56 protein-coding genes and 1 pseudogene (2 of these 57 only partly in view) are annotated in these 54,193 nt (G+C 69.0%); 28 read left to right on the top strand and 29 right to left on the bottom strand.

Annotated elements, in window-relative coordinates; genetic code table 11:
• Window positions 1-331, bottom strand: partial view of a hotdog fold domain-containing protein gene (locus DIE03_RS18200; RefSeq protein ID WP_124452682.1) — the 5' portion only. Its footprint begins 41 nt before the window's first position; the window shows 331 of its 372 coding nt (coding positions 1-331); it begins with the start codon at window positions 329-331; its stop codon lies beyond the left edge, outside the window.
• Window positions 328-711, bottom strand: a complete 384-nt coding sequence (locus DIE03_RS18195; RefSeq protein WP_260434908.1) for a hypothetical protein — start codon at window positions 709-711, stop codon at window positions 328-330. The genes DIE03_RS18200 and DIE03_RS18195 overlap by 4 nt, the downstream gene beginning before the upstream one ends.
• A 195-nt stretch (window positions 712-906) precedes the next feature.
• Between DIE03_RS18195 and DIE03_RS38775 the strand changes: the two genes are divergently transcribed.
• From DIE03_RS38775 to DIE03_RS18170, 5 genes are all read left to right on the top strand, one after another.
• Window positions 907-1,029 (top strand): hypothetical protein, encoded by a 123-nt coding sequence (locus DIE03_RS38775; RefSeq protein ID WP_260434907.1) that lies wholly within the window; start codon window positions 907-909, stop codon window positions 1,027-1,029.
• 125 nt (window positions 1,030-1,154) lie between these two features.
• Complete coding sequence (locus tag DIE03_RS18185) at window positions 1,155-1,862, top strand: ABC transporter ATP-binding protein (RefSeq protein WP_409364425.1); 708 nt, start codon at window positions 1,155-1,157, stop codon at window positions 1,860-1,862.
• Entirely contained in the window at window positions 1,859-3,259 is a 1,401-nt protein-coding gene (locus DIE03_RS18180; RefSeq protein ID WP_124452678.1) for an ABC transporter permease, read from the top strand. The genes DIE03_RS18185 and DIE03_RS18180 overlap by 4 nt, the downstream gene beginning before the upstream one ends.
• Before the next feature lie 15 nt (window positions 3,260-3,274).
• The gene (locus DIE03_RS18175) at window positions 3,275-4,060 is read left to right on the top strand and encodes an outer membrane lipoprotein-sorting protein (RefSeq protein ID WP_124452676.1); all 786 of its coding nucleotides are present in this window, start codon (window positions 3,275-3,277) and stop codon (window positions 4,058-4,060) included.
• Window positions 4,061-4,063: 3 nt separating this feature from the next.
• Window positions 4,064-5,326 carry a hypothetical protein gene (locus tag DIE03_RS18170; RefSeq protein WP_124452674.1) on the top strand — a complete coding sequence of 421 codons (1,263 nt, stop codon included), beginning with the start codon at window positions 4,064-4,066 and terminating at the stop codon, window positions 5,324-5,326.
• A 191-nt stretch (window positions 5,327-5,517) separates the two neighbouring features.
• Here the strand turns inward: DIE03_RS18170 and DIE03_RS18165 are convergent, their stop codons facing one another.
• Window positions 5,518-6,051: a hypothetical protein gene (locus tag DIE03_RS18165; RefSeq protein ID WP_124452672.1), complete on the bottom strand. Its 534-nt coding sequence runs from the start codon at window positions 6,049-6,051 to the stop codon at window positions 5,518-5,520.
• Between the two features lie 227 nt (window positions 6,052-6,278).
• Between DIE03_RS18165 and DIE03_RS18160 the strand changes: the two genes are divergently transcribed.
• The 3 genes and pseudogenes from DIE03_RS18160 to DIE03_RS18150 all read left to right on the top strand — a co-directional run.
• A complete protein-coding gene (locus DIE03_RS18160; RefSeq protein WP_124452793.1) occupies window positions 6,279-7,352 on the top strand; it encodes a sensor histidine kinase in 1,074 nt (357 codons plus the stop codon).
• Between the two features lies 1 nt (window position 7,353).
• The gene (locus tag DIE03_RS18155; protein ID WP_124452670.1) at window positions 7,354-8,085 is read left to right on the top strand and encodes a LytTR family DNA-binding domain-containing protein; all 732 of its coding nucleotides are present in this window, start codon (window positions 7,354-7,356) and stop codon (window positions 8,083-8,085) included.
• 562 nt (window positions 8,086-8,647) lie between these two features.
• Window positions 8,648-8,977: pseudogene (locus tag DIE03_RS18150) on the top strand (type II toxin-antitoxin system HipA family toxin); the annotation flags it as partial.
• A 62-nt stretch (window positions 8,978-9,039) separates the two neighbouring features.
• Here the strand turns inward: DIE03_RS18150 and DIE03_RS18145 are convergent.
• A complete protein-coding gene (locus DIE03_RS18145; protein ID WP_124452668.1) occupies window positions 9,040-9,444 on the bottom strand; it encodes a helix-turn-helix domain-containing protein in 405 nt (134 codons plus the stop codon).
• A 90-nt stretch (window positions 9,445-9,534) separates the two neighbouring features.
• On the opposite strand from DIE03_RS18145, the gene DIE03_RS18140 reads away from it, so the two are divergent.
• Window positions 9,535-10,128 (top strand): FMN-dependent NADH-azoreductase, encoded by a 594-nt coding sequence (locus DIE03_RS18140; RefSeq protein WP_124452666.1) that lies wholly within the window; start codon window positions 9,535-9,537, stop codon window positions 10,126-10,128.
• Between the two features lie 308 nt (window positions 10,129-10,436).
• Here DIE03_RS18140 and DIE03_RS18135 read toward each other — a convergent pair whose 3' ends face one another.
• The 5 genes from DIE03_RS18135 to DIE03_RS18115 form a co-directional block, all read right to left on the bottom strand.
• Window positions 10,437-10,967, bottom strand: coding sequence for an OsmC family protein (locus DIE03_RS18135; RefSeq protein ID WP_124452664.1), 531 nt, complete (start codon window positions 10,965-10,967; stop codon window positions 10,437-10,439).
• Window positions 10,968-11,027: 60 nt separating this feature from the next.
• Complete coding sequence (locus DIE03_RS18130; protein ID WP_124452661.1) at window positions 11,028-12,098, bottom strand: substrate-binding domain-containing protein; 1,071 nt, start codon at window positions 12,096-12,098, stop codon at window positions 11,028-11,030.
• Window positions 12,099-12,273: 175 nt separating this feature from the next.
• The gene (locus DIE03_RS18125) at window positions 12,274-13,329 is read right to left on the bottom strand and encodes an ABC transporter permease (RefSeq protein ID WP_124452659.1); all 1,056 of its coding nucleotides are present in this window, start codon (window positions 13,327-13,329) and stop codon (window positions 12,274-12,276) included.
• Window positions 13,326-14,819, bottom strand: coding sequence for a sugar ABC transporter ATP-binding protein (locus DIE03_RS18120; protein WP_124452657.1), 1,494 nt, complete (start codon window positions 14,817-14,819; stop codon window positions 13,326-13,328). The genes DIE03_RS18125 and DIE03_RS18120 overlap by 4 nt, the downstream gene beginning before the upstream one ends.
• A gap of 166 nt (window positions 14,820-14,985) precedes the next feature.
• Window positions 14,986-16,293 carry an NtaA/DmoA family FMN-dependent monooxygenase gene (locus DIE03_RS18115; protein ID WP_124452655.1) on the bottom strand — a complete coding sequence of 436 codons (1,308 nt, stop codon included), beginning with the start codon at window positions 16,291-16,293 and terminating at the stop codon, window positions 14,986-14,988.
• Window positions 16,294-16,632: 339 nt separating this feature from the next.
• Between DIE03_RS18115 and DIE03_RS18110 the strand changes: the two genes are divergently transcribed.
• From DIE03_RS18110 to DIE03_RS18085, 6 genes are read left to right on the top strand one after another with little or no spacing between them, the layout of a single operon-like run.
• Window positions 16,633-17,778 (top strand): MsnO8 family LLM class oxidoreductase, encoded by a 1,146-nt coding sequence (locus tag DIE03_RS18110; protein WP_124452653.1) that lies wholly within the window; start codon window positions 16,633-16,635, stop codon window positions 17,776-17,778.
• A complete protein-coding gene (locus DIE03_RS18105) occupies window positions 17,775-18,350 on the top strand; it encodes a GNAT family N-acetyltransferase (protein ID WP_124452651.1) in 576 nt (191 codons plus the stop codon). The genes DIE03_RS18110 and DIE03_RS18105 overlap by 4 nt, the downstream gene beginning before the upstream one ends.
• A gap of 57 nt (window positions 18,351-18,407) precedes the next feature.
• Window positions 18,408-20,048 carry an ABC transporter substrate-binding protein gene (locus DIE03_RS18100; protein ID WP_124452649.1) on the top strand — a complete coding sequence of 547 codons (1,641 nt, stop codon included), beginning with the start codon at window positions 18,408-18,410 and terminating at the stop codon, window positions 20,046-20,048.
• Window positions 20,049-20,083: 35 nt separating this feature from the next.
• On the top strand, window positions 20,084-21,079 hold the full coding sequence (locus tag DIE03_RS18095) for an ABC transporter permease (protein ID WP_124452648.1): 996 nt from the start codon (window positions 20,084-20,086) through the stop codon (window positions 21,077-21,079).
• Between the two features lie 13 nt (window positions 21,080-21,092).
• Window positions 21,093-21,962, top strand: a complete 870-nt coding sequence (locus tag DIE03_RS18090) for an ABC transporter permease (protein WP_124452646.1) — start codon at window positions 21,093-21,095, stop codon at window positions 21,960-21,962.
• Window positions 21,959-23,632 (top strand): ABC transporter ATP-binding protein, encoded by a 1,674-nt coding sequence (locus tag DIE03_RS18085; RefSeq protein ID WP_124452644.1) that lies wholly within the window; start codon window positions 21,959-21,961, stop codon window positions 23,630-23,632. The genes DIE03_RS18090 and DIE03_RS18085 overlap by 4 nt, the downstream gene beginning before the upstream one ends.
• A gap of 25 nt (window positions 23,633-23,657) precedes the next feature.
• Here DIE03_RS18085 and DIE03_RS18080 read toward each other — a convergent pair whose 3' ends face one another.
• Complete coding sequence (locus tag DIE03_RS18080; RefSeq protein WP_006489184.1) at window positions 23,658-23,870, bottom strand: twin transmembrane helix small protein; 213 nt, start codon at window positions 23,868-23,870, stop codon at window positions 23,658-23,660.
• Window positions 23,867-24,217 carry a hypothetical protein gene (locus tag DIE03_RS18075; RefSeq protein WP_124452642.1) on the bottom strand — a complete coding sequence of 117 codons (351 nt, stop codon included), beginning with the start codon at window positions 24,215-24,217 and terminating at the stop codon, window positions 23,867-23,869. The genes DIE03_RS18080 and DIE03_RS18075 overlap by 4 nt, the downstream gene beginning before the upstream one ends.
• Window positions 24,218-24,443: 226 nt before the next feature.
• Between DIE03_RS18075 and DIE03_RS18070 the strand changes: the two genes are divergently transcribed.
• A complete protein-coding gene (locus DIE03_RS18070) occupies window positions 24,444-25,202 on the top strand; it encodes a YoaK family protein (RefSeq protein WP_124452640.1) in 759 nt (252 codons plus the stop codon).
• A gap of 87 nt (window positions 25,203-25,289) precedes the next feature.
• A complete protein-coding gene (locus DIE03_RS18065; protein WP_124452638.1) occupies window positions 25,290-25,475 on the top strand; it encodes a ribbon-helix-helix protein, CopG family in 186 nt (61 codons plus the stop codon).
• A gap of 34 nt (window positions 25,476-25,509) precedes the next feature.
• Here the strand turns inward: DIE03_RS18065 and DIE03_RS18060 are convergent, their stop codons facing one another.
• Window positions 25,510-26,346: a spermidine synthase gene (locus DIE03_RS18060; protein WP_124452636.1), complete on the bottom strand. Its 837-nt coding sequence runs from the start codon at window positions 26,344-26,346 to the stop codon at window positions 25,510-25,512.
• 40 nt (window positions 26,347-26,386) lie between these two features.
• Window positions 26,387-26,731 carry a zinc ribbon domain-containing protein YjdM gene (locus DIE03_RS18055; protein ID WP_031401187.1) on the bottom strand — a complete coding sequence of 115 codons (345 nt, stop codon included), beginning with the start codon at window positions 26,729-26,731 and terminating at the stop codon, window positions 26,387-26,389.
• Between the two features lie 389 nt (window positions 26,732-27,120).
• Here DIE03_RS18055 and DIE03_RS18050 point away from each other — a divergent pair, with 389 nt between their 5' ends.
• The 3 genes from DIE03_RS18050 to DIE03_RS18040 all read left to right on the top strand — a co-directional run bounded on the left by DIE03_RS18050 (window position 27,121) and on the right by DIE03_RS18040 (window position 28,432).
• The gene (locus DIE03_RS18050) at window positions 27,121-27,384 is read left to right on the top strand and encodes an HPr family phosphocarrier protein (protein ID WP_124452634.1); all 264 of its coding nucleotides are present in this window, start codon (window positions 27,121-27,123) and stop codon (window positions 27,382-27,384) included.
• A gap of 65 nt (window positions 27,385-27,449) precedes the next feature.
• Entirely contained in the window at window positions 27,450-27,671 is a 222-nt protein-coding gene (locus tag DIE03_RS18045; RefSeq protein WP_124452632.1) for a hypothetical protein, read from the top strand.
• A gap of 221 nt (window positions 27,672-27,892) precedes the next feature.
• Complete coding sequence (locus tag DIE03_RS18040) at window positions 27,893-28,432, top strand: GNAT family N-acetyltransferase (RefSeq protein ID WP_124452630.1); 540 nt, start codon at window positions 27,893-27,895, stop codon at window positions 28,430-28,432.
• A gap of 31 nt (window positions 28,433-28,463) precedes the next feature.
• Here the strand turns inward: DIE03_RS18040 and DIE03_RS18035 are convergent, their stop codons facing one another.
• The gene (locus DIE03_RS18035; RefSeq protein ID WP_124452628.1) at window positions 28,464-28,685 is read right to left on the bottom strand and encodes a hypothetical protein; all 222 of its coding nucleotides are present in this window, start codon (window positions 28,683-28,685) and stop codon (window positions 28,464-28,466) included.
• A 23-nt stretch (window positions 28,686-28,708) separates the two neighbouring features.
• Window positions 28,709-29,089: a hypothetical protein gene (locus tag DIE03_RS18030; RefSeq protein ID WP_124452626.1), complete on the bottom strand. Its 381-nt coding sequence runs from the start codon at window positions 29,087-29,089 to the stop codon at window positions 28,709-28,711.
• Window positions 29,090-29,599: 510 nt separating this feature from the next.
• Here DIE03_RS18030 and DIE03_RS18025 point away from each other — a divergent pair.
• Window positions 29,600-30,310, top strand: a complete 711-nt coding sequence (locus DIE03_RS18025; RefSeq protein ID WP_124452624.1) for a response regulator — start codon at window positions 29,600-29,602, stop codon at window positions 30,308-30,310.
• An 18-nt stretch (window positions 30,311-30,328) separates the two neighbouring features.
• On the opposite strand, the gene DIE03_RS18020 is transcribed toward DIE03_RS18025, so the two are convergent.
• The 3 genes from DIE03_RS18020 to DIE03_RS18010 form a co-directional block, all read right to left on the bottom strand.
• Entirely contained in the window at window positions 30,329-31,960 is a 1,632-nt protein-coding gene (locus DIE03_RS18020; protein ID WP_124452622.1) for an efflux transporter outer membrane subunit, read from the bottom strand.
• Window positions 31,961-31,962: 2 nt separating this feature from the next.
• On the bottom strand, window positions 31,963-33,555 hold the full coding sequence (locus DIE03_RS18015) for a DHA2 family efflux MFS transporter permease subunit (RefSeq protein ID WP_124452620.1): 1,593 nt from the start codon (window positions 33,553-33,555) through the stop codon (window positions 31,963-31,965).
• A gap of 85 nt (window positions 33,556-33,640) precedes the next feature.
• Window positions 33,641-35,041: an HlyD family secretion protein gene (locus DIE03_RS18010; RefSeq protein ID WP_124452618.1), complete on the bottom strand. Its 1,401-nt coding sequence runs from the start codon at window positions 35,039-35,041 to the stop codon at window positions 33,641-33,643.
• 158 nt (window positions 35,042-35,199) lie between these two features.
• Between DIE03_RS18010 and DIE03_RS18005 the strand changes: the two genes are divergently transcribed.
• Both DIE03_RS18005 and DIE03_RS18000 read left to right on the top strand, forming a co-directional pair.
• Complete coding sequence (locus tag DIE03_RS18005; protein WP_124452616.1) at window positions 35,200-35,400, top strand: hypothetical protein; 201 nt, start codon at window positions 35,200-35,202, stop codon at window positions 35,398-35,400.
• Window positions 35,401-35,600: 200 nt separating this feature from the next.
• Complete coding sequence (locus DIE03_RS18000) at window positions 35,601-36,074, top strand: NUDIX hydrolase (protein ID WP_124452791.1); 474 nt, start codon at window positions 35,601-35,603, stop codon at window positions 36,072-36,074.
• Here DIE03_RS18000 and DIE03_RS17995 read toward each other — a convergent pair.
• The 9 genes from DIE03_RS17995 to DIE03_RS17955 form a co-directional block, all read right to left on the bottom strand.
• On the bottom strand, window positions 36,049-36,531 hold the full coding sequence (locus DIE03_RS17995; protein ID WP_124452614.1) for a DUF1641 domain-containing protein: 483 nt from the start codon (window positions 36,529-36,531) through the stop codon (window positions 36,049-36,051). The genes DIE03_RS18000 and DIE03_RS17995 overlap by 26 nt on opposite strands.
• A gap of 113 nt (window positions 36,532-36,644) precedes the next feature.
• Window positions 36,645-37,124, bottom strand: a complete 480-nt coding sequence (locus tag DIE03_RS17990; RefSeq protein ID WP_124452612.1) for a BON domain-containing protein — start codon at window positions 37,122-37,124, stop codon at window positions 36,645-36,647.
• A gap of 173 nt (window positions 37,125-37,297) precedes the next feature.
• On the bottom strand, window positions 37,298-37,804 hold the full coding sequence (locus DIE03_RS17985) for a low affinity iron permease family protein (protein WP_124452610.1): 507 nt from the start codon (window positions 37,802-37,804) through the stop codon (window positions 37,298-37,300).
• Window positions 37,805-37,960: 156 nt separating this feature from the next.
• The gene (locus tag DIE03_RS17980) at window positions 37,961-38,701 is read right to left on the bottom strand and encodes an FRG domain-containing protein (RefSeq protein ID WP_124452608.1); all 741 of its coding nucleotides are present in this window, start codon (window positions 38,699-38,701) and stop codon (window positions 37,961-37,963) included.
• Window positions 38,702-38,828: 127 nt separating this feature from the next.
• Window positions 38,829-39,212: a DUF305 domain-containing protein gene (locus DIE03_RS17975; RefSeq protein ID WP_124452789.1), complete on the bottom strand. Its 384-nt coding sequence runs from the start codon at window positions 39,210-39,212 to the stop codon at window positions 38,829-38,831.
• A 97-nt stretch (window positions 39,213-39,309) separates the two neighbouring features.
• Window positions 39,310-40,980, bottom strand: coding sequence for a GMC family oxidoreductase (locus DIE03_RS17970; protein ID WP_124452607.1), 1,671 nt, complete (start codon window positions 40,978-40,980; stop codon window positions 39,310-39,312).
• The gene (locus tag DIE03_RS17965) at window positions 40,967-41,632 is read right to left on the bottom strand and encodes a gluconate 2-dehydrogenase subunit 3 family protein (protein WP_124452605.1); all 666 of its coding nucleotides are present in this window, start codon (window positions 41,630-41,632) and stop codon (window positions 40,967-40,969) included. The genes DIE03_RS17970 and DIE03_RS17965 overlap by 14 nt, the downstream gene beginning before the upstream one ends.
• Complete coding sequence (locus tag DIE03_RS17960) at window positions 41,629-42,480, bottom strand: hypothetical protein (RefSeq protein WP_124452603.1); 852 nt, start codon at window positions 42,478-42,480, stop codon at window positions 41,629-41,631. Before DIE03_RS17960 ends, DIE03_RS17965 begins: the two co-directional genes overlap by 4 nt.
• A 19-nt stretch (window positions 42,481-42,499) precedes the next feature.
• The gene (locus DIE03_RS17955; protein ID WP_124452601.1) at window positions 42,500-43,600 is read right to left on the bottom strand and encodes an enolase C-terminal domain-like protein; all 1,101 of its coding nucleotides are present in this window, start codon (window positions 43,598-43,600) and stop codon (window positions 42,500-42,502) included.
• Between the two features lie 130 nt (window positions 43,601-43,730).
• Between DIE03_RS17955 and DIE03_RS17950 the strand changes: the two genes are divergently transcribed.
• The gene (locus DIE03_RS17950) at window positions 43,731-45,566 is read left to right on the top strand and encodes a thiamine pyrophosphate-requiring protein (RefSeq protein ID WP_124452599.1); all 1,836 of its coding nucleotides are present in this window, start codon (window positions 43,731-43,733) and stop codon (window positions 45,564-45,566) included.
• A 32-nt stretch (window positions 45,567-45,598) separates the two neighbouring features.
• Here DIE03_RS17950 and DIE03_RS17945 read toward each other — a convergent pair whose 3' ends face one another.
• Together DIE03_RS17945 and DIE03_RS17940 are read right to left on the bottom strand one after the other, a co-directional pair.
• Complete coding sequence (locus DIE03_RS17945) at window positions 45,599-47,377, bottom strand: glycoside hydrolase family 15 protein (RefSeq protein WP_124452597.1); 1,779 nt, start codon at window positions 47,375-47,377, stop codon at window positions 45,599-45,601.
• A 5-nt stretch (window positions 47,378-47,382) separates the two neighbouring features.
• Entirely contained in the window at window positions 47,383-48,366 is a 984-nt protein-coding gene (locus DIE03_RS17940; protein ID WP_124452595.1) for an SDR family oxidoreductase, read from the bottom strand.
• A 291-nt stretch (window positions 48,367-48,657) separates the two neighbouring features.
• Here DIE03_RS17940 and coxB point away from each other — a divergent pair, with 291 nt between their 5' ends.
• The 4 genes in view from coxB to DIE03_RS17920 are tightly spaced (at most 13 nt apart) and all read left to right on the top strand, a layout consistent with a single transcriptional unit that may run on beyond the window.
• Window positions 48,658-49,713: a cytochrome c oxidase subunit II gene (gene coxB / locus DIE03_RS17935; RefSeq protein ID WP_124452787.1), complete on the top strand. Its 1,056-nt coding sequence runs from the start codon at window positions 48,658-48,660 to the stop codon at window positions 49,711-49,713.
• A 13-nt stretch (window positions 49,714-49,726) separates the two neighbouring features.
• Window positions 49,727-52,366, top strand: a complete 2,640-nt coding sequence (gene ctaD / locus DIE03_RS17930; RefSeq protein ID WP_124452593.1) for a cytochrome c oxidase subunit I — start codon at window positions 49,727-49,729, stop codon at window positions 52,364-52,366.
• Entirely contained in the window at window positions 52,363-52,764 is a 402-nt protein-coding gene (locus DIE03_RS17925; protein ID WP_124452591.1) for a cytochrome C oxidase subunit I, read from the top strand. Before ctaD ends, DIE03_RS17925 begins: the two co-directional genes overlap by 4 nt.
• Window positions 52,755-54,193: the 5' portion of a cytochrome c gene (locus tag DIE03_RS17920; protein ID WP_124452589.1), read on the top strand. Its footprint extends 133 nt past the window's final position; only the first 1,439 of its 1,572 coding nucleotides appear in the window; it begins with the start codon at window positions 52,755-52,757; the stop codon falls past the right edge of the window. Before DIE03_RS17925 ends, DIE03_RS17920 begins: the two co-directional genes overlap by 10 nt.

The raw sequence follows: 54,193 nt of genomic DNA, 5'->3' as shown, positions 1-54,193 counted from the left end.
CCTGCCCTTTGGCATTGCGCAGTTCGACGTGCGCGGTGGTGCGCGCCCCGTCCTGCTGCAGGCGTCGCAGGCGCGCGGTCAGGCGCTCGCCCGGCCGTACCGGGCAGATGAAGCTGATCTTGCGAACCGTGAGCGCCGGAATCGGCCGGTTCGCCGCGAGGCCGAGCGCGTCGAACAGCATCGAGATCACCAGGCTGAGGCTGAACGAACCGGGCAGCACGGGAAACTGCTCGAAGTGCTCGTCGAAGAGCGGTGCGGCGCTCGCCACGTCGATCACACCGAACTGATCGCCGGTGATCGTGGCCGAGGGCGTTGCGACGGCGGGCATCATGGCCGGTCTCCCGGCGCGGCCGACGCGGGCGGGCGGGCCGGCATCAGCGCGACGAACACGGTACCCGATGCGACGGCCGGAAACATGCCGGCATCGGCGTCGCGCGCCGACACCTCGACGCGGTATCCGTCGCCATGTTTCGCGACGGTGCCGGCCAGCGCCAGCCGCGGATAGCCGTCGACGCGGTGCAGCGTCAGCTCGCGCAGCTGTGCCGGCACCATCAGCGCCGGCTCGCCGTGCATCGTGCGCGCCGCCTTGACCGCGAACTGATGCAGCGCCTCGATGACGAGCAGCGCGGGCCGTGCGCTCGACCAGTCGTCATACCGCCGCGGATCCGCGGCGCCCGCGAAACGCGCGGGATCGGACGGATCGCGGATCACGCGACAAAGGGCAAGAAAGCCAGGCCGCGCCGTCTCGCTCCCCCTCTCAAACCTGGTATGGCTCATTTTTATGCCTTGTTATGTCTGTGTTTTGGCTTCTCGCACCCCGGTGACCGCTCTCACGTCGGCCGATGTCGTGCGGATCAAGTGCTGATCGGCTGCGAGTGTATCGATTCGTCGCCGAAAGAAACGATCATGCGACCAATTGCAGAAACGGGCGACGAACCGCGCGTGGGGCCGATGGAATGCAACGCGGTCGTGCGGCCGCCGACGGGCCGCGACCGGCTCGCCGCACCGCTGCGCGGCAGCGCTCGCTGACGGCCGCCATTCATCGCGAAGGAATGCCGTTCGTCCGCGCGTTCCGCCGTTCGTCGCACTGCGCAATACGGGGCCGCGGTTCCCGCTAAGGTGGCGACATCGATCGAATACCCTGGGAGGTGCCCGTGTTGGCGGCCAGCTTGAGTCATGTCACGAAAACCTATGGAACCGGCCCGCTCGCGGTCGCGGCGGCCGACGATGCGTCGCTCGATATTCTCGCGAACCGCTTCACGGTGCTGTCGGGCCCGTCCGGCAGCGGCAAGACGACGTTGCTCAACCTGCTCGGCGGCATCGATCGCCCGACGCGCGGCGCCATCACGGTCGCGGGCCAGCGAATCGACGCGATGCGCGAGAATGCGCTGGCCGATTTCCGCGCGCGTCACGTCGGGTTCGTGTTCCAGTCGTTCAACCTGCTGCCGGTATTCAGCGCGTTCGAGAACGTCGAATATCCGCTGACCCTGCTGGGCGTCGCCCGCGCGCGGCGACGCGAACGGGTGCTCGCGCTGCTCGACGCCGTCGGCATGGGCGACAAGGCGAATCGCCGGCCCGGCCAGTTGTCGGGCGGCCAGCAGCAGCGCGTCGCGATCGCGCGCGCACTCGTCACCGAGCCGGCACTCGTGCTGGCCGACGAGCCCACCGCCAACCTGGACAGCGCGACGGGCGCGACCATCATCGCGCTGATGCGCACGATGCAGCGCGAGCGAGCGACGTCGTTCGTGTTTTCGTCGCACGACCCGCAGGTGATCGCCGCCGCGGACGACGTCGCGATGATTCGCGACGGATGCGTCGTCGAAACCCGCTCCGCCGCCGTGCACGAGGAGGCCTGCCAATGAGCACCTGGGTTCTCGCCTTCCGCAATCTGCTGCGCAACCGCCGCCGCTCGTCCACCACGCTGCTCGCGATGGTGGTCGGCCTGTCCGCCATCCTGCTGTTCGGCGGCTATGCACGCGACATCAATTACGGACTCCAGACCAGCTACGTGCGTCAGGGCGGCCATCTGCAGATCCAGCACCGCGACTATTTCCTGTATGGCAGCGGCGACCCCGTCTCGTACGGGATCGCCGACTACCGGAAGATCATCGACACCTTGCTCGGTGATCCCGAGCTGGCTCGCGAGGTGACGGTCGTGACGCCGGTGCTGACGATCAACGGCATCGCCGGCAACTTCGCGGCGGGCGTATCGCGCACCGTCTCGGGCAGCGGGATCGTCGTGGCCGACCAGAACCGGATGCGACAGTGGAACGACTACGGCTTCGCCGACCGGGCGACGCCCGTCGCGCTGACCGGCAGCGCCGCGAATGCCGCCGTGATAGGCACGGGCGTCGCGCGCGTGCTGCGCCTCTGCGATGCACTGCGCGTACCCGATTGCCGCGATCCGGTGACGGCGGCGGCCCCGGCTGGCGCGTCGGACCTGCCCGACGACATTGCGTCGCTCACGCGGGCCGAGGCCGCGGCGAAGCCGGTGCGGCACGGCGGGCTCGCTCGTCTCGAACTGCTGACGTCGAATGCGTACGGCGCACCGAACGTCGCCGAACTGTCGGTGATCTCGGCTCAGAAGCAAGGCGTCAAGCAGATCGACGACATGTTCGTGCAGGTGCATCTGCCGCAGGCGCAGCAGCTCGTCTACGGGACCGGCCCGAATGCGAAGGTGACCTCCATCGCCGTGCAGCTGAAACACACGGCCGCTCTGCCGGCCGCGCGCGCCCGCATCCAGACGCTGCTGCGCACCCGGCTCGCGGGCGAGCCGATCGAGGTGCTCGGCTTCGCGACGCTGAATCCGCAGTACGGCCAGGTCACCGGCATGTTCGGCGCGATCTTCGGCTTCATCGCGGCGCTGATCGCCACAATCGTGCTGTTCACGGTCGGCAACACCATGAACATGGCCGTGATGGAGCGCACGCACGAGATCGGCACGCTGCGCGCGCTCGGCCTGCGTGGCGCGGGCATTCGCCGCCTGTTCGTCTGCGAAGGCTGCCTGCTCGGTATGTGTGGCGCGATTTCAGGCACCGTCCTCGCGCTCGCGGCGGGTGTCGCGATCAACCGCGCCGGCCTGCACTGGACGCCGCCCGGACAGACCGATCCGGTCGCGCTGTCGGTACGCGTGTGGGGCGAGTTCGGGATGATCGCGCGCTACGCGCTCGGCGTGACGGTGGTCGCGACGTTCTCGGCCTGGCTGCCCGCGCACCGCGCTGCCCGCCTGCCGATCGTCGATGCGCTGCGTTTCGCCTGATCAGGAGCCGCTACCATGATCGTTTCCATCCGGATCCTGCGCGCCGCCGCGATGCTGCTCGCGTTCGCCGCCATCGCGGCCGCGGCGGCGGAGCCGTCGGCGCAACAGCTGCTCGCGCAAAGCGACGCGGTGCGCAATCCCGACAAACCGTTCGGCCTGACGACGACCCTGCTCGAATTTCGCAATGGACAGCAGACGGACAGCGAGGTGCTGAAGATCTACTCGAAGGCAGACCCGGCAACCAGCCAGTTCCGCACGCTGGTGCAGTTCGTCGCCCCGGCCCGCGACGCGAACAAGCTGATGCTGAAGAACGGCAACGATCTGTGGTTCTACGATCCGTCGAGCCAGGCCAGCGTGCGAATCTCGCCACAGCAGCGCCTGCTCGGCCAGGCCGCGAACGGCGACGTCGTGACCGTCAACTGGGCGAACGACTACGACGCGTCGCTGGCGGGCGAGGAGAACGTGGCGGACGGCGAGCACCAGACCCGGCACTGCTACCGGCTGCACCTGACGGCGCGCGCGGCGGACGTCACGTACCACGCGATCGACCTGTGGATCGCGAACGATACGAAGCGGCCGGTCAAGGCGCGCTTCTTCGCGGCGAGCGGCAGCGTGCTGAAGATTGCGTACTACCGGCACTACCAGGACCGGTTGGGCGCGGCGCGGCCGACGGAAACCGTCATCATCGACGGGCTGGATCCCGGCTGGGTCACGGTGATGCGCTACTCCGACTACGCGTGGCGCGACATTCCGGACGCGTGGCTGCAGCGCGCGTACCTGGCCCGCTTCAAGGCCGACTAGACGATGGCGCGATCCCGGGTCGCGATACTGATCTGTGCGGCGGGCGTCGCGACCGCGCAGCCGGCCCTCGCTGCCGACGACGCGGACGGCGACGCGCTGCGGCTCGCCGATACGGCGGCAGCGGCTCCCGTGACGCCGAGCAACTGGCGCGGCACCTTCGAGGCGGCCGTCGCGAACTACACGGCGGCGAACCAGGCCGCGTCCGTGACGCTCAACGACAACGCGCGCGTATCGAACACGCTGTCGTACGACGGCACGTCCGGCAACTGGCGGGCGATCGTTTCGAATCGCTTCGATGCGGGATGGCGTGCGGGCACGTCGCGGTACAACGCGGTCGACACGCTGAAACAGGCGTATGTGAGCTGGCAGGCGAGCCCGAACGCGCTCGTCGACCTCGGCCGCGTGAACCTGCGCGAAGGCGTCGCGTCGGGCTTCAATCCCACGGACTTCTTCAAGGTCGGCGCACTGCGCTCCGTCGTCTCGATCGACCCCGAGAGCCTGCGCGAAAACCGGCTCGGCAGCGTGATGATGCGCGGGCAACTGCTCTGGAGCGGCGGCTCGATGACCGCGCTGGTGTCGCCGCGGCTCGACACGCATCCGAACGAGGCGACCTTCAATCCCGATCTCGGTGCGACGAATGCACGCACCCGCTACATGCTGAGCGGGTCGCAGCGCCTGTTCGGCAATTTCTCGCCTCAGTGGCTGCTGTACGGCGGCGAAGGTATCGCACCGCAGTTGGGCGTGAACGCCACCACGCTGATCGACGATGCGACGGTCGGGTTCGTCGAATACGCGATCGGCCGCGGCAGCGCGGTCGGCGATTTCGCGCAGACCGCATCGTCCTGGGTCTCGAAGCTCGCGACGGGCGTCACCCATACCTTCGCAAACAAGCTGTCGCTGACGCTCGAGTACGACTACGACGGCGCCAGCGCGAGCGGCGCCGCATGGCGGGCACTGCAAGGCGACCCGTCGCGATACTGGCGCTATCGCGACATGGCCGGCACCGCGCAGGAACTGATGACACGGCGCTCGCTGTTCGTCTACGCATCGATGCCCGACGTCTTCGTCCAGCACCTGGGGTTGACCGCGATGGCGCGCTACAACCTCGACGACCACAGCTACTTCACATGGCTCGAAGCGCGCTATCACTGGCCACGCACCGACTGCGCCGTGCAATGGCAGAGCAACCACGGCTCGGCGCGCAGCGTCTATGGCGCGCAGGCGCAGGGCGAGATCGTGCAGGCGATCGCGACGTTCTTCTTTTGAGCGCGGAAACAGGGGAAAGCGCGGCCGCCGACGCGCATCATGCAAGACGCGCCCGACGCGATGCGTTGGGCGCGGAAGGCGGCGTAGCGGCGCACGGACCGCGAACCCGCGGGAGCGGGCGGCGCAACCGCCCGGGTCGCCGGGATCGCGGCGGACCCAGACGTCCGCCCTCGCCGGCGACGCGGCCTCGTTCAGCGCGATTCGAGCGCGGATCCGCCGCCGCCCTCCAGCACGCCGTTCGAATGACGGACGCAGCGCGTCACAACGTTGATTGCACGTCCGAACGGCATGCCGACGAGCCCGCCCCAGACCGCGAACGACAGGACTGCGAAGGCGTCGGTGGCCGCCCACGGCTGCGCGGTCTCGATCGAGTAATGAATGAAGGTTTCGGCGACGAAGGTCAGGAGCAGCGTGACCAGCAGGCTCGCGTCGCCCGGCAGGCGGACGAACATGCCATCCGGCCCGGTCCTGAACTGCAGGCGCCATCCGCGCGCGTGGAACCAGCCGCCTGTCGAGCCGACCACCAGCATCGCAAGGGCCGCCGCGTACGCATCGACGCCCGCCTTTGGAAACAGGTGACCGAGGCTCGACAGGCCGAGGCCGACGAATACGACCGGAAACAGGAGGGGACGCACGGGACGCACTTCGCGCACGAAGCAGCGCTTCACGCCGATATAGACGAGCGCGCAGAACAATACATAGACGTAGGTCGGCAGGTGGGCCAAGGGGTACCTCGTTCGGAAGCGCCGCAACCGGCGGGATGTCAGCAACTTTAGCGGCCGGCCGCATCGAGCGCCGCATGTTGCGATGAACGGTCGAAATCGCCGGATGAACGGCCCTCGGGTCCGGCGAACGTCCTTGCGGATCGTCACCTGCGCGTCGGAGCCGATCGCCGATGGCAATGCCGTCGCAAATTACGCTACCATCTCCGCAAACCTCCCCGCTCGCTGCCATGCCAAGCAAGCCGCTCGCCTTTCTGTCGTCCGAACCGCACGTCGGCCCCGCACATCGAGGCCGCTCGCTGCTGGGTCTTTTCTGTTTCAACTCGGCGGTCGGACTGATCTTCTGGGCGACGCGCCGCAACGAAGCGCTGCTGCCGTACTTGGTCGTCGCGAACGGCATCGGGTTCAGCGCGACACTGCTCGGCGTCGCCATCGACCGGCTCGTGCGCGGCAAACTCGCGCTGGTTCCAAAGATCCTGATCGTCGCGCCGGCCAGCGTGTTCATCGGTTTTGAGGTCGCGGCCTCCACCGTCGGCCACGTTCCGCACCTGATCGGGCATGCAGGCATCAAGGTCTGGCTGGCCTACGGCTCGTCGTTCATTGTCGCCGGCGCCGCCTGCGCGTTCGTGTCGGTGTTCGTGCAGGCCGCCCGCATGCGCACGTCGCTCGAGACGCAGCGGCGCGAGGCCGCCGAGGCGCGCCAGGCCGAAACGGCCGCGCGGCTCGCGCTGCTGCAGGCCCAGATCGAGCCGCATTTCCTGTTCAACACGCTGGCGAACGTGCAGAGCCTGATCGAGCGCGATCCGGCTCGCGCCACGACGATGCTCGACAGCCTGAACCGCTATCTGCGCGCGAGCCTGGGGCGCACTCGCAAGGCCACCTCCACGGTGGGCGAGGAACTGGAACTGGTCGAGGCGCTGCTGAAGATTGCGACGATCCGGCTCGGTGAGGAACGCCTGCGCTATTCAATCGACGTCCCGGAGGCGCTGCGGGCCTTGCCGCTGTCGCCGCTCCTGCTGCAGCCCCTCGTCGAGAATGCGTTGCTGCACGGCATCGAGCCGTCGGTCGCCGGCGGTGAAGTGCGTGTTCGCGGCACGCGCGACGGCAATTTGCTCGTCCTGAGCGTGAGCGATACCGGCGTGGGCCTCGGCAACGGCGGCACGAAGCTCCACGGCGGCGTGGGACTCGCAAACATTCGTGCCCGAATTATCAGTCTCTATGGCGAGCGCGGCCGCGTGTCGGTCGGCACGAATGCCGAAGCCATGCGGGGCGTAACCGCAACCTTGCAGATTCCGATTGCCTGACATGCCGACAGCCCTGATCGCCGACGACGAACCCAACCTATCCGCCGAACTTGCCGCGCGCTTCGGTACGCTGTGGCCCGAACTGGAGATCGTCGGGATGCCGCGCAACGGCGTCGACGCGCTCGCGGAGCTCAATGCAAAGCGCCCGGATTTCGCTTTCCTCGACATCCGGATGCCCGGTATCGACGGGCTGAAGATCGCGAGCCTCGTGCCGCACGTGCATGTCGTATTCGTAACGTCCTACGACGAGTACGCGGTTCAGGCATTCGACCAGTCGGCGATCGACTATTTGCTGAAACCCGTGACCGATGATCGCCTCCTCCGCTGCATCGTCAAGCTGCAGCGCGGCGGCCCTGCACCGGCCGACACCGCGCTGTTGGCCGGCGCGCAGGAGCAGCGAGATGCCGCACTCATACGGTGGCTGACCGTAGGGATCCGGGATACAACCCGACTCGTTTCAGTGGACGAGGTGCTGTATTTTCAAGCAGCGGACAAATACACGGAGGTCGTTACCGCGAGCGAGCGGCACGTGATCCGAACACCCCTCAAGGAGATGCTGCTGCGCCTCGATCCGGGGCGTTTCGCGCAGGTGCACCGCGGTGTAATCGTTGCCTACGCAGCGATTGATCACATCGAGCGAGATCTGCTTGGTCGACTGCGCATCCATTTGCGCGGAAGCTGCGACGTTCTTCCCGTGAGCCGCGCCAGCGCCGGCCTCTTCAAGCAGATGTAAAGGGTTGGCCGATGCGGTTCGCGAAATATCGAGTGCGACGATATCGGCGCTGATATCGCCCGCGCTCACGTCCCCCGATTGCAGGACTGGATCCATACCCCGCTGCCGAATCGAGCCCCTTGAGATTGGCGGCCAACCCTCCTATTCGCTTGAGGCTGCCATTGACGGCGGATTGCGGGAGGACTTTGCAGGGCAAGGATAGCCCCTTCTACGTTACTGGCAACGACTCGATCCCATCTCGGACATTTTCGAGAAGCTCGACAGCCGAGGCGCGCTTGGACCAACGGTGAGCGAGAGCTGTGGTTCGCCTCGTTGATGCTGCGTTTTGACACCCTATATGGGTATTCGTCGTCGCTCCCGGGCCATCGACAGGCGCCGGACGCCATATCACCGCACGAGCTGGAGCGATGGCAGGGTGTCGAATGGCCCGAACCGAACCGGTAGTTGGCAATCTCCGCGGCCAGCAGCTCGGAAAAATGCTCCTCGAGACATTCATTTTTGTAGAAAAATCAATAACGTAGGTCGAGATGCGGCGGATTTTTCACGAATCCCGGCCAACCCTCTGTATCACACGCCGACGCACCGGCACGACCATCACGGCGATCACTGGCCACACTGCGAGCTGACGATGCCGCTCGGGAATGCGACGCGGTTCGCCGATGTCGACATGGATGCGCTGGTTGCGTTCGGTCAGGCACTCGGGCTCAGGGACAAGGCGGCCGCGAGCGAACTGCAGCGCTTTCTCGAACCACTCGATCGTCACGTCGAGCAGACGCTCGATGATGTGCGGCACATCGCGCACCCGGACGCCGGGGAAATGCGGTTGCTGAATTCGATCGCCGCGATACCGATCGCGGAAATGGGGCGCGCGCTGCGGCAGACGCGCGGATAGGCTGCCGCGCGCGGGTGTCGCGCCGTTGCCGATACCCGCGAGCGCCCTCTCCCCGCCGAACCTCAGGCCTGCTCTGAGCCGCTTCGCTTGGCGGGAGCATGCTTGCCCTGGTCATAGCGTGCCCGGTTGTTCTCGATCTCTTCGAGATGCTCTCCCGCCCACGCACCCAGTGCGCGAACCGGCACCGCCAGGGCTTGTCCGAGCGGCGTCAGCGCATATTCGACTTGCGGCGGCACCGTCGGGTAGACCGTGCGGCTGACCATGCCGTCACGCTCGAGCGCCTTGAGGGTACGCGTGAGCATCTGCTGCGAGATGCCGCCGACCGTCCGCTTGATCTCGTTGAAGCGGTGTGGCCGCTCGACCAGCACCCTGACGATCATCACCGTCCATTTGTCGCCGACGATTGCGAGCACCTTGCCGACTTCATGGCAGCGGGTGCTGACGCCCGGTTGGGCAGGCATATCCATCTGACCTAGTCCTAAAAATGTGCGTTCTTGGCGTATCGCCTCCAGTTACATAGCATAGTGCCGATCGCAAATCCACACCGGAGGTATCCAGTGAACCTGCTTCATCTCGATTCCAGCATCATGGGCGCGAACTCCGCCAGTCGCTTGTTGTCTGCCGCCATCGTCGAGCGGATCGTCGAATCAAATGACGCGGTGAATGTCACCTATCGCGATCTTGCCAGCGAAACGCCCCCGCATCTGTCCTTCGACGCGTTCATGGCGCTCGACGCCGGCAAGGACGTGCAGCAGTTTCTCGACACCGACGTCGTGGTGATCGGGGCGGGCTTCTACAATTTTTCGGTTCCCACCCAGCTCAAGGCCTGGATCGATCATATTGTCGTGCGCGGCAAGACTTTCGCGCGCGGCGAGAACGGGCCGATCGGTCTCGCCCAGGGCAAGCGCGTGTTCGTCGCGCTGGCGCGCGGCAATGTTTACAGCGAGGGATCCCCGTATCAGGCGTTCGAGCACGCCGAGACCCTGCTTCGCTCGGTGTTCACGTTCATGGGCGTCTCGGATATCGAGTTCATCGTCGCTGAAGGGCTCGGGCGCAGCGAGGAGGTACGCCACGCGTCGATCGAGAGTGCGCTTGAGAAAGTGCGCAAGCTCTCTCCGAAAGCTGCGGCTTCGGCTACACCCGGCGCTTGAGAGCACGGGCGCGAATACACGGCATATCCGGATTTCGCGCCCCCTGGTTTAGATGCGTTTCGGCATCAAGCTGCCGAATCCTGCATGGCACTTCGCTGTATCGACAAGGCTGCGACAACCGATCAGCCGGAACAGTCCATCGCCACCATCAATCTTCCTTCATGCCGAATCGCGTTAGGGAGCAGGCGTCAGGATAAGTATTCTTATCACAATACATCCATTTAAAAACGAAACCCGCCAATGCATGATTCGTCGCACCGCGCGCGACGCATTGCCGAAACACGGGAACCATGCACCGCGCCGGCTCGTTACCCGCCGGTATGCCGCAATTCGCCGTCGATATGCTGCGGCAGCTTCAGCAGGTTGAAGATCGGGCAGACGGCTTCGACCGCTTGATGCAACGCACGGATGACCTCCGGCGGCTCGGGTGACGCGATGTCCAGCGTATAGCGGATGTTGTGCGGGAAGACCGGGACATGCTCGAACCCCGGCTGCTGGGCGAGCGGATGCTGGTCGCCGGTCACCTCGACTGCGATCGAGTCGATCTTCAGGCCGCGCTCCGCAGCCTGGATCAGCGTGATATGCGTGAGGCAGCTGCCGAGCACGCCGAGTTGCAGTTCGGGCGACGCGGGCCCGAGGTTATAGCCCGCGAAGTCGGGCGGACTGTCGCTGATCACCTGGAAATCGCGAATCCGGATCTCGCGCACGCCGCTGCGGCCGAGCGCGCGTACGGTCGCCTTCAGCGGCGTCGCCTTGAAATCGGGATCGTTGCGTGCCGCCTGCTGCTTCGCGTGCCACGCGGTGCGTTTCTGGGCGAGATAGTCGTTCAGGGTCGTCATGGTCGGGTCATCGGTAGGCGACGCGCGGAAGGAGGATCGCGTCGCAGCGTTCAAAGGCGATCAGTCGATCGCCGGAATCCATGCGGCCGTCGCGGCATCGCTCGCGCGGAACGCCGGAAACTTCGCGCCGAGCTCGGCGACGGTGCGAATGTCGTTTTTCACGAGATCGTCGCGCGTGATCAGCGTCGGCTTGACCGCGATGCGCGCGCCCGGGTTCTGGCCGGCGACGAGCAGCGCCGCGGCGCGCACGGACACGGCGCCGACGACCGCGGGATTGGTCGCGGCCGTCGCGACCCATGCGCTGTTCGGCGCGCGGATGGCCTCGATGTCGGCCGTCGAGATGTCCGCGCTGTAGATGCGGACTTTCGACGACAGCCTGGCCTCGTCCGCCGCAAGCTTCGCGCCGCGCGCAAACTCGTCGTAAGGCGCGAACACGACGCGGATGTCCGGGTTCGCGCGATAGGCCGCCGCCGCCTGATTCGCGACCGATTGTGCGATCGGATTGTCGACGGTGCCCCAGCGCGCCTTTTCCTGAACCTTCGGGTGTGCGCGCTTGAAATCCCGCCACGCCGCATCGCGCCGGTCGAGCGGCGCGAATCCGGCCACGTAGACGTAACCTGCCGCGAACGCGTCGCCGTTGTCCTTGACGGCCTGATCCAGCAGCAGGTTCGCCAGGTCGCGATCGTTCTGCTCGATCTGCGGCACCTTCGGATTGGCGAGGTCGACGTCGAACGCGACGACCTTGATGCCCTTGTCGAGTGCGCGCTGAACGACGTCCTTCAGCGACTCGGGCAAGCCGTGATTGACGATGATCGCGGACACGCCGATGCTGATCGCCTGCTGAATCTGCTCGCGCTGCTCGGCCGCATCCTGCCGGCCTTCGTAGATGCGCAGATCCACGCCGAGCGCACGCGCCTGCTTCTGCGCGCCGGCTTCGTAAGCCTGGAAGAAGTCGCCGGTCGACAGGTAGTTGACGAGCGCGATCTTCACGCCGCCCTTGTCGAACGGCGCCGGCGCGCCCTTGAGCGGGCCGGCCTGCACCGCGGGCGTCCCCAGCACGAGCGCGGCACCCAGGACGAATGCGCCGACCTTCAGGTCGATACGCGAGTTTCGGCGAAGCAACGATTGCATGGCGTGTCTCTCTCCCCATCGAACGATATCGGCCCAATCTATCAGTGCGACGCACCAACGCAAACCGACCGATTCGGCAATGGTTATTACTCTGGATAACAAACCGTCCGGAACCGGCTAGCCGGCGAACCGATGAACGCTGCCGCACCCGCGCCGCGTGTCGCGCCGCCCGCCATCACGCGCGGGCATCCGCTCGGCGACCGATGCCGAACGTGAACGCAAGCGCCAGCACCAGCAACACGCCCTTGATGAAATCCTGCATGTAGTAAGGCGCGTTCAACATCGTCAGCCCGTTGAGCAGCACGCCGACGAACACTGCCCCGACGACCGTGCCGAAGACGTTGGGCCGCTTCGCGCCCCACACGGCATACCCGATCAGCGCGGCGGCCACCGCGTCGAGCAGCAGCGAGTGCCCCGCGCTCACGTCGCCGCGGCCGACCCGCGCGGCGATCAGCATGCCGCCCAGCGACGCGATCGCGCCCGACGCGACATACGCGGCGACACGGTAGCGCGCAGCCGGCGCGCCGGCCAGCCGTGCCGCCGTTTCGTTGCCGCCGATCGCGTAGATCACGCGGCCCCAGCGGGTCGCCTCCATCGTGACGCAGGCCAGCACCGTCACGGCCGCGAGCATCAGCACCGGCAACGGTACGACGTCGAACACGCGCAGCCGGCCAAGCGCGAGAAAGGCGGCGGGAAACACGCCCGTCGCATCCGTGCCGTCGGGCAGCACCGAGCCGGTCGCGAGCGAACGGCCACCGGTCGGGATCAACTGCAATCCGGCCAGCAGGAACAGCGTGCCGAGCGTCGCGAGCTGATCGGGCACGCGCAACCGCGTAATCAGCAAGCCGTTGAACAACCCGGCGGCCACGCCGAGCACGATGCACGCGATCACGGCCGCCAGCGCGCTGCCGTGCCAGACGACCAGCACGTAGCTCGCGGCCATCTGCGCGGTCGCGGCCACGCTGCCGACTGACAGGTCGAAGCCGCCGGCCGCGAGCGTGACGGTCACGCCGATGCCGAGCAACGCGACGATCGACACGGCCTGCAGGATGCTGAACAGATTGTCGAGGTTCAGGAAGGCGGGCTCCCTGAGCCCGAACACCGTCACGAGCGCGGCCAGCACGAGCAGGATGCCCGTGCGTTCGAGTGCATCGCGGATGCGTGCCGGCGCGGGGCGCCGCCGTTCGCCGGGCGACGCGGGCTGCAAGACGGAAGGAGGAACGGATTTCATGAGGTAGCTGGCTCGACGGAAGAAGTCGGATGCAGGCGATCGAGCGTGGCGCGATCGAACCGCACGATGCGATCGGCGATCTCGGCGGCTTCCTCGAGATCGCTGACGAATACGATCGTCGCGCGCTCGGGCGCGTGACGCCTCAGCGTATCGACGATATCGGCACGCGCCCCCGCATCGATACCCTGAAACGGCTCGTCGAGCAGCAACAGCCGCGCGGGCTCGGCGTGCCAGCGCGCGAGCACGACCTTCTGCTGATTGCCGCCGGACAGGCGGGCCACGCGATCGTCCGGGCCCGTGCAGCGAATGCCGAACCGGGCGATCGCCGCCGCCGCGGCCGCGCGTTCGCGCGAGCGACGCACCGCGCCGCTCGTGAACCAGCGCGACAGGAACGGAAAGCCGATCGTGCCCGCGATCGATGCAAACGGCACGCCGTCGGGAAACAACGAGGTACGCCAGCGATCTTCGCCGGCCAGGAATACGCCGGCGCGAATCGCGTCGGCCGGCGAACGCGGCCGCCATGGCCGGCCGTCGAGCGTCATCTCGCCGGCCGCCGCGCGCACCGCGCCGAAGATCGTATTGGCGAAGCGCGACTTGCCGCCGCCAACCGGGCCCGCGATCGCGACGATCTCGCCGCGCCGGACATCGAGGTCGAACGGGGCACTGGTGGGCGTCAGCCGGATCTGCCGCGCACTGAAGCCCGGGCCGGACCCGGATTGCCCGTCGCGAACCGGCACCGATGCACGTGCGCGCGGCAACGCGCGTCCGATCATCGTTTCCACCGCGGCATCGAAATCCACCGGCGCGGCCAGATCGGCGACGATCCTGCCATCGCGAACGATCGCCACGCGATCGGCGATGCGACGCAAATCGCCGAGTCGATGCGACACCAGCAGGATCGCGACGCCGTCGCGGCGCAGCGCGTCCACCAGCACGAACAGCCGCTCGGCCTCCGGCGCGGACAGGCTGGCGGTCGGCTCGTCGAGAATCAGCAACGACGGCTGCCCGGCGAGCGCGCGCGCCAGGGTCACACGCTGCTGGTCCGCCAGCGACAGCGAGGCCAGCGGCGCCGCGAGGTCGACGTCGAGCCCGACTCGCTCGGCGAGCGGCCGCGCCGCGGCGCGCCGCGCGGCCGGCGGCACGCGCCAGGCCGACGCCGGATCGCACAGCCGGTCCAGCAACAGGTTGTCGGCAATCGACAGCGTCGGCACGACGGCATCGGCAACCGACTGGTGCACGGTCGCGACGCCGAGCCGCTTGGCGGCATGCGGCGACGCCGGTCGATACGGTTCGCCGCGCAGCGCCAGCGTGCCGCCATCCGGGCGCAGCGCGCCGCTCAGGATCTTGACGAAGGTCGACTTGCCCGCACCGTTCGCGCCCATCAACGCGACGACCTCGCCTGCGTCGATCGACAGGTGCAGCGCCGACAGCGCGACGGTCGCGTCGAAGCGCTTCGCGATGCCCGCGGCGCTCAGGACGGGTGTCGGCATGAAGCAATCCGGCCGGTCGTCACGAATGGCGGCCGCATCCCGTCCGCAGCTTCCGGTTTCGCCGGTATCGGTACGTCGTGGTTCATGTCACGCGACTCCCTGTCGTTCGTTTCGCCGTGGCCGACGCACGGTCCGTCGCCCGGCACATCGCTCACCCGGCGCCCGTTCATGCCGTCGCCGTCTCGCGCCGCAGCGCCGGCAGTTCCAGGTTCGCGCGGAAATCGCCGCCCACATAGTCGGTGTCGAGCAGATCGCGGCGCCGCAACTCGGGCAGCAAGCCATTGAGCAGCAAGTCTTCCTGGTCGGGCTGGCCGAGCCCGTGCAGCGACAGCACGTCGACGAGCCCCGCGCGATAGCGCAATTCGATCGCATCGGCGAGTTGCTCCGGCGTGCCGGCCGCGAACCAGTGGCCGGTCTCCTGCGCGCGGACGATCAGCTCGCGCAGCGTCAGCCGCTGGCGTGCGTAGCCGACGAAGATCGCGACCCGCCCGCGCCGGCGATGCACGCTGTCGATCGCCGGCAACAGCGAGTCCGGCAACGGCCGGTCGAGCGGCAGGCCGCGCAGGTCGACATTGCCGCCGAGCATGTCGGCGAGCTTCAGCCTGCCTTGTTCGTAGTCGATTCGTTCATGCTTGTCGCGCAACCGCCGTGCGACATCGGCATCGGATTCGCCGATCACCGAATGAAACGAATTCATCACGAGCGGCAGCCGGTTGCCGCGACCGAATGCGACCGCCTGCCGGTGCAGCTCGGAGACGAATATGCGGGCATCGTCGAGCGTCGGCTGCGACGTATAGACGACTTCGGCGTATCGCGCACCGAGCGTCACGCCGCTCGCCGACTGCCCTGCCTGGAACAGCACTGGCCGCCGTTGCGGCGAGGGCGGCACGTTCAGCGGCCCCTGGACCTGAAAGTGCGCGCCACGGTAGTCGATCGGGCCGAGCCTGAGCGGATCGACCGAAATGCCGCCGCCCTGCCCGCGCCGCACCGCATCCGGATCGTTCGCGTCGAACAGCGCGTTGACGACTTCGACGAATTCGGCCGCGCGTGCGTAGCGTCGCTCCGGGTCGGGCAATGCCGCGTCACCGAAGTTTTCCTCGCCGACCGACGACGTGACCGCATTCCATGCGGCGCGGCCGCCGCTCACGTGATCGAGCGTGCCGATCAGGCGCGCGAGATTGTAGGGATGGTGATACGTCGTCGACACGGTCGCGACGAGCCCGATGGCCGACGTCGCCTGGCTCAGCGCCGCCAGCGCGACGATGGGCTCCTGGCTGCCCGTGCTGCCGGCGAGACCCGCCGTATCGGCCTGCAGGAGGTCGGCGGTAAAGAGGCCCGTGATCTTCTCGGCTTCCGCCTTGCGTGCGAGCGACGCCGCACGCCGCACGCCCTGTGCAACCTCCGCGTCGCCGGGCGCGTACAGCACGCTTGCCGCGCCGACGAGCGTCTTCAGCCGTCTGCGGGCGCGGCTCATGACGCGGCCCCGGTGGGCGCGCCCGTGCGTGCGGTGCGCACCATGCGTCGTTCGCCATGGTCGTTCATCTGCAATCCTCGTGATTCCGTCGGTTCGGGCAACGCATGTCGGCATCACGATGGCGAGCGCACTCGCGTCGAATCGTCCGGCAGGCTCCAGGCACGCGCCGCGAGGCGCGCAGCCAACGACCATAACGCAAGCCCCCCGGTCGGCCGGAACGAATATTTTCGGCTTTCGATATTCTTCTTGATTGTTTGACCGCGCGAACGTCGGCGAAAAATAATTCTGCATGCCTAACCCGTTGATCAGGCCGCTTCGACCCGCGCCGATCGCCTCATCATGACGTTCGACGCCATCCCTTCCGATTCCGCGCTGTCCGCGTTGCCGTTCCGCCTGAGCGTGCTCGACAAGAGCCCCGTTGCGCCCGGAGAAAGCGCCGCCGACGCGCTGGCGCGCAGCGTATCGCTCGCGCGCTTCGCCGATGCCGCCGGCTATCACCGCTACTGGCTCGCCGAGCATCACAACACGGCCGCGCTCGCGTGCCCGTCGCCGGAGATCCTGATCGCACACGTGCTCGCACACACGCAGCGCATCCGTGTCGGGTCGGGCGGCGTGATGCTGCAGCACTACAGTCCGTACAAGATCGCGGAAAACTTCAACCTGCTCGCGTCGCTCGCGCCGGGCCGCGTCGATCTCGGCATCGGCAAGGCGCCGGGCGGGCTGCCGCTGTCGACGCGCGCGCTGCAGGACGGCTACGATCCGGCGCGGCGCGCGTCCTTCGCCGATCTGGCCGACACGCTGAACCGTCATCTTCAGGGAGCCGCCGCGACCGCCGATGCGGCCGGGCAGGATGCCGGCGCACTGCACGCGACGCCGCACCCGCCGGTCCCCGCCCAAGCGTTCCTGCTCGGCGCCAGCGCGGAAAGTGCCGCGCTCGCGGCACGGCTCGGCTGGGCGTTCGTTTATGCATCGCATCTCAACGCATCCGTCGCGGATCTGGAACATGCGTTCGACGCATACCGTCGCGCGTCGGGCAACCGCACGCCGCTGCTTGCGGTCTCCGTGATCGTCGCGGCAACCCGCGACGCGGCGGCTCGACTGGCGAGCGGGCATCAGGGCTTTCGCGTGCAGGTGGGCGACACGCCCGCCGTCAACGTCGGCAGCCTCGAACAGGCGCATGCCTACATCCGCCAGGCCGGTGGCGGCCCGCACCGGATCGACCCGCGCGAAACGCGAATCGTGCACGGCACGCGCGACGACGTGCTGCGCGAACTCGACGCATTGCACCGCCGTCACGGAATTGCCGAATTCGTCGTCGACACGCCGGTCGCCGATGCCGCACCGCGGATTGCGTCGCTGCAATTGCTGGCCGGCGCGCGCGCCGACGACCACGACGCGGCGGCGTCACGCGGGCGGCCGGATGCGCGAAACGAGAACCCGCGCCCCGTCACCCGCCAACCGGACTTCGAGAGCTCGGCGCGATGACCGATACGATCCGCATCGCCGGCGCCGACGACGTGCCGGCTGTCTATGCGTTGCTGCAGGACGCATACGCGCCGCTGGTCGCGCAAGGCGTGCACTTCAACATCACCCGCTCGCCGATCGGTCTCGTCGCGCAGACGATCGTTCGCGAAACGACGTTCGTGCTCGAACGGGCAACCGACGACGGCCGCACCGCGCTCGCCGCGACACTGACCGTGCGGTTCCCGTGGGTATCCGGCGAACCCGGCCGCACGCCGTATCCGTTCCTGCACTGGTTCGCGGTCGCACCCGCGTTCAAGCGTCAAGGCCTCGGTCAGGCCCTGATCGAGCACGTCGAATCGCGGTTCCTGGCCGCGCAGGTGAAGGCCCCCGCGACCTATCTCGCGACCGCGACCAACCATCCGTGGCTGCAGCCGTATTACGAGCGCCACGGCTACGTCGCATTCGACCGCTCGACGAATACGCTCGGCACGCCGCTCGTGTGGTTGCGGAAGATCCTGATCCCGGATCTCTATCGCGATCCGCCGGCGGTCGAGGCCGCCGGGAACGGTGCACGCGTCCGCGCAAGCGCGTGACGCACGGCCCGTCGCGCCGAACCCTCCTGCCATCCCTATCGTGAAAGGCTTCCCAGCATGACATTCGCATTTCCGGATTCCGCCCGCTTCGTGTCGCGCCGCACCGCGCCGGCGGCGCTCGTGCTCGCACTCGCGTTGCCGCACGCCGCGTTCGCGCAGGGCACGCCCGTCTCGGGCGGCACGCTGACCTGGGGCGTCGAAACGGAGCCCCGCACGCTGAACCCGCAACTGAACGGCCAGGACAAGGTCGAGTTGCTGCTGCGCAATGCGTACGAGAGCCTGCTCGTGCAGAAACCCGACGGCAGCTACGTCCCGTGGCTCGCGACCGGCTACAAGGTGTCCGCCGACGGCAAGACCTATACGTTCACGCTGCGCGACGGCGTGAAGTTTACCGACGGCGCGCCGTTCGACGCGAAGGCCGTGGCGCGCAACTTCCTGAACGCACGCGAGCTGTCGTATGCGGCCGGCAGCCAGCTCGCGCGGCTGAGCTCGCATGTCGCCGACGTCAAGACGCCGGACGAGCGCACGGTCGTCATCACGCTCGACGCACCGTATGCGCCGTTCCTGACGTTCGCCGGCCGGCTGCCGCTGCTGTCGCCCAACGCGTTCGACCGGCCCGGCCTGAAATCGGGCGGCACCGACATCGCGGGCACTGGCCCGTTCATCCTGCGCCGCTACGTGAAGGGGCAGGAAATCGAATTCGCGAAGAACCCCGACTATCGCTGGGCGCCGCCGACGGCCGGCCACCAGGGGCCCGCCTACCTGGACCGGATCGTCTACCGGTTTCTGCCCGAATCGTCGGTGCGCACCGGCGCGCTGCTGTCCGGTCAGGTCGACGTGATCGAGGGCGTGTCGGGCAACGACGCCGCGCTGATCCGCAAGAACGCCGATTTCACCTACCGCCGCGCACTCAACACCGGTACGCCCTACTCGCTGTTCCTGAACGTCGCCTATGGCCCCACGCAGGACGTGAAGGTACGCCGCGCGCTGCTCGAGGGCCTCGACACGACCGGCATCGTGCAATCGATCTACCGCGGCGAACGCACGCGCGCGTGGGGGATCACGTCGCCGATCGACCCGTTCTACGACGCCACGATCGAACGGTCCTACGGCAACAATCCGAAACTCGCGAATCAGTTGCTGGACGAAGCCGGCTGGGGCACGCGCGACAGCGGCGGCTACCGCACGAAGAACGGCGAGCGGCTGACGATCGCGGTGATCCAGGCACAGGCGACGGTGCGCGACCAGCGCGACGTGCTGCTGCAGGCGCTGCAAGCGCAGGCGCGGCAACGACTCGGCATCGACCTGAAGATCCAGTACGTCGACGACGGGACGTACGTCGAGGCACGCAAGAGCGGCAAGTTCGGGTCGATCGCGAACTCGAACACGCCGCCGGACGGGATCGACATCGAAGGACATTACCTGCCGGTCGACCGCGGCGGTGCGCTGAACTACAGCCGCGCGTCGGCCCCCGAGCTGACGCGCTGGCTGCAGGCGGCCGCACGCACGCAGAACGTGGCGGAGCGCAAGAAGCTGTACGGCGAACTGCAGCGCTTCGCGATCAACGAGCAGGCGTACGCGGTGCCGCTGTATGAGCCCGAAGACCAGATCGCCGCCGCGAAGACGGTCCAGGGGTTGCGCTTCCGCTCGTTCGCGCAGATGCCCGAGAACCCGTACGACGTGTGGGTGAAGAAGTAGGCCGGCGCGCGCCGATCCGACTGGAGAATTCGACCATGAACCGTTCGTCGTCCACGCCCCTCGCCGTTTCGGACACGCCGCCGGCGGCATGGCGCCGCTGGTTGCGTTCGCCGATCGCGACGCGGCTCGCCACTGGCGCACTCGTGCTGTGGGCCGCGGTCACGCTGTCGTTCGCGGCCGTCCATCTCGCGCCGGGCGACATCGTCGGCATCCTGATCGGCGAGCAGCTGAGCACGCCGGAGATCGAAGCGGCCATCCGCCGGGAATGGGGACTCGACGAACCGCTTGCGCTGCAGTACCTGCATTACCTGTGGCGCGTGCTGCACGGCGAGTTCGGCCGCTCGTACATCCTGAACACCGACGTCGCGCCGCTCGTGCTCGGCCAGCTGTGGCCGACCCTGAAACTGACGGGCGCGGCGCTCGTCGTGACGATCGGGTTCGCCGTCGGCCTCGCGGTGCTGACGGCCGGCCGCCGCTGGGCCGGGCGCGTCGCGTCCGGCGTCGAGCTGCTGCTCGCGTCGACGCCGTCGTTCTGGCTCGGCATCATGCTGCTGTTCGTGTTCAGTTTCACGCTGAAGCTGTTCCCGGTGGCCGGCGATCGCGGCTTCGCGTCGCTCGTGCTGCCCGCGCTGTCGCTCGGGCTGGCACAGGGCGCGGTGATCGGCCGCGTATTGCGGCAAGGCATCGAGCGGGCGCTCGACGAGCCGTACGCGCTGACGGTGCGTTCGTGGGGCGTCGGCGGGCTTGCGCTGCGCGTGCGTCATGCGCTGCGCCACGCGGCGCTGCCGGCCGTCACGCTCGCCGGCTGGCTCGTCGGCGGCTTGCTGAGCGGCGCGGTGATTACCGAGCAGGTGTTCGGCCGTCCGGGGCTCGGCAAGGTGACGGTCGACGCGGTGCTGTCGCGGGACATGCCGGTGATCCTGGCGATCGCGATCCTGTCGGCCGCCATCTATGTCGCGCTCAGTACCGCCGTCGACCTGCTGTACCTGCTGATCGATCCCCGCCTGCGCGACCGCCGCGCAGCGCATTGAACCGGAGGCACCGATGTCCGTTCCCGTCGATCTCGCGCTGCACGCACCGGCGACGTCCCGCGCGGCCGGCTGGCTGCGCCGCCACCCCGGCCTCGCGCTCGCGGCCGTCTACCTGCTGCTGAACGCGGTCGCCGTCGTCGCACCCGGCTGGCTCGCACGCTACGATCCGCTGGCGGCCGACCCGCTGTCCGCGCAGCTCGGCAGCAGCGCCGAGCACTGGCTCGGCACCGACCAGCTCGGCCGCGACATTTTTTCGCGCGTCGTGCATGGCGCCCGCTACTCGCTGTCGATCAGCGCGGCGGCGATCGGCGTCGCGACGCTGTTCGGCACCGCGCTCGGGCTGTTCGCCGGCCTCGCGCGCGGCTGGCTCGACGAGCTGATCACGCGCCTGCTCGATGTCGTGTCCGCGTTCCCCGACCTGCTGCTCGCGCTGATGCTGATCTCGTTCACCGGCCCTGGCGCGACCAACCTCGTGTTCGCGCTCGGCGTCGCATCGGTGCCGCGCTTCGCACGCGTGGTGCGTGCGCAGACCTTCGTCGTCGCGGCGTCGGGCCATGTCGAGCATGCGTGCACGCTCGGCCTCGCGCCGGCGGTGCTGGTATGGCGGCACGTGTTGCCGCATGCGATTGCACAGGTGCCGGTACTCGCGACGATCGGGCTGGGCACCGCGATCATCGGCACGTCGGGACTGAGCTTCCTCGGCATGGGGCCGCAGCCGCCCGCCGCGGAATGGGGGTTGATGCTCGCCGAAGGCCGCAACTACCTGTACAACGCGTGGTGGATCGCGGTATGGCCGGGCCTCGCGATCACCGCGGCCGTCATCGCCGTGAATGCGCTCGGCGGCTACTGGCAGACGCGCTTCGAGCGCCGGGAGGCCGCATGAGCACCCGTGAAAACGTTTCGCGCGCGACGAGCGCCGCCGTGCCACTGGTCCGCATCGAGCGCCTGACGATCGGGTTTCGCGGCCCGCAGGGGACGCGCGCCGTCGTCGGCCCGCTCGACCTTGCCGTGCATGCCGGCGAATGCGTCGCGCTCGTCGGCGAGTCGGGCTCCGGCAAGTCCGTCACCGCACGCAGCCTCGTCGGGTTGAACGGCCCGCGTGCCGTGATCGAGGCCGCGTGCTTCGAGATCGGCGGCGCGGACACGCGCGGCCACCGGGAACGCGACTGGCGCGCCATACGCGGCCGCCGGATCGGCTACGTGCTGCAGGACGCGCTGGTGTCGCTCGACCCGCTGTGGCGCGTGCGCGACCTCGTGGCGGAGGCGTTGCACGACACGCGCCGGCGCGACGTCGCGGCGCGCAGCGCCGAGCTGCTGCGCGCGGTCGGCATCGACGACCCCGAGCGGCGGCTGCCGCAGTATCCGCATCAGCTGTCGGGCGGCTTGCGGCAGCGCGTGCTGATCGGCACCGCGATCGCGGGCGGCGCGTCGCTGCTGATTGCCGACGAGCCGACCACCGCGCTCGACATGACCGTGCAACGCCAGATCCTGACGCTGCTGCGTGCGCGGCGCGACGCCGGCGACGCGATACTGCTGATCAGCCACGACCTCGCGGTCGTCGCGGACCTGGCCGACCGCGTGCTCGTGATGCGCGCCGGCCAGGTCGTCGAGCAAGGGCCGGCACGCGACGTGCTGAGCACGCCGGCGCATCCGTACACGCGCGAGCTGCTCGCCGCGATTCCCACCGCCGCATCGCGCGGGTTTCGGCTCGCGACCACCGCACGCGTTCCGCTGCCGCCGAAGCATATCGATGCGCACGCACCGGTACTGGCCGTCGACGCGCTGACGAAGCGCTATGGCGGACGCGACGCGCCGGCCGCGGTCGACGACGTATCGTTCTCCCTTTCGCGAGGCGAGACGCTCGGCATCGTCGGCGAATCCGGTTCCGGAAAATCCACGGTCGCGCGAATCGTGCTCGGGCTCGTCGAGCCCGACAGCGGCACCGTCGTGCTCGACGGCCAGCCGTGGAACGGCGTACCGGAAGCCGCACGACGCGCCCGTCGTGCGCGGCTGCAGTTGATTGCACAAGACCCTTACAGCTCGTTCGACCCGCGCTACTCGGTCGGCCAGATCATCGGCGAAAGCCTCGATGTGCTCGGTATCCACGGTGACGCACGCCGGCGCCGCGTGCTGCAGCTGCTCGACGAAGTGCAGCTCGGTGCCGCCTGCCTCGACCGCTACCCGCGCGAATTGTCCGGGGGCCAGCGGCAGCGCGTCGCGATCGCGCGCGCATTCGCATCGAACCCGGCGCTGCTCGTCGCGGACGAGCCGGTCAGCGCGCTCGACGTGTCGATCCAGGCCCAGGTGCTCGATCTGCTCGCCGATCTGCAGGCCGAACACGGCACCGCGATGCTGTTCATCTCGCACGACCTCGGCGTGGTCCATCACGTGGCCGACCGGATTCTCGTGATGCGGCGCGGCCGCGTGGTCGAGAGCGGCCCCGTCGGGCAGGTCTTCGATGCGCCGTCGCACCCGTACACCGTCTCGCTCCTCGATGCGCTGCCGACGCTGCCCGCTGCGTACGCGGCACCGACGCTCGCCGCGCTCGCATGAGCGTTCCCGGGCGCCGACGCGCGCGTCAGCGACCGATCGGCAACCCGGTCGGTTCGATCCAGCCGAGCTTGTACGCGATCAGCAGCGACAGAAACAGCGTGACCGACAGCCCGACGCGGGCGGCGAGCGACCACGCCATCCGCTTGGACTTGCCGCGATCGTGATTCATGAAATACAGCGCGAAGATGAGGCTCGCGATGATCATCGCGAATGCCACGGAGACCAGCAGGGTTTTCATTGCTGTTGCCTTTGAAGATCCGAATCGGCCTGAATGAGTTCGGCCAGTTTATTCCGTTCGTCGGCGACGCCGCCGACGCCTGATGCGGGCCAGTCCAGCGCGACACCGTTGCCCAGCGAATCGCGCACGAGCGTCTGGTAGCGCCGGTCGTTGATCCGGCCATGGTCCATGGCGTCCGAGATCTCGTGCCGGAACGGCAGCGGGAAACTCGCGTACGCGCGCGACAGCGCCGCATATTGTCTCGCATCGATCTCTTTCGACGATGGTATGACGGTCCAGAGCACCACGGCCACGATGGCCGTGAACGGAATCGCCGTGTAGCGGAGAATGAACTTGATCGGGGTCATGACGCGGTAAGTCGAAGGGAGCGCGGCCGCGAAGCCGCAGGCAGGCCGTACCGTTCGCATTGTACTGGCAGCCCCATGAGGCTAACAGAGTATGATAATGACATTATCATGTTCATCACATGAATCGACAGACCCGGCCTTCGGCGCAGGCGGCGTGCCCGCCCTGCCGCCGGGCGCCGGTCTTCATGTCCGTGCCCGCGATCCGCGGCGATTGAGCGAAGCCCCTATGCCAGCGCAGTACTTTCGAAACCTGACGGGAAAACACCGCAGCGCGACCGCAAATCGCCAGCTCGGGTTTTCGCTGGCGTTCGTCGCCGGCGCGGCCAATGCCGGCGGCTTTCTCGCGGTCAAGCAATACACGTCGCACATGAGCGGCATCGTGTCCGCGATCGCCGACCAGACGGCACTCGGCGACGTTCGGCTGGCACTGGCCGGCATCAGCTCGCTGGGCTCGTTCCTAATCGGCGCCAGCTGCTCGGCGATCCTCGTCAACTGGGGGCGCCGCCGCGGCCTGCAGAGCCAGTTCATGCTGCCGCTGCTGGTGGAGGCCGCACTGCTGCTCCTGTTCGGGCTGCTCGGCAGCCATCTCGCGCTGTGGGAAACCTTCTTCGTGCCGGTGACCGTGACGCTGCTGTGTTTCATCATGGGGCTGCAGAACGCGACGATCACGAAGCTGTCGGGCGCGGAGATCCGCACGACGCACATGACGGGCATCGTGACCGACCTCGGCATCGAACTCGGGAAGCTGTTCTACTGGAACCGGTCGGCCGTCGACGTCGACGCGCATGCGGTGATCGCCAACCGCTCGAAGCTCAGGATTCACGCGACGATGCTCGCGTCGTTCTTCGTCGGCGGGCTGGCCGGCGCGATCGGCTTCAAGCATGTCGGCTACGTGTCGACGGTGCCGCTCGCGGCGGTGCTCGTGCTGCTCGCGATCGTACCCGTGATCGACGACCTGCTCGCGTTGCGCCGCAGCAGCCGCTGATCGGCGCGGAGAACCGTCATTCCGGCGGCGGCACCGAAGTCGGATCGATTATAATTTGATTAACATACCGACCACGCTCGCCTCGTCATGGAAACGAAAACCGCCCGCCTGACCGTCCTGATCGACCCCGCGAAGAAAGAAGCCTTCGAAATGCTCTGCGCGGAGCAGGATCTCACGCCGTCGCAAGTCGTGCGGCAGTTGATCCGCGAATATCTCGACCGGCACGGTGTCACGTACAAGACCAAGAGCACGCTCGGCAAGCGCGTGAAGTAAGCGCGGCCGCGCTCACGCACCGCTCACACACCCGTTACGCGCCGATTTCCCAGCGCCCTTGCGATTGCGCGCGCCGCACCAGCCGCTGCGGATCGACGCTCTCCCCTGCCTTCATGCGCCTCGCCGTAGCCGCCAGCTTGAGCGTGCCGGCCTGCGCGCACGCGAGCGCGCGTTCGAGCAGGACCCGCAATGACGGCAGCCGGTTGTCGTTCTTCCATGCGAACGCGACGAAGTTGTTGTCGTCACCGCACGGTACCAGCGCATACGACGCACCGAATACCGCCCGCAACTGCTCGACGTGTTGCGGCAGCGCCGGATCGTCGTCCATCAGGTTGATCGCCAGCACGCCGGTTTCGCCCAGGCGCGCGCGGCACGCGTCGAGGAATGCCGCGCCCGTGCACCGGCCCGGCGTGCCGTCGGCGATGAACGCGTCGTGCAGGATCACGTCCGTCCGGACGTCCGCCCGGTTCACATGATCCGCGGCGTCGGCGCATAGCACCGCGAACCGCGCGTCATCGGCAGGAATCCTGAAGACATCGCGCAATGCGATCACGTCCGGATTGATCTCGACCGCGTCGATCGCCGCACCGGGCAGGTGCCGGTAGCAGTACTTGGCGAGCGAGCCGCCGCCGAGCCCGAGCATGCAGATGTGCGCCGGCTCGGGCTGCAGCAGCAGGAAGCCCATCATCACGCGCGTGTAGCCAAGCTCGAGCCGGACCGGATCGCGCAGCGACATGAAGCTCTGCGTGCCGAAATGATCGAAGTGCAGCGACAGCGCGTGCCGCGTCTCCAGCACGAACGGCCGGCCGTCGTTCAGCGGCGTCGCCAGGAATTTGACGAACGCGTCGTAGGAAGCTCGATCGTCGATCATGGCCGGGCAATCGGACGGAAATGGACGGGCACGCGGATGCTCAGACCTTCTTCAGGTAGCAGGCCTTCAGCATGAAGCCGCCCATGTCGGTCTTGCAATCGACTTCGTGATCGCCGCCGACGAGCCGGATGCTCTTCACCTTGGTGCCCATCTTCAGCGTGATCGATGAACCCTTCACGCGCAAGTCCTTGATCAGCACGACCGAATCGCCGTCCGACAACACGTTGCCGTTCGCATCCTTGACGACGTCGCCCGCGGGTTCGTCGCCCGCTTCGGCGCCGGCACCGGCCGACCATTCATGGCCGCAGTCGGCGCAAACGGTCAGCGTGCCGTCCGGGTAAGTGTTTTCCATCGCGCATTGCGGGCAGGCGGGGGCGGCGTTCATTGCAGCTTCCATTCGGGAGGAGTCGGGTCGATCGAAAAAATGCCGGGCGGGCAGGTTGCGCGCCCGGGCGGCCATGCGGCCGGGACACGCCGGCCGGCGGAGCGGCAGGCCGGCATCGGCGCACACGGCATTATAATGCAATACACATGTTCTGACCGATGCATTATAATCCTCGACTTCGCGACATTCCGCGAACTTGAAGGCAGCTTTACCGAGGTTGCCGGCATGTTCGCACCGGATCGTGCGCCGCGGCCCTGCGGGAAACCGCGACAGCGCGGCCCGACGGCGCACGCGGTACACGTCCCGGCACTGCATTTCACGCGGCCCGCTGCGTGGCCGGCCCGGCGCCGCGCACCGATTCCGCCCCCGTCCGGAGGATTTCCAGCATCGTGGCAACCGTTGTATACGTTCAGGTCGGCCCCGCGTGGAACCGCAATCGCGGCGCCGCCGCCCGCGACGCAATCGTCGACGCAGCGCGCCGCTTCGAAAGCGACATCCAGCTGATCGCGAACGGGATCAGCGGAAACGCGAAGGACGGCGCGGCCATCGCGTCGTTGCAGGTACACGGCGGCACGTCGGCCCAGGTGCTGGCCACCGGGCCCGACGAAGAAGCGGCGCTGCACGCGCTGCTGCCGTTGCTCCAGGCGTGCTGATGCTTGTGCCGCCAGTCTCGCGGCGTTGCGCCGCCCACCCCGAATCTCCACTCCCCGAGGAAGCGATGAGCGATACCGACATGTCCACCACCCCCAACCTGTCCGCCTCCGCCATCTGGGCGCTCGAACGCCTCGCCGACGTCCGCTACGGACGCGATGCGCCGGCGCTCGGCTGGTCGATCGCGCGGGAGCTCGTCAGCGCCGGATTCGTCAGCCATCCCGTGCACGGACGCTCCGGCGCATCGATCACGGCCGAAGGGCGGACGTTCCTGAAAAGCCGGAAGTAGATCGCCCGCGGCGCTTGCGAGCGGCCGGGCGGCAAAGGCGATCGAATGCCGGTGACGGCCGCACGCGACTCAACGGCGGCAATGCGCGCGGGTATGCATGCCGTCCGCTTCGCCGCGAAACGGCGACAGTGCAATGCCGGCATCGTCGCCCAGGGGTTTTGATATGATTTCGGCGCCTTGACGGCGCGGTTGTTCTGTTCAACCCTGTTCCGGAAAATTCGATGCCGCCCATCTCTTCCCCACCCGTTCTCGACACGCCCCGCCTCGTCCTCGAAGGCCATCCGCTCGGCGACTTCGACGCGCTCGCCGCGATGTGGGCCGAACCGGAGGTCGTCGCACACATCTTCAATGGCGAACCGTCCGCGCCGCGCGATTCGTGGATGCGCATGCTCGCGTATCGCGGCCTGTGGCCGCTGCTCGGCTACGGCTACTGGGCGATTCGCGAGAAGGCATCGGGGCGCTATGTCGGCGATCTCGGCTTCGCGGATTTCCACCGGAACATCGAGCCGTCGGTGCGCGGCGTGCCGGAAGCCGGCTGGGCGCTCGCGACCTGGGCGCGCGGCAAGGGCTACGCGACCGAGGCACTCGCGGCCGCACTGGCGTGGCTCGATGGGCAGCAGCGCTTCGAGCGCAGCGTGTGCCTGATCGCGCCGACGAATGTCGCGTCGATCCGCGTGGCGGAGAAAGCCGGCTACGGCGAACCGGAACGCATCCGTTTCAACGACGCCGATTCGTTGCTGTTCTCGCGCAAAAGCCGATAGGCGCAGGCGCCGCGTCGATCCGGTGGCCCGGTCACTCCGCTACCGGTTCGTAGAAATGCTTGAAGAGGCTGTTGTCCATCGGCCAGCAGTTTCCGCATTCATCGAGCAGGATCCAGTCGCCCGGCTTCACCGAGCGCCAGCCTTCGGGCGTCGCGACGGCCCAGATGCCGTGACGGCTCTCCACCCGGTCATGATCGCCCTCGGCGAACCACCGTGTCGCATCGACATAACTGGTGCGTTTTCTGAATCTCATGCCATTCCAAAGGGAAGCGAATATCAGCTTCGTGTTGCAGGGCGGGAATCGGATCGGGCGCCCGTGCGGAAAGCACGGCGCGGTGCTGCAGCGCCCACCCCGAGCAGCTGCTGCCTGGCCTTCAACGCGTTCGTCGCCGCGCGGGTTTCGTGCAACGCAATCCGGCTCTCGGCTATGTGCACCTGCAACTTGTCGCGTGCGACCGTGGAAATCCGGACATCGATCTCCTGCATGCGCCTGAGCGCCGCCCGCACCTCGTCCGGTGATTCGGTTGCGAGCGCAACCACAAACCTCAAACGCGCATCGGCGGCCTGAACGGCCTCGTCCCAGTCGGCCCGCACCACCGCGACTTCGATCGCGTTCGTGAGCACAGCGAGATGCTGGACGACTTGCAACGGCGTCATTTCACCCCCGTCGATGGCACGCGGTTCGTTTGCCTGCCCGGCCGACGCCGGCGCGCATCACGACCGCGAACCCGACGAATCGCCATGGATCATGCAGTACGTGGCAGGTGCTGCAATTGTAGGGACGGATATCCGGCGATATTGGTAATATTTTGTAATGATATGTCGAGTAACCTTGCCTGGCCTTGGTTCCGCCGATGCGGACGGCGTTCCGGACGACGGATTTTCGCAAACGTTTTCGTCTGAAGGATGCCCGATCGCGCATCCTCGCCGGCCCGCGCCGGCTATCGCGCCGAGCCGTTTCGGCCGAACGCACGCCCCCGCCCCGCCAGCCATTCATCGCTCCGCCAGGCAGCGGCACTTTCCACATCGATACGCTCACCGAACGAATCAGCTTTCGTCACATTCCGGCGGAATGTTGCGCAGTACCATGCACGTCGCGTCGGCTGCCACGCATTCGGACTGGACCTGACCGCTCGCCACTTTCCCGTTTTACCCCCTCGTTCAGCGATGCCCATCCGAATCCTGCTCGTCGAAGACGACGCCCCACTGTCCGCGCTGATCGCCGACTATCTGCGCAAGCATCATTGCCAGGTGGACACGCTGTTCGACGGCACCGGCGCCGCCGCCACGATCGTCGCGAGCCGCCCCGACGTGGTGCTGCTCGACATCAACCTGCCGGGCAGGGACGGCTTCGAGATCTGCCGCACGGCACGCACGCAATACGACGGCGTCGTCATCATGCTGACGGCCCGCGACGAGCCGTTCGACGAATTGCTCGGCCTGGAACTCGGCGCCGACGACTTTCTCCGCAAGCCGGTCGAGCCGCGCATCCTGCTCGCACGGATCAAGGCGCAGTTGCGGCGGGTGCGGACGCAGCCGGCCGACTGCGTGCCGGAATCGCCGCAGCGGTTCACCTTCGGCAAGTTCTCGATCGACCGCACGGATCGCCGCGTCCATCTTCCCGACGGCAGCGTACCGCGCCTGACGTCGACCGAATTCGACCTGCTGTGGGCGCTGGCGTGCCGCGCGGGCGAAGTGGTCAGCCGCGCGGAGCTGACGTTGCTGCTGCGCGGCATCGCATTCGACGGCCTCGATCGCTCGATCGACGGCCGCATCTCGAAGCTGCGCCGCAAGCTGTGCGACGACGCGGCCGAGCCCAAACGGATCAAGACGATCCGCTCCAAGGGCTATCAGTTCAGCAAGCACGCGTGGGAATGACGCGGCGCGTGTGACGAATCAGCGTCCGGCCTGCCATCCCCCGCCCAGCGCCTTGTAGAGCGCGACGAGATCGGTCGTCGTCTGCAGCGCCCCCTGCTCGGCCTGTTGCCGCCCTTGTGACCACTGTCGTTCGGCATCCAGTACGTCGAGGAAAGGCGACAACCCCTTCCGGTAGCGATCGCGCGCGAGGTCCAGCGCGCCCTGCTCGGCCTTCACTGCATCGTCGAGCGCCGTCGCGCGCGCCTGGTCGGTGCGATACACGGCCAGCGCATTGTCGACGTCGCGCAGCGCGACGAGCACGGCCTGCCGGTACGCCAAAGCCGCTTCCGCCTGACGCGCCTGCGACAGCCGCAGGTTCGACACGAGCGCGCCGCCGGAAAAGATCGGCAGCGACACGGCCGGCCCGAACGCATAGAACAGGTGCGACCAGTGCGCAAGCTCCCGCACGTGCGACGCGCGCAGGCCGACCTGCCCCGTCAGCGAGACGTCCGGATAGAACTGCGCGACCGCGACGCCGACGTCGGCCGTGGCCGCATGCAGGTCGGCCTCGGCCCGGCGGATGTCGGGGCGCCGGCGCGCGAGCGTCGACGGCAGGCCGACGGGCACGGTCGGCGGCACGCCCGGTAACGCGGCCGGCGCGGCGAGCCAGTCGTCGAGCGCGCCCGGCGCGCCGCCGACCAGATACGCCAGACCGTTGCGCAGCAGTACGATCTGCTGGTCGAACTGCGGCAGTTGCGCGCGGATCTGCGCGAGCCGTGCCTCGGCCGCCCGTACGTCGAGGTCGCTCGCGAGCCCGTGCGCGGCCTGTTCGCGCGTCAGGTCGAGCAGTTCGCGCTGCGCGCGCTGCAGGTCGTCGGCCAGTGCGCGTTGCGCCTGCGCGCCACGCAGTTGCAGATAGGTCTGCGCGACCTCGGCTTCGAGCGACAGCAGCGCGTCGTCGCGGCTCGCGACCGCCGCACTCGCCTGCGCGCCGGCCGATTCGACCGAGCGGCGCACGCGCCCGAACAGGTCGAGTTCCCACGATGCGTCGAACCCGGCCTGCCACAGGTTGACCGGCGCTTCGAGGGCATCGAGCGCGCCGCGCGCGCCTTGCCGCACGCTCGCGCCGGTGCCCGGCCCGAACCGGTCGAGCGGCGAGCCCGGTGCGCCGAGCCGGTCGACACGCTGGTCGATACCCTGTTCCTCGACGATGCCCTTCACGCCGAGCTGCTCGCGCTGGTAGCTCGCGCTCGCGCGCACGTCGGGCAAGCCCTGCGCGGCGGCCGCGCGAACCTGCGCGCGTGCCTGAGCGATACGCAGCACGGCGGCCTGCACATCGAGGTTGTCGCGCGCGGCACGCTCGACGAGCCGATCGAGCAGCGGATCGCCGAACGCGTGCCACCAGCGCGGATCGGGATCGGCACTCGTCACCGGCGACGACGGCGCACGCGCACCGGGAGCCGACGCCGCTGATGCCGCCGATGCGCCCGATGCCGGCGATGCCGCGTCCGCGGCCTGCAAGTCACGCCAGTTGGCCGGCGCCTCAGCCTGCGGCGGCTTGAAATCCGGCCCGACGGTACAGCCTGCGAGCACCGCGCAGGCGGCGAGCATCGCGGCGATCCCGCGTGCTCGTAGCGAATGTCGGCGACGGCCGCGTCGATGCATCGTCATCGTCAATGCCCTCCCGCGCCGCGCGCGGCCTTTGCCGGCGAGAAGAGGAACGTCAGTGGAATACTGAACGCGCAGAACACCGCGAGGATCGCAAACACGTCGATATACGCGAGGATCGTCGCCTGCTCGATGAACGTCTGGTACAGCCGCCCGCTCGCCGTCTGCAGCGCAGCCGACGGCGGCGCGCCCGTCAATTCGCCGATCGCACGCGCGTTCTGCTGCAGCGCGTCCTGGAAGTTCTGCGACAGCGTCGACATGTGCGTGGACAGATGGGCCATCCGCGCCTGCGTGCGTTCGCGGATCAATGCGGTCGACACCGAGATGCCGATCGAGCCCGCGACGTTGCGGAACATCGTGAACAGCGCCGAGGCGTCGTCGTTGAGCCGCTGCGGCACGGTCAGGTACGCGAGCGTCGTGATCGGCACGAACATGAAGCCGATCGCGAGCGATTGCGCGCAGCGGATCATCATCAGGTGCGTGTAGTCGATGTCCGGCACCAGCGTGCGCGAATAGATCAGCGAAACGCACAGCAGCACGAAGCCGAACCCGACCAGATAGCGCGTCTGCACGTGCGGCATTAGCCGGCTCACGAGCGGAATTTCCATCGTGATCAGCAGCGCGCCGGGCGACAGCACGAGCCCCGCGAGCGTCGCCGTGTAGCCGAGATGCTGCTGGGCGAGCTGCGGCACGATCACCGCGCTGCCGTACAGCACGGCCGCGAACGTCGCGATCGTCACGCAGCCGAGCGCGAAGTTGCGGTCGCGCAGGCACGACAGGTCGACCACCGGCTTTTTCGTGCGCAGCAGCCACAGCGTCGCGCCGACGAGGCCGAGCGCCGACAGCACCGCGAACACCCGGATGAAGGTGGAGCCGAACCAGTCCTCGTCCTCGCCGCGATCGAGCATCACCTGCAGGCAGCCGAGCCCGATCGCGATCAGCCCGATGCCGACGTAGTCGATCGAAATCCCGCGTTCGGCACCGCGCCGCCACGGCGGATCCTCGACGAGCTGCATCACCGCGAGTACGGTCAGCGCGCCGATCGGCACGTTGAGCAGGAACACCCAGCGCCACGAGAAATGGTCGGTGATCCAGCCGCCTAGCGTCGGTCCGAGCACGGGAGCAACGACGATCGCGATCGCCGAGATCGAGAATGCGCGATTGCGCTGCTCGGGCGGGAACGTGTCGAGGATGATCGACTGCTGGTTCGGCTGCAGCCCGCCGCCGAACAGCCCCTGCAGCACGCGGAACACGATCAGTTCGCCGAGGTTGGTCGCGACGCCGCACAGGAACGAGCACACGGTGAACGCGGCGATGCACAGCAGGAAGTAGCGCTTGCGGCCGAGCAGGCGCCCGAGGAACCCCGAGATCGGCAGCACGATGCCGTTCGCGACAAGGTACGACGTGAGCGTCCAGGTCGCCTCGTCGTAGCTCGCCGACATCGTGCCGGCGATGTGCGGCAGCGCGACGTTCACGATCGTCGTGTCGAGTATTTCCATGAACGCGGCGAGCGTGACGACGATCGCGACGAGCCACGGGTTCGCGGCCGGGCGCCACGCGCCATCGGACGCACCGCTGCGGTCGGGCGGCCGGTTCATCGGCGGGCCTCGTCAGGCGGGAAAGGCATGCGGGTATCGGGCATCGGATCGCTCCGGTCGAAACCGGCCGCGGCACGGCGGCCGGTCATTTCAGATGGACGGTCGGCACGACCGACAGGCCGAGACCGAGCGGCGGACGGGTCGGCAGCGGGCCGTCGAGCACGATCTTCACCGGCACGCGCTGCACGATCTTCACGAAATTGCCGGTCGCGTTCTCGGTCGGAAACGCGGAGAAGCGCGAGCCGCTGCCGAGCTGGAGACTGTCGACGTGGCCGTGCAGATCGAGATCGGGATACGCGTCGACCGACACATCGACGCGATCGCCGATGCGCATCCGTTCGAGCTGCGACTCCTTGAAATTCGCGGTGATCCACACGCGCGGCGTGACGATCGAGAAGATCGACGTGCCGGGTTGCAGGAACGAGCCCAGTTGCACGTTGCGCCGCGTGACCCAGCCGTCGGACGGCGCGCGCATCTCGCAGTACGACAGGTTCAGCTCGGCCGTATCGAGCTGTGCACGCGCCTGCAGCACCTGCTGGCGGCGTTCCTCGACCGTCGTCTCGGCCTGCCGGATCTGCTGCGGCACGAGGCTCGCGGTGCGCGCCTGCGCCTGGGCCATCGCGACGTTCGCGTCGGCGCTCGCGCGCTGTGCGTCGGCCGCGTCGATCGCCTGTTGCGACGTCGCCCGCGCATCGACCGCGCGCTGCCGCTCTTGCGCGGCGAGCGCCTGCCGATACGCAGCTTCCGCCGATTCGATCTGGGCACGCGCTTGCCGATACTGGGCCGGATACTGCACGTGCGCGATGTCGAGCTGCACGCGCGATGCGTCGAGCTGTGCCTGCGCGAGACCGAGTTGCGCACGCGCCGCATCGACCTGCGCGCGATAGTCGCGCGGATCGATCTCGACGAGCACGTCGCCACGCCGCACGTATGTGTTGTCGTCGACGGCCAGCCGCGTCACGTAGCCGGACACATGTGGCGCGACCGCGACCGCATTGCCGTCGGTGTAGGCATCGTCGGTACTTTCCTGGTTGCGCGTCGCGAGCCACCAGACGAGCCCGCCGATGAGCAGCACGAACACCACCGCGCCCAGGATGATCAGCGGCTTCTTGCTGCGCCGCTTGGGTTCGCCGTCGCCGTCGCTGCCGTTCCCGTCGCCGCCGGTGCGGCCGCCGCGATCGTCGTGCGGATGGTCGTCGCCGCCGCCGCCGCCCGGCGCATCGGTCGGGTGCTCGCCGTTGCGGCCCGGCGCGGCGCCCGAGCCGCCGCCGCCGGACTGGCCGTCGCCTGCACGGGCGACGGCGGCCGGCCAGCGCTCGAACGTCGGCCACGGCACGCGCAGCGGCGTCGACAGCAAGACACCGGCCATCGCCGGCACGAACGCGTCCGGCGCACCGGCGCCGCATCGTCCGGGCGTCAACGCGCGCCGCAGCACGAGGCCGAATCGCTCACGAACGGGTAACGGGCACAAGATCGCATCGGGCATGAAACGGGGCTCCAGGCGGCGGGCGCAGGCGTCATTGCCCGCGCCGACCTCAAGCGCGCGATCAAGCAAACAGCGGGCCCGGCAACGGCTTCGTCCCACCGCGGCACGCCCGATGCGCGACGGGTGCGCGCCGACCGCCCCGACAGGACTCGCGAACCATGACACGCTCGACCTCACTCGACACCGACACACGCGGCGAAGATCGCGGCGACAGCACGCCCGGCCCCGAAGGCAAGCGCCGCGGCACGGCCACGCCGCCACCGCGCAGCGCGCACGACCCCGCCGAAGGCAAGCCGGCCGGGACGGAAAACGGGGCGCCGCCGCCTCGCGCGCCAGGCGGCGAACACGGCGACGCGTGATCGCCGCGCCCCGCACCGAGCCGCCCGCCCGAAGCGGGCGCGACGGCCGGCGGCAGAAATGACAAGCCGTTGAAAAATCGCGGACGACGGTCACCAAGCTCGCGGGACACGTTCACAGGGCAGCCCGCGCGGCGACGACGCAGGAACGCACGTTGCGTCACAGGCGCATGGATCTTTCAATTGCCCGCCGCCTGCACTGCATGACGCTACCCGACCCGCCCGATTTCCCCGTTCGCGCAGTGCCGCTCGCGCCGCTCGCGAAGGAACGCGCGACGATCGACTGCCATCGCAACCAGCGCGTGCTGCTGGTCGCGCGCGGACGGTCGTCGCGCTGGACGCTGCCGGGCGGCGTGATCCGGCGCGGCGAATCGGCGCTCGACGCCGCGCATCGCGAACTTCGCGAGGAAACAGGGCTCGCCGATCTCGAACTCGCGTATTTCTTCTACGTGGACGGCAGCGTGAAACGCCATCATGTCTTCGTCGCGAGCCTGCCGTGCGGCGCGCACGCGTGCCCGGGCCGCGAAATCGCGCTGTGCCGCTGGGTCGGCATCGACGCGGTGCCGCACTGGCCGGCAAGCGCGCCGACGCAGCGCATCATCCGTCAGTTTGCCGGCCTGTGGGCGGCGTACGATCTGCAACCGGACGCGCTCACGCGTCTTTCGTCGTCTCGTTGAGCCCGGCGACCGGCGACTGCGGATCGCGCGCGAGGCCCTGGGCGAAAACCTTCAACCCTTCGAGCAGCGGCGTCAACGCATCCCACAGCGCCTCGTCGTGCAGCAGCCGATAGACGCCGCGCACGCCGGGCGCGACATGCGCGTGCTGCCCCGGCTGCCAGGCGCCCACGTGATGCAGCGCGTCGGCCGCCGCGAACGCGGCGCGACCGAACTGTTCCGGCGGAATGCGCGACAGCGCCGTCACGAGCATCGCGAGATTCTGCATGCCGCTCTGCATGCCGGGCTTGTCGAGCGCGTCGACGAACGTGTCGGCCAGCCGTGCGTTCGCGCTGACGACCTCGTTCGCGAAGCGCAGGAAGCCGTGTCGATGCAGGCTGCCCAGCAGGTGTTCGAGCGCGTCGTGCGCGCCGGACTCCGGTTGCGGCGGCGTCGTGTCGGGGGGCTGGCGTTCGGTCATGGGCTTGCTCCGGTTGAGGCGCCAGGCTGCCGTCGCGCCGGCAGCCGTGCGTGCGCCGAATGCGTGTCGTACTCGTTCGCCGGCCCCCGCCAGTGCGGGCAGCCGCGGCCGCGTCAGTGCGAATGACCGCCGGGCGGCGCCTTGTATTCGCTGCGCGCGCCCAGCGCGTCCTCGACGCGATGCACGCCATGCAGCGCGGCGACGCCGTCGATCAGCGCCTGCCGTTCGCCCTCCTCGACCTGTCCGGTCAGGCACACGTTGCCGCGCTCGACGCTCACGTCGATGTCGCGCGGGCGAGCGACGAGCCTGCCGAGCGCCGCACGCACGCGCTCGGCGACCTGCACGTCGCTCACATCGCCCGCGAGCCAGTCCGCCCGCAGGCCGGCGATCGCGCCGCGCGCATGGTCGGCCGCCCGCTTCACCTGCGTATTCGCATAATCGGCCACGTCGTGCCGGCCCGCAACCGCCTTGTCGCGCAGATAAGCGCGCCGGCGCCGGCCGGACGACGGATCGAGGAAGTACATCGCGGCCGCCCCGCAGGCGACGGCTACCGCAAGATTCAGCAACGGATTCGAAGGGGTTCTCGAGTTCATGGAAGCACCGTTGGCAATACCCGGAACAGCCGGGTTTCGTTTCTGTGTACAGCACGTGCCGTTCCCCGCTGCGAGCGTCGCATGCACGCGGTCGCGCCGCGAGGCGGCGCCAGAAACGACAAGCGTTTGAAAAATCATCGGGCCGTGCATCGTTCGAACGCTCGATCGAAAGATCACGATTCGGGTGGCGCGTCAGCCGTTTCCGCGCGCTTTCCCCCCGGCTCGTCGTCGCCGCGCTCGGCCGCGCGCTGCGCCATCTCGACATAGGTCTGCGCCAACGCGCGCAGTTCGTCCTCCGACGCATCCTCGATCCCGATCAGCCGGTCGCTCGCCGCGCGCGTGACCGCGAGCAGCTCGTCGAGCTTCAGGTGCAACGCCACGCTGTCGCGGTTCTGGTTGCGCTGCAGCAGGAACACCATCAGGAACGTAATGATCGTGGTGCCGGTATTGATGACGAGCTGCCACGCGTCGGAGTAATGAAACAGCGGCCCGCTCACGAGCCACAGCACGGTGATGGCGACCGCGCTGCCGAACGCCACCGGCGAGCCGGCCCAGGTCGTGACGCTCGACGCAAAACGTTCGAATGCGCGCGTGACGGCGTGCCCGGCCGACTGGGCACTGGCGCCGGGCTCGCACGCCGTGTCGCGACGGTCGCTCGGTGGGTCGTTGGGTTCGCGCATGAGAGCCTCCGGATTCGATCGTTCGTTTGAATGCGCGCATGCACCGCCATCCCGCCCGACGCGAACCGGTCGCTAGCCGGGACTTGGGGTTCGGTCCCGTATGCGCGCCATGAAACAAGCATCTCGCGTGCCCGGCCCGTACGGCCTGCGCGGGCTTTACCGCGGCGCGTGCGTGTCCACGTCGTCCGGGAAATAGCGCGTGTCGATCAACTGCGCGATGCCGTCGAGATCCGGAAAGATCGTCGCGATGCTCACGCCGACGCCGGCCAGCTCCCGCCGGATCGTCGCGAACCGGGCGCCCGGCACGACGATCCGCATCAGGCGGCCGGCGAGATCCGCATGCTCGTCGAGCGGCACGAAGCGCTCGGCACCGGCGTCGTAACAGTGAATCGTGAACCAGCCGTCCTGCGCGGTAATCCTCGGCATCACGTGGCGCGGCCGGAACACCTTGGTGCACGTGACCTGCAGCGGCGCGCGCCGCTCGGCGGCGGTCGCGATGTCGTCGGCGTCGTGCGACAGGCACCACACCACGCCGTCGCCACCCGATTCGCTCGCGCGCCGGACCGCGAACCACAGCGCGGCCAGCGCGTTGCCGGACCAGTCGAGCAGGCGCGTGCGCATCCCGTGCTGCTGCGCGAGTGCGAGCCAGTCGCACGCATCGAGGGCCTGCCCGGGTTCGAGATGCGGCAGCGCATGCCGCGTGAATTCGTCGAGCATCCGCGCTTCGACGTCGGGCGACGCACGCTGCCGCGCGATGCCCGGCACGAGCGGCCAGCCTGCGTTGCACTGGCCGCGAAAGAGCCGCAGCGCCATCGTCTGCCGCTGCGCGCCGATCACGGCCATGTAGCCTGCCACACTGTCGATCGAGCGATCTTCCGCCATGTGCTCACCGTCCATGCATCGCGCCTCCTGCCGCGGCTGCCCGTGCTTGCGGCCATTGCGTCGGCGCGTGTTCGTTATTGCCGCTTGCCGGAGGCGGAACCGCCGGTGGGGCCGGCTGCGTATCTCCGTCCTGCATCGCGGTTCACGGCGTCTTGCCGTGCTCCTTCTGCCAGCGCTCCATCAACGCGATCTCGTCGCGCTGCGCGGCGACGATCCGGCTCGCGAGCTGCCGCAGTGTCGGGTCCTTGCCGTATTTGAGCTCGACCTGCGCCATGTCGATGGCGCCCTGATGATGCGGCGCCATGTGCGCGACGAAATCGCGGTCGGCGTCGCCCGTGTACGGCGCGCTGTCCATCGCTTCCATCATCTTGCGATCGGCGCGCTTGAACGCCTGCGTAGACGTGTCGGGCACGCTGGCGGGACTCGGAGGGCGCAATTGTCCGGCCGCGGGCAGCGCCGTCACGCACACCGTCAGCAGTACGCAGGCGGCACAGCGGTGTATGGATGAACGGTTGAATGCAGGCATGAGACGATTTCTCCATAAGAATGTGAACGGTTCACGTGCGGCATCCTCGCTCGTACGCAACGTCGTATCGGCCGCTGCCGGAGCCGTGCGGCACGATTCACCGCCATCGCGCACGCGCATGCGCGTCGCCACGCGCGACCAGCGCGCGGATGCGGTCGGCGGTGCGGCACGCGATCGCCTGGATCGTCAGCGACGGATTGACGCCCCCCACCGTCGGAAACACCGAGCCGTCGCACACCCACAGGTTCGGGATGTCCCAGCTGCGGCAGTCGGCATCGACGACGCTCGTCGCCGGGTCGTCGCCCATCCGCACGGTGCCCGCGAGATGGCACGTGTCGTCTTCCTCGTGCCAGATGTCGCGCGCGCCGGCCGCCTCCAGCGAACGCGCCATCTGCGCGAGCGCGTGGCGGATCATCCGGCGATCGTTGTCGTCGTACGAATAGGTGACGCGCGCGACCGGCAGTCCGAACCCATCGCGTTCGTCGGCAAGCGTCACGCGGTTGTCCGCGCGGGGCAGCGTCTCGCCGACGATCTTCAGGCCGGCCTGGAAGTTGTAGCGCGCCATCTCGCGCTTCAGCGCGTCGCCCCACAGCCCGCGCGCGGCGACCTTGCGCGCCCATTCGATCGGCAGCGGCCCCTGGCTCATCCAGCAGTAGCCGCCGAAGAAATCCTTGCCTTCGTCCGCGTAGTTCCAGTGCTCGGTGATCGACAGCGACGGCGGCCCCTTGTACCAGCGCACTTCGTCGTCCATCGTCCCCCACGACGCCTGGTTGAGCTGCGCCATCAGGTAGCGGCCGACGAGGCCCGAGCTGTTCGCGAGCCCCTGCGGATGCCGCCCGTTCGCGGACAGCAGCAACAGGCGCGGCGTCTCGATCGCATAACCGGCGACGACGACGTTGCGCGCGCGCTGGAACCGGGTGCGGCCGTCGCGCTGGTAGTGCACGCCGGTCACGCGGTCGCCTTCGGCCTCGATGCGCAGCGCCATCGCGAGATCGCGCACTTCGGCGCCGGCCGCGACCGCGCGCGGTATCCACGTGATCAGCGCGCTCTGTTTCGCATTCGTCGCACAGCCGGCGATGCAGAAGCCGCGATACACGCACGGATGGGCGCGGCCGCGCGGCGCGGATAGTGTCGCGAGCGGCGTCGGCGTCCAGTCGATGCCCATTGCCTCCGCGCCGCGTGCGAGCACGAGCGCGGCCGCGTTCAGTTCGTGTGCGCGATACGGATAGCGCGGGCGCGGCGGGCCCCACGGGTAGTTCACCGGCCCGCTGATCTTCAACGCCTGTTCGACCTCGCGGTAGTAGCGCCACATCTCGCGCCAGTCGAGCGGCCAGTCGACGCCATAGCCGAGCGCGCTACGCGAGTGAAACCACGCGGGCCGGAACCGCAGCGACACCATCGCGAAATGCACGGTGCTGCCGCCGATCGCGCGGCCGCTGTTGTTGGTGCCGAGCGTCAGCGGATCGGCGCCGTCGCAGATCCGCTCGTCGGTCCAGAACAGCTTGTGCTGATGCGTCTCGTCCGATGCGAATTCCTCGAGCGGCCGCCACCAGGCGCCCGCATCGAGCGCGACGACCGAGAAACCGTATTCGGCGAGCTTGCATGCGAGCGTGCCGCCGCCTGCCCCGGTGCCGACGATCACGAAGTCGACCGCGTCGTCGTCGCGGAACATCCGCATCGGCGACCAGCCGCCCACGCGTAACGGATCGGGTGCACGGCCGTCGCGGCCGCGCGGCGTCGGCGCGGACAGCGGTTCATTGGCGGCCATCGCGATCGCCCTCCTCCACGCGCATTTCCGCTTCCCACGGGTCGCGGCGGTTGAAGTCCATTCGCACGTAGCCGCGCGGGCTCGCGGGGCCACCGAAGCCGATTTCGTTCCATGCGAACGGATGCCCGTAATACGCACCGCAAATATCCATCAGCACGCGCTTCATGAAGAACGTCTGCGGGTCCATGCCGGCCCAGGCCTGCGCTACCTGCGGATCGATATCGCCTTTCTGTACCGCGTGCAGCAACGCATCGGCGTCGCGTGCGCCGAGCGCCGCGAACGGGCAGCCATGCGCGTGGCGTGCCATCGCGTCGAGTGCGGCGAGGCCCGTCTGCCAGGCGGCGCGCAGCGGCGGCAGGCGCACATCGCGATAGCCGTCGCCGTCGTCGGCCGCGAGCCGCGCGTCGATCAGCGCGGTGGTCGGGATCGCGCCCGCGCCGCCCGGTTGCTGCGGCACGATGCGCGCACACAGCGCACCGAGCGTCGCAAATCGTTCGGAATCCAGATAACGCGGCGCATTGGCCGCGACGCGCAAGCGTGCATCGATCGCACGCCGCGTCGCATCGTTCCACGACGGCGTATCGCGCTTGGCGAGCACGTCGTAGCCCGGATAGCGCGGCAGCGCGACCGGCTTGCGGCTTGCGTCGTTCATCGCGCCTCCTGTTCGGCGAGCGCGGTCGCGGCGAGCCCCGCGATCGCGAGCGCGGTGAAGCTCGGCGGCGCCGGCAGCGGCGGGCCCGACAGCAGGTTCTGCGACCAGTTGCGCCAGCCGCCCATCTGCCGCGCGACGCCGCGCGCATGGAACGCGACGCCGATGAAGCCGAGCACGGCCGTCGCGCGCAGCCACGCGCGGCAGAAGCGCCGGTCGGCGCGCGGGCGCGACAGCGCGAGCTGTGCGGTCGCCAAGGCGGCCGCCGGCGGCACGACGACCGGCGCGAACATCGCGCGATGCTGGAACGCGCCGCGAAAATGCAGCAGACCGACTTCGCCGAGCGTGCCGACGAGCCCCGCCGTGACGAGCCCGGCCAGCGCGCGCCCGGCCGGCAGTCCGGCGAGCCGCGGCGCGTCGGCCGGGCTCTCGCGCAACCGCTCGCCCGCCGCGCCCAGCGCGCCCGACAGCAGCAGCGCGAACGGCGCGCCGAGCGGTGCGCCGTAGAACAGGTTGTGCCAACTGAACCCGCCCGGCCGCTTTGTCACGTTGTACAGGTGGAACGCCGAACCGGCGACGCCGACCGCCGCCGACGCGACGTGCACCGCGTCGCGCAGCCGATGGCGCGCGGGCGTGTCGTCCGCATGGCCGTGCACGCTCGCGATCACCGACAGCGTGGACATCGCGAGCGGCGCGAGCATCGCGCGATTGTGAAAGGTGCCGCGGTAATGCTCGACGCCGCTGTCGGCGAGTACCGAGCCGGCCAGCAGCAGCGCGCTGCGGTTGAGCAGCCGCGCGGCGTCGGCCAGTAACCTGTCACGCTCGGCGGCGCGGTATCGGCGGTGTCGCATCGTTCCTCCTCGTCGGCATTCAGCGCGCAAAATCCAGCAGGTCGGCGGCGCGCAATTCGAGGCCGAGCCCCGCGCGCGTCGCGTCGATTTCCAGTGCGCCGTCGACGAGCATCGGCGCGCCGTCGAACAGCATTCGCTCGATGCGGACGTGATCGTGAAACCATTCGACGTGACGCAGGCGCCGCGCCGCGCATCCGACGTGCCGGTGCAGCGCGGGCGCGCAATGCGCGGACAGGTCGACGTGGTATGCATCGGCAACTGCGGCGGCCGCCAGAAAGCCGCTGACGCCGCCGCAGCGCGTTGCGTCGGCCTGCAGCACGTCGACTGCTCGGCCCTCCAGCAGGCGACGGAAATCGTCAGGCGTATACGCGTATTCGCCGGCCGCGACGTCGATTCGCGCGCCGACGTGCTCGCGCACGAACCGCAACCCGGCGACGTCGTCGCTGCTGACCGGCTCCTCGAACCAGCGAATGTCGCAATCGGCGGCGGCCTGCGCGAACGCGAGCGCAGTGCGTGGCGCATACGCGCCGTTCGCATCGACGAACAGGTCGACGCCGGGCCCGAGCGCGTCGCGCGCCGCGCGCACGCGCAACGGATCGTGCGCGTCCGCCATGCCGATCTTGATCTTGCATGCGCGTACGTGTTCGGCCCGCCAGGCGTCGAGCTGCGCGGCAAGCGTCGGCGCATCGTAAGTCGTGAAGCCGCCGCTGCCGTACACCGGCACGCGGTCGCGCACGCGGCCCATCAGCAGCGCGAGCGGCACGTCGGCGAGTTTCGCCTTCGCATCCCACAGCGCGACATCGAGCGCCGAAATCGCGGTCGCCGCGATCCCGCTGCGGCCGACGTTGCGCACCGCGCGCCACAGCGCATCGACCGCGGCCGGGATATCCACCACCGGCCGGTTGCGCAATACGCCGGCCAGCAGCGACGCCACGAGCGTCACGGCGCTCGCGTCCGTGTACGTATAGCCGAGCCCCGTCACGGGCCCCGCGTCGATCTCGACGACGACGACCGTCGTCGCGGTCCATGCGTAGGTGCCGTCGGCTTCGGGCCCGTCGGTCGGCACGCGGTACGCGCGAGCGCGCACGTCGTCGATCGTCGGTGCGGCGGAAAGTGGCATCGTTGGGCTCCGGTCAGCTTGCTGTTGCGTGCGGATGCCGCGTGCAACCGCTGTGCCCACCGCATGCGGCGCGGCATGTGCCTTGCGCGGCAGCCTCGCATCGACTCATCCCGAACCAAGGAGAAACGGCATGGCGACAGTGGCGGATTTCATCGTCGAGCGGCTGTACGACTGGGGCGTGCGCCGCATCTACGGCTACCCGGGCGACGGCATCAACGGCTTTTTCGGCGCGCTGAACCGCGCGGACGGCAAGATCGAATTCATCCAGGCGCGCCACGAGGAGATGGCGGCCTTCATGGCGTCCGCGCATGCAAAATTTACAGGCGAGCTCGGCGTATGCGTCGCAACATCGGGCCCCGGCGCCGCGCACCTCGTGACCGGCTTGTACGACGCGCGGCTCGACCACATGCCGGTGCTCGCGATCGTCGGCCAGCAGGCGCGCGCGGCGCTCGGCGGCCACTATCAGCAGGAAGTCGATCTTCCGGCGCTTTTCAAGGACGTTGCAGGCGCATTCGTCCAGCTTGCGACGGTGCCCGGCCAGGTGCGCCACCTGGTCGACCGTGCGGTACGCACCGCGCTCGGCGCGCGAACGGTCACGGCGCTCGTGCTGCCGAACGACCTGCAGGAGCTCGACTACGCGCCGCCGAAGCGCGCGCACGGCACCGTGCATTCGGGGGTCGGCTATACCGCGCCGAAAGTCGTGCCGTATGCGGACGACCTGCGGCGCGCGGCCGACGTGCTCAACGCGGGGTCGAAAGTTGCGCTGCTGGTCGGCGCCGGCGCGCTGAAGGCGACCGACGAAGTCATCGCGGTGGCCGACCGGCTCGGCGCGGGCGCCGCGAAGGCGCTGCTCGGCAAGGCCGCGCTGCCGGACGACCTGCCGTGGGTCACCGGCTCGATCGGGCTGCTCGGCACCAAGCCGAGCTACGAGTTGATGACCGAATGCGACACGCTGCTGGTCGTCGGCTCCGGCTTTCCGTACTCGGAATTCCTGCCGAAGGAAGGTCAGGCGCGCGGCGTGCAGATCGACCTGAAGGCCGACATGCTGAGCCTGCGCTACCCGATGGAAGTCAACCTCGTCGGCGACAGCGCCGAGACGCTGCGCGCGCTGCTACCACTGCTGAACGAGCGTCGCGACACCGCATGGCGCGACCGGATCGCGAAATGGAACCGCGACTGGCACGACACGCTCGCGGCCCGCGCCGCCGCGAGGGCCAGCGCCGGGCGGGGCGTGAATCCACAGCGGGCGTTCACCGAACTGTCGCCACGCCTGCCCGACGACGTGATCCTGACGAGCGATTCGGGCTCCTGCGCAAACTGGTATGCGCGCGACCTGATGATGCGGCGCGGAATGATGGGGTCGCTGTCCGGCGGGCTTGCGTCGATGGGCGCGGCGGTGCCCTACGCGATCGCCGCGAAGTTCGCGCACCCGGTGCGCCCGGTGATCGCGATGGTCGGCGACGGCGCGATGCAAATGAACAACATGGCCGAGTTGATCACCGTCGCGAAATATTGGCGCCAGTGGCCCGACCCGCGCTGGATCTGCATGGTGTTGAACAACGAGGACCTGAACCAGGTCACGTGGGAACAACGCGTGATGGAAGGCGACCCGAAGTTCGACGCATCGCAGCAGATCCCGAACGTGCCGTACTACCGCTTCGCGACGCTGCTCGGCCTCAAGGGCATCTACGTCGACGATCCGGAACAGCTCGGCGCCGCGTGGGACGAAGCGCTCGCGTCCGACCGGCCGGTCGTGCTCGAAGTGAAGAGCGACCCCGAGGTGCCGCCGCTGCCGCCGCACGTGACGCTGCAGCAGGCGAAGCATTTCGCCGAAACGCTGGTGAAAGGCGACGCGCGGGAGGGCAACGTGATCGTCGAGACCGCGCGGCAGGTGCTGTCGGCCGTGCTGCCGGGCAACGGCGAACACGGCGACAAGAGCAGCAAGGGAAGCAAAGGCGAATCGTAAGTAAGCCAGGCGCGGGACGGCTGCGCGACACCCTAGCCGATGTCGACGTCGTCCCGCCCGTTCCCCTGCAGCGCGAGCGCCGCGTTCACGAGCCCGACCTGCGCGAGCGTGAACGGAAAATTCCCGCACAGGCGCCGCGCGTTCACGTCGTATTCCTCGGACAGCAACCCCACGTCGTTGCGCAAGCCGAGCAGCCGCTCGAACAGCGCATGCGCGTCGTCGTCGCGGCCCTGCATTCGGTACACCTGCACGAGCCAGAAGCCGGCCGCGACAAACGCGCCCTCGTCGCCTTCGCAGCCGTCCGCGAAACGCGGCGGCCGATAGCGGAACGGCAAGCCGTCGTCCATCAGTTCGCGCTCGATCGCCGCGACCGTCGCGACCACGCGCGAGTCGGACGCATCGAGCATCCCCGTCAGCGGAATCAGCAGCAGGCTGACGTCGATGCCGTCGCCGTCGAAGCGGTCGACGAAGCGGCCGAGCTGCGCGTGATAACCGTGTTCGAGCACCTCCGCGCGCACCGCGTCGGCCCAGCGCCGCCACACGTCGAGCGGCGCTTGATGGCCGAATGCGCGCGCGGAGCGGTACGCGCTTTCGACCGCGGCCCACACCATCACCTTCGACGACGTGAACGGATGCCGGCCGCTGCGCACTTCCCAGATGCCTTCGTCCGGCTCGCTCCAGATCGTCGCCAGATGTTCGAGCAGGCGCCGCTCGAGCGTCCACGCGTCGTCGTCGGGCGGCAGCCCGTGCCGGCGCGCCTGGTACAGCGCGCCAAGCACCTCACCGTATACGTCGAGCTGCAACTGGTCGGCCGCCGCGTTGCCGAAGCGCACCGGCTGCGCGCCTTCGTAGCCGGCCAGATGCACGGCCTGCCACTCGGCCGCGCGCCGGCCGCCGTCGGCCGCATACAGCACCTGCAGTTGCGACGGATGATCGGCGATCGCACGCACGAGCCAGTCGCGCCAGCGCGCGGCCTCATCGCGATAGCCGCAGCGCACCAGCGCGCGCAGCGTGAAGCTCGCATCGCGCAACCAGCAGAAGCGGTAGTCCCAGTTGCGCTTGCCGCCGAAGCGCTCGGGCAGCGAACTGGTCGGCGCCGCGACGATGCCCCCGGTACGCACGCTCGACAGCAGTTTCACCGTGATCAGCGCGCGTTCGATCGCGTCGCGATGCGGGCCCTTCGCGACGTTGCAATCCGACCAGACGCGCCAGAACGCCTGCGTGTCGTGCAGCGACGCGTACGCATCGGGCACGGCCGGCGCCGGGTCGAACGAGCGCGCGTAACTGATGCAGGAATCCACCCGCTCGCCCGCCGCGATCCGTCGCGTGCCGACCAGCCGGTCGTTCTGCACGTCGAGTCGCGCATCGGTGTCGAGCCACATCGCATCGCCGCCCGTCGTCATCCGCCAGCGCCGGCCCAAACGCCGGCACCACGGCAACGCGCTGCCGTAGTCGAAGCGCACGCCGAGATCGACGTCGACGTCGACCGTCCCGCGCTCGCCGCGCACGCTGCGGATCAGACACGGATCGCGCGCGTTCCAGCTCATCCAGTCGGTGATCGAGATGCAGCCCGACGCCGTTTCGAACGTCGTTTCGAGGATCGCCGTGCCAGGCAGATAGCGGCGTGTGGCGCGGGCATCGCACTCGCGCGGCGCGATCCGGAACCGGCCGTTGTCCGGCGTACCGACGAGCGCGGCGAAGCACGGCGGCGAATCGAAGTCCGGCCAGCACAGCCAGTCGATGCTGCCGTCGCGCGCGACGAGCGCCGCGCTGCGACCGTCACCGACGAGCGCGTAATCCTCGATCCGCATCGCGCTCACCGGCGCCATTTGCGTGCGGCGGCACACGCGGCCGCGAGCACCGCGACGGCCGCGCCGAATGCGAGCGCGCGCGACGCGCCGAGCCCGGCCTCGGCGCCCGTGCGGTGCGCTTCGTCGCTGAACGCGCCACGTGTCGCATGCCGGCCCGGCACGGGCGTCCACAGGTTCGACACGCGCGGGCCAGCCGGCGCCGCGCGCTGCTGGCCGCGCACGGCAGTCCGCGCGAGATAGCGGTCAAAGCAGCCGGGCGCGATGCCGTTCGCGACGATCGCCGCGAGCGACGACCAGCCGACCCAGCGCTCGCGGCACGGATGCCGCGCGGCGTGCACGATCGCATCGGCCGCCACCTCCGGCGCATAGACCGGCGCGACCGGACGCGGTGCGTGCGGCAGCACGGATTCGGCCCAGTCGAACTGCGGCGTGTCGATCGCCGGCAGTTGCACCATCGTCACGCGCACGCGGCTGCGTGCATGCAGCAGTTCGCAGCGCAGCGCGTCGGTGAAGCCGCGGATCGCATGTTTCGCGCCGCAGTACGGCGCCTGCAACGGAATCGACCGGTACGCGAGCGCCGAACCGACCTGCACGATCGTGCCGCGGTTGCGCGGGGCCATCCGTGCGAGCGCGGCACGCGTGCCATAGACGCAGCCGAGGTAGGTCACGGCCGTCACGCGCGCATAGTCTTCCGGCGAGATGGCGTCGAACGGTGCGAACACGGTGACCATCGCGTTGTTGACCCATACGTCGAGCGGCCCGAATTCGTGTTCGATCCGCTCGGCCGCCGCGTCGAGCGCGGCCGCGTCGCTGACGTCGACGGCGATCGGGAGCGCCTGGACGCCATACGCACGCACCTCGCCCGCGGTGTCGTGCAGCGCGCGCGGGTCGCGAGCGAGCAGCGCGACGTTCGCGCCCAGCCGTGCAAATGCGTGGGCGGTCGCACGGCCGACGCCGGCGCTCGCGCCGGTGATCGCGACGGTCTTCACGGTCGGTCCTCCCGTTTTGCGATGAGGGCCGGCACGCCGCCGACGCTTTCGCGCCGCAGCGTGCCGGAACGGGATCCGCCCAGCAAACGGTATGCCGCCGCGCACGCGAGCCGTATCACCCCGGCGCATGCCGGGAACGCTCGCCCAATTTACAAGCCAGCTGTAACGCACAGGCCGTGGCGCGCGCAATTCCGCATCCCCAAGGCTGGCTATGAGCGAGCCCGTCGCGCACGAAACTTGCTCTGCCGCGAACGGCTGTCGTCACGCCGCCGAATGCGGCAAGGAGTCGTGTTGCTCGTTGCGCCGTCCAGGAAAACGCGTCATATCGCGTGCATCGCACCGTTTGCGTGGGCGGTCGCGCCGCTCGCCGCGCGCGCGGCCGCCCAGCGCGCCGCGCCCGGCAATCCCGCCGCGCCGCTGCCGCTCGCGTACGTCGTACATGCAGCCGGCCCCGCCGCGCAGCCGGTCTTCGTGCTCGGCTGGGCGCTGCTCGCGCTGTGCGTGGCCGTCTGCGTCGCGATCGCCGTGCTGCTGCTGATCGCGATGTTCCGCCGGCGCGCGCAGGCAGGCGGCAGCCACGGCAGCGGGATGACGATCGTGACCGTCGGCAGTGCGATCTCGATCGTGCTGCTGTTCGGCGCGCTCGTGTCCATGCTGCGCGTGCTCGGTGCGGTCGCGACGCCGCCGCATCCGCCCGCGCTGACGGTCGTCGTCACCGCGCACGACTGGTGGTGGGCCGCGCGCTATCCGGACGACGCGGGCGGCAGCGCATTCGTCACCGCGAACGAGCTGCACATCCCGGTGGGCGAGCCCGTCGCGATCGAACTGAAAAGCGCCGACGTGATCCACGCGTTCTGGGTGCCGCAGCTCGCCGGCAAGACGCAGACGATTCCCGGCCAGACGAATCGCCAATGGCTGCAGGCCGACCGGCCGGGCATCTATCGCGGGCAGTGCTCGCAATACTGCGGCGCGCAGCACGCGCACATGGCGCTCGAGGTCGTGGCCGAGCCGCCCGCCGCGTTTCGTGCGTGGCTCGCCGCGCAGCGCCAGCCGGCACCCGTGCCCGGCACCGACGCGCAACGGCATGGCCGGCGCGTGTTCGCCGCGCGCTGCGCGGGCTGCCACACCGTGCGCGGCACCGACGCGACAGGCGACGCCGGCCCCGACCTCACGCACGTCGGCTCGCGCCGGCTGCTCGCGGCCGGCACGCTCGACAACACCCCCGACGACCTGCGCCGCTGGATCGCGCATGCGCGGCAGGTCAAGCCGCAGTCGCTGATGCCGTCGATCGCGCTCGCGCCGCGCGACGCCGACGATCTCGCCGCGTATCTCGCGACGCTGCACTGAACGGAGGATGCCGATGGACGTTGCCCGCGACACGCCCGCCCCGCTCAGCCGCGTACCCGACCTCGGCGAAGCGCCGCCCGGTTCCGCGCACGAGCGCGCGCTGGCGGAACTGTGGGAATCGGAACCCGGCTGGCGCGGCTGGCTCGGCACCGTCGACCACAAGCGCATCGGGCTCCGCTACATCGTCACGGCATTCGCGTTCCTGCTGCTCGGCGGCGTCGAGGCGCTCGTGATGCGCATCCAGCTCGCGCGGCCGAACGCGACGCTGCTCACGCCCGCGCAATACGATGCGCTGTTCACGATGCACGGCGTCACGATGATCTTCCTGTACGCGCTACCGGTGCTGTCCGGCTTCGCGAACTACCTGTGGCCGCTGATGCTCGGCTCGCGCGACATGGCGTTCCCGCGGCTCAACGCGTTCTCATACTGGTCGTTCCTGTTCGCCGGGCTGTTCCTGTACGCGAGCTTTCCGCTCGGCGCGGTGCCCGACGGCGGCTGGTTCAACTACGTGCCGCTCACGTCGCTCGACTACAGCGCCGGCGCGAACATCGACATCTATGCGCTCGGGATGATCCTGCTCGGCATCTCGACGACGGGCGGCGCCGCGAACTTCGTCGTCACGCTGCTGCGAATGCGCGCGCACGGGATGTCGATCGACCGGCTGCCGATCATCGTCTGGGGCACGCTGACCGCGTCGGTCGCGAACCTCGTCGCCGTGCCGTCGGTGAGCCTCGCGTTCCTGCTGTTGTGGCTCGACCGCAACGCGGGCACGCACTTCTTCGACGTCGCGCAAGGCGGCCGGCCGCTCCTGTGGCAACACCTGTTCTGGATGTTCGCGCATCCGTGGGTGTACGTCGTCGTGCTGCCCGCGATGGGGATCGTGTCGGACGCACTGCCGACCTTCTGCCGGCGGCCGCTCGTCGCGTACGAGGCCGTCGCGGTATCGACGGTCGCGACGATGCTGATCGGCTTCGAAGTGTGGGTCCACCACATGTTCGCGACCGGTATCGCGCCGCTCGCGCTCGCGTTCTTCGGCGCCGCGAGCATGCTGATCTCGATCCCGAGCGCGGTCGCGGTGTTCGCGTGGATCGCGACGATCTGGACGGGCCGCCCGGTGTTCCGCACGCCGTTCCTGTATTTCGCGGGCTTCGTGCTGATGTTCGTGATCGGCGGCGTGTCGGGCGTGATGACGGCCGCGGTGCCGCTCGACTGGCAGCTCACCGACACGTACTTCGTCGTCGCACACCTGCATTACGTGCTGCTCGGCATCAACGTGTTCCCGGTGCTCGGCGGCGTCGCGTACTGGTTCCCGAAATTCACCGGGCGGATGATGAACGAGCGGTTCGGCCGCTGGACCTTCTGGGTCGTCCTGGTCGGCTTCAACCTCGGCTTCTTCCCGATGCACCTCTCGGGGCTGCTCGGGATGCCGCGCCGCATCTATACCTATCCGTCCGGGATGGGCTGGGACACGTCGAACCTGCTGACGACGATCGGCTCGTTCGTGTTCGGGATCGGCATCGTGATGTTCGTCGTCAACGCGCTGGTGAGCGCACGGCGCGGCGCACGCGCCGGCGACAACCCGTGGGGCGCGCCCGGCCTCGAATGGTCGGTCGCGTCGCCGACGCCCGTGTACAACTTCGCGGTGCTGCCGCTCGTCGCGTCGCGGCACCCGCTGTGGGAAACGCGCGACGATCCGACGCGCACCACCATGCGCGTCGGCTACCGGCTCGCGGATGGGCGCGAGGCGCTCGCGGTCACGCCGCTTGCCGCGACGCCGGACGCGATCCTGAAGATGCCCGACGACAGCTGCGTGCCGTTCGTGCTCGCGCTGCTCGCGACCGGCGTGTTCGCGGCGATGCTCGTGCGCTCGCCCGCACTCGTCTGTGCGGCGGTTGCGGGTTGCACGATCGCGACCGGCGCGTGGCTGTGGCCGCGCCGCACGCTCGGACAACGCACGCGCCCGCCGGCCCGCGCCGACACGCAGGCGCCCGCCGGCGCGGCCGGGCTTCATCCGGACGAACCGCCGTCGGCGACGGTGCCGGCCGGCGCGCCGGCTGCCTGCATCGACCCGCTGCCCGTCGGCAGTTGCGGCGAGCGCGCGGGCGGCTGGTGGGGCGTACTGACGCTGATCGTGACCGAGGCCGGGCTGTTCGGCTACCTGCTGTTCTGCTACTTCTACCTGCAGTCGCAATCTTCCGCGCCGTGGCCGCCCGAAGGGATGCCGAAGCTCGCGCTCGCGGCCGGCAACACGGTCGTGCTGCTGTCGAGCAGCGTATTCGTGTGGCTCGCGGAGCGTGCGGTGCGGGCCGGGCGGCAGGCGCGCGCGGTCGCGATGCTCGCCGTCGCGCTGGTGCTCGGCGCCGCGTTCGCGCTCGTCCAGCTGCACGAATGGCGCGAGCATCCGTACGGCCCGACCGCGCACCTGTACGGCAGCCTCTATTTCACGATCACCGGGTTCCACCTTGCGCACGTGGTGGCGGGCCTCGTCATCCTCGCACTGCTCGCCGGCTGGACGACCGCCGGCTTCTTCGATCGCGAGCGGCGCGTCGCACTGACGGTCGGCGGGCTCTACTGGCACTTCGTCGACATCGTGTGGCTGTTCATCTTCACCGCGCTGTACGTGTCGCCGTTCTGGCTGAGGAGCGCGGGATGAACGACGCCCGACGCGCATGGACCCCGCTGCTCGCGATCGCCGCCGGCCTCGTCGGTGCGCCCGCGCTGTGGTTCGCGCAGATGCTGGTGTCGGAGACGCTTGCGTCCACCGCGTGTTATCCGCTCGGTGTCGCGCAAGCCGTGCCGCGCTGGGCGCATGTCGGCGTGTGGCTCGCGCTGATCGCCGCGGGCGCGTTCGCGCTGGCCGCGGCCTGCGCGACGTGGCTCGCACGCGCGTGGCGGCACCGGCACGATGCCGAGGCGTCCGTCGCGACGCGCGACGACAGTACGCGCTTTCTCGCGCGCTGCGGAATGCTTGCCGCGCTCGGTTTCGTGATCGGTCTCGTGTTTACGGGGATCGTCACCGCTTTCGTGGGGCCTTGCAGCCCATGGCGCTGATCTCGTTCGCTTCGTTCACGTTCCGAGTTCCGGGCCGCCGCGCGGGTGTCTTGCTCGCGATATGCGTCGCGCTCTGCGGATGCGACAGGCAGCGCGACGACAATGCGGCCTCGGCCGGCGAGACAGCCGGCGCCGCATCGGCGGCGGAAGCGCCCGAACCCGCGTCGGGCTGGCGGTTCGTACGGATTGGCGCGTCGGCGGCCGATGCCGGCGCGTCGATGTCCGCTCGCGCGAGAGACGATCCGCGGCTTTCCCGGTCGAGGGACGCGGCGCAGGGTTCGGCCGCGTCCGCCCCGCCGCCCGACGCCGCTTCCGCTTCGACCGCCCGCCGCCCGGTGATCGCCGCGGCTGCCGCGAGCGCCGACGCCGCGACGATCGCGCGCGGCCGCTACCTCGCGCTCGCCGGCGATTGCGCCGCGTGCCACGACGCGGCCGACCATACGCCGTACGCGGGCGGCCAGCCGGTGAATTCGCCGTTCGGGCCGATCTATGCGCCGAACATCACGCCGGACCCGGCGCACGGCATAGGCAACTACACGCTACGGCAGTTCGACGATGCCATGCGGCGCGGCGTGCGCGCGGACGGCAGCCGGCTGTATCCGGCCATGCCGTACCCGTCGTTCGCGCACCTGAGCGACGACGACGTGCGCGCGCTGTATGCGTATTTCATGCGCGGCGTCGCGCCATCCGCGAACGCGGCGAAGCTCACGCAGTTGTCGTTTCCGTTCAACCAGCGCTGGGCGCTCGGCCTCTGGAGCCTCGTGTTCTCGAACCGAGGCCGATTCACGCCGCAGCCGTCGCAATCGGCGCAATGGAATCGCGGCGCGTATCTCGTGCAGGGGCTCGGCCATTGCGGCGCATGCCATACGCCGCGCGGGCCGGCCTACAACGAACGCGGCTACGACGAGCGCAGCCCCGCGTTCCTGACCGGCGGCATCAACGACCACTGGTTCGCGCCGAACCTGACCGGCGCGGATACCGACGGCCTCGGCCGCTGGTCGGCCGACGACATCGCCGCGTTCCTGCGCAGCGGTCACGCGCAACGCGGCGCGGTATTCGGTGCGATGGCACCGGTCGTCAGCGAAAGCACCGCGTTGCTGACGGATGCCGACCGCCAGGCGATCGCCGTGTACCTGAAGTCGTTGCCCGCGCAACCGACTGCCGCGACGAATCCGCTGGGCGTCGGCGTGCCGCGGCTGACGGCCGCCGGGCCGCGTCCGGAAGGCGGTCAGCAGGCGCCGGGGGGCGGTGTGTACGTGGGGTTCTGTGCGCGTTGCCATGGTGCGGACGGCATGGGGGTGCGCGATCGGGGGCCGGCGCTTGCCGGGAATCCGGCCGTGCTCGCGGCGGATCCGACGAGTGCGATCCGCATCGTCGTCGAAGGCGCGCGGCCGGCGCCGGGCCAAACCGGGCCCGTGCGCCGGATGCC

The sequence above is a fragment of the Burkholderia sp. Bp8992 genome, assembly GCF_003853705.1.
Lineage (GTDB): Bacteria > Pseudomonadota > Gammaproteobacteria > Burkholderiales > Burkholderiaceae > Burkholderia.
Note: the sequence above shows the minus strand (reverse complement) of the source record. Positions and strands in the feature narration are given on the sequence as shown.

What these genes read in the sequence shown, in the direction of transcription:
- DIE03_RS18025 (WP_124452624.1), top strand. Translation starts at nt 29,600, where the DNA reads ATGCCCATCCGAATCCTGCTCGTCGAAGACGACGCCCCACTGTCCGCG.
- DIE03_RS18015 (WP_124452620.1), bottom strand. Translation starts at nt 33,555, where the DNA reads ATGAACCGGCCGCCCGACCGCAGCGGTGCGTCCGATGGCGCGTGGCGC.
- DIE03_RS18030 (WP_124452626.1), bottom strand. Translation starts at nt 29,089, where the DNA reads ATGACGCCGTTGCAAGTCGTCCAGCATCTCGCTGTGCTCACGAACGCG.
- DIE03_RS18055 (WP_031401187.1), bottom strand. Translation starts at nt 26,731, where the DNA reads ATGAACGCCGCCCCCGCCTGCCCGCAATGCGCGATGGAAAACACTTAC.
- DIE03_RS18095 (WP_124452648.1), top strand. Translation starts at nt 20,084, where the DNA reads ATGAACCGTTCGTCGTCCACGCCCCTCGCCGTTTCGGACACGCCGCCG.
- DIE03_RS18170 (WP_124452674.1), top strand. Translation starts at nt 4,064, where the DNA reads ATGGCGCGATCCCGGGTCGCGATACTGATCTGTGCGGCGGGCGTCGCG.
- DIE03_RS18160 (WP_124452793.1), top strand. Translation starts at nt 6,279, where the DNA reads ATGCCAAGCAAGCCGCTCGCCTTTCTGTCGTCCGAACCGCACGTCGGC.
- DIE03_RS38775 (WP_260434907.1), top strand. Translation starts at nt 907, where the DNA reads ATGCGACCAATTGCAGAAACGGGCGACGAACCGCGCGTGGGGCCGATG.
- DIE03_RS18020 (WP_124452622.1), bottom strand. Translation starts at nt 31,960, where the DNA reads ATGACGATGCATCGACGCGGCCGTCGCCGACATTCGCTACGAGCACGC.
- DIE03_RS18075 (WP_124452642.1), bottom strand. Translation starts at nt 24,217, where the DNA reads ATGACCCCGATCAAGTTCATTCTCCGCTACACGGCGATTCCGTTCACG.
- DIE03_RS18005 (WP_124452616.1), top strand. Translation starts at nt 35,200, where the DNA reads ATGACACGCTCGACCTCACTCGACACCGACACACGCGGCGAAGATCGC.
- DIE03_RS17965 (WP_124452605.1), bottom strand. Translation starts at nt 41,632, where the DNA reads ATGAACGACGCAAGCCGCAAGCCGGTCGCGCTGCCGCGCTATCCGGGC.
- DIE03_RS18000 (WP_124452791.1), top strand. Translation starts at nt 35,601, where the DNA reads ATGACGCTACCCGACCCGCCCGATTTCCCCGTTCGCGCAGTGCCGCTC.
- DIE03_RS18105 (WP_124452651.1), top strand. Translation starts at nt 17,775, where the DNA reads ATGACCGATACGATCCGCATCGCCGGCGCCGACGACGTGCCGGCTGTC.
- DIE03_RS18135 (WP_124452664.1), bottom strand. Translation starts at nt 10,967, where the DNA reads ATGACGACCCTGAACGACTATCTCGCCCAGAAACGCACCGCGTGGCAC.
- DIE03_RS18070 (WP_124452640.1), top strand. Translation starts at nt 24,444, where the DNA reads ATGCCAGCGCAGTACTTTCGAAACCTGACGGGAAAACACCGCAGCGCG.
- DIE03_RS17975 (WP_124452789.1), bottom strand. Translation starts at nt 39,212, where the DNA reads ATGCCTGCATTCAACCGTTCATCCATACACCGCTGTGCCGCCTGCGTA.
- DIE03_RS18010 (WP_124452618.1), bottom strand. Translation starts at nt 35,041, where the DNA reads ATGCCCGATGCGATCTTGTGCCCGTTACCCGTTCGTGAGCGATTCGGC.
- DIE03_RS17980 (WP_124452608.1), bottom strand. Translation starts at nt 38,701, where the DNA reads ATGGACGGTGAGCACATGGCGGAAGATCGCTCGATCGACAGTGTGGCA.
- DIE03_RS18145 (WP_124452668.1), bottom strand. Translation starts at nt 9,444, where the DNA reads ATGGATATGCCTGCCCAACCGGGCGTCAGCACCCGCTGCCATGAAGTC.
- DIE03_RS18130 (WP_124452661.1), bottom strand. Translation starts at nt 12,098, where the DNA reads ATGCAATCGTTGCTTCGCCGAAACTCGCGTATCGACCTGAAGGTCGGC.
- DIE03_RS17945 (WP_124452597.1), bottom strand. Translation starts at nt 47,377, where the DNA reads ATGCGGATCGAGGATTACGCGCTCGTCGGTGACGGTCGCAGCGCGGCG.
- DIE03_RS18110 (WP_124452653.1), top strand. Translation starts at nt 16,633, where the DNA reads ATGACGTTCGACGCCATCCCTTCCGATTCCGCGCTGTCCGCGTTGCCG.
- DIE03_RS17960 (WP_124452603.1), bottom strand. Translation starts at nt 42,480, where the DNA reads ATGCGACACCGCCGATACCGCGCCGCCGAGCGTGACAGGTTACTGGCC.
- DIE03_RS18045 (WP_124452632.1), top strand. Translation starts at nt 27,450, where the DNA reads ATGAGCGATACCGACATGTCCACCACCCCCAACCTGTCCGCCTCCGCC.
- DIE03_RS17925 (WP_124452591.1), top strand. Translation starts at nt 52,363, where the DNA reads ATGAACGACGCCCGACGCGCATGGACCCCGCTGCTCGCGATCGCCGCC.
- DIE03_RS18125 (WP_124452659.1), bottom strand. Translation starts at nt 13,329, where the DNA reads ATGAAATCCGTTCCTCCTTCCGTCTTGCAGCCCGCGTCGCCCGGCGAA.
- DIE03_RS18085 (WP_124452644.1), top strand. Translation starts at nt 21,959, where the DNA reads ATGAGCACCCGTGAAAACGTTTCGCGCGCGACGAGCGCCGCCGTGCCA.
- DIE03_RS18100 (WP_124452649.1), top strand. Translation starts at nt 18,408, where the DNA reads ATGACATTCGCATTTCCGGATTCCGCCCGCTTCGTGTCGCGCCGCACC.
- DIE03_RS17955 (WP_124452601.1), bottom strand. Translation starts at nt 43,600, where the DNA reads ATGCCACTTTCCGCCGCACCGACGATCGACGACGTGCGCGCTCGCGCG.
- DIE03_RS17985 (WP_124452610.1), bottom strand. Translation starts at nt 37,804, where the DNA reads ATGCGCGAACCCAACGACCCACCGAGCGACCGTCGCGACACGGCGTGC.
- DIE03_RS18035 (WP_124452628.1), bottom strand. Translation starts at nt 28,685, where the DNA reads ATGAGATTCAGAAAACGCACCAGTTATGTCGATGCGACACGGTGGTTC.
- DIE03_RS18175 (WP_124452676.1), top strand. Translation starts at nt 3,275, where the DNA reads ATGATCGTTTCCATCCGGATCCTGCGCGCCGCCGCGATGCTGCTCGCG.
- DIE03_RS17995 (WP_124452614.1), bottom strand. Translation starts at nt 36,531, where the DNA reads ATGACCGAACGCCAGCCCCCCGACACGACGCCGCCGCAACCGGAGTCC.
- DIE03_RS18080 (WP_006489184.1), bottom strand. Translation starts at nt 23,870, where the DNA reads ATGAAAACCCTGCTGGTCTCCGTGGCATTCGCGATGATCATCGCGAGC.
- DIE03_RS17950 (WP_124452599.1), top strand. Translation starts at nt 43,731, where the DNA reads ATGGCGACAGTGGCGGATTTCATCGTCGAGCGGCTGTACGACTGGGGC.
- DIE03_RS18060 (WP_124452636.1), bottom strand. Translation starts at nt 26,346, where the DNA reads ATGATCGACGATCGAGCTTCCTACGACGCGTTCGTCAAATTCCTGGCG.
- DIE03_RS18155 (WP_124452670.1), top strand. Translation starts at nt 7,354, where the DNA reads ATGCCGACAGCCCTGATCGCCGACGACGAACCCAACCTATCCGCCGAA.
- DIE03_RS17970 (WP_124452607.1), bottom strand. Translation starts at nt 40,980, where the DNA reads ATGGCCGCCAATGAACCGCTGTCCGCGCCGACGCCGCGCGGCCGCGAC.
- DIE03_RS17990 (WP_124452612.1), bottom strand. Translation starts at nt 37,124, where the DNA reads ATGAACTCGAGAACCCCTTCGAATCCGTTGCTGAATCTTGCGGTAGCC.
- DIE03_RS18065 (WP_124452638.1), top strand. Translation starts at nt 25,290, where the DNA reads ATGGAAACGAAAACCGCCCGCCTGACCGTCCTGATCGACCCCGCGAAG.
- DIE03_RS18090 (WP_124452646.1), top strand. Translation starts at nt 21,093, where the DNA reads ATGTCCGTTCCCGTCGATCTCGCGCTGCACGCACCGGCGACGTCCCGC.
- ctaD (WP_124452593.1), top strand. Translation starts at nt 49,727, where the DNA reads ATGGACGTTGCCCGCGACACGCCCGCCCCGCTCAGCCGCGTACCCGAC.
- DIE03_RS18040 (WP_124452630.1), top strand. Translation starts at nt 27,893, where the DNA reads ATGCCGCCCATCTCTTCCCCACCCGTTCTCGACACGCCCCGCCTCGTC.
- DIE03_RS18120 (WP_124452657.1), bottom strand. Translation starts at nt 14,819, where the DNA reads ATGCCGACACCCGTCCTGAGCGCCGCGGGCATCGCGAAGCGCTTCGAC.
- DIE03_RS18180 (WP_124452678.1), top strand. Translation starts at nt 1,859, where the DNA reads ATGAGCACCTGGGTTCTCGCCTTCCGCAATCTGCTGCGCAACCGCCGC.
- DIE03_RS18115 (WP_124452655.1), bottom strand. Translation starts at nt 16,293, where the DNA reads ATGAGCCGCGCCCGCAGACGGCTGAAGACGCTCGTCGGCGCGGCAAGC.